Genomic DNA, 47,405 nt, shown 5'->3' on the forward strand with positions numbered 1-47,405 from the left:
TTTCGGTATCAATATTGAGTTGTTGGATCAACCAACGACTACGAGCAGGAAGTTTACAACGAATCGATTGATTCTCAGCTGAATTAATAAATAAAGCTTTTACATCGGCTTCTAATTCATTTTTTAAATTATTTTTTCCATCTTTTGCATAAAAATATCCATCATAAGTAACCTCACTTTTTTGCGATTGGTCAGCATACATTAGGCGTTGCCATGTGATGTCTTGATGCAGTTGTTTCTGCTCAGCAATCTTCAAATAATTTTGTATATCGGTTTCAACTGAAGCATGTGCAAAATGGCACATTAAAGTAGTAATGGTGCAAGTTATTAATTTCATTCAGTCGCAAATTTTAAGATTATTAAGAATAAATTATCTATAAGAAAACCCTGCCATTAAGACAGGGTTTTATGTTCAAACGTATTAAACGTAAGCTTTGAGTACAGCGTCTTTCGCCATTACACTTTGTAAAGAATCTAAAACTTGAAGCGTATTCTTATTTTTGCTTGAGTAAATTTCAGCAAAATTTGCTTTAGAAACAGCAAAGAAACGCGCTTTATCCGTTGCTTTGATCTGCATAAGTTCAGCAAGTACGTTTAAGCTTTCACCTTGACCTACTGCCATATCACGCGCTAAAGATTCAGCATTTTCATTTGTAAATGTAACGACTTGAGCCGTAACAGTTCCACCTTGACGGCATCCTAAAGTACCGAAAGTAATACCTAATAACTGGTTAGTAAAAATACCATTTGTAGTCGCAGCAAGGATTTTAGGTGCAATACCTTTTTGTCCAGCCCAAATTTGTGTACCAGCACCACAACCAACATCATTGTCTGCCATAGCTACACTTGAACCAGCTGCTAACAAAGCTGCTAATGCAATTTTTTTTAACATAGGAAAGATCTCCAGTATCAATTATTTATTGGTATTTGTTATCACTATCGTGCTTAGCATTAAATCTATACGCACGTGAATTAAAATAACGAGGTTAGCTTTTTTTAGCAAATAAAATTTGAAATAAAGTTGAAATATTTATATAGCAGTTAATAATCACTTCATTTTAAACTTAACTCTTGAGCTAGTTTAACTGCCAAGTTCCTTTTTTATCTCGTTTTCCTAAGATTTTTAATACCAAAACCAAACTTAAGAGTAATAATAAATACCAAGACCCCAATTTCCCCCATCCGACCATATGCCAAGCATCAACTTGACTTGGATACAGCCAAATTTTATAAAATGTACTAATGTTTTCAGCAATCCAAATCAAAAATGCAAGTAAAAGTAAGATTGGAAGCATCGGCACTTTGAACCGTGAATCGCTTAACTGAAAATATAATTTTGTTTTCCAGAAAATAATGATACTCCATGCAAATAGAACCAACCGATAATCTGGAATAAAAAACTTAGTCATAAAGTTTAAATAGGATAAAACGGCCAAACACAACATATTTGCAAATCTTGGCAAGTTCTCAAAAGAAACTTTATATAATCTCAATGAACGAGCAAAAAAACTACCTACAGCTGAATACATAAAACCCGCAAATAGAGGCACAGTTAATAGTTTGAATACTGCAGGTTGTGGATATTGCCAAGAAGCAATTGCTGGATGGGTTAGGAAAATTTCCATCCCCATCGCCATGATATGAAACAAAGCAATCACTTTTGCCTCTGCCCAAGATTCTAACTTTAAATAGATTAGGCAGACTTGAATGCTCAATGCATAAAACAATAGATAATCATAACGGAAGATACCATAATATTCTTGGCTTCCCATCGGTGCTGTTACTGCAAAAGCGATTAAAAGTAACAATCCAAATAAGGCAGCCGAAGCTGCCTTAGTTCCAAAATTTAAAGCTAATCCAATCAAATGCACGAAATGATCCTAATCAATTTAATCATGAAAAATTCGAAGGGATTAACCTAAATATTTCTGGCTGTATGCATGGACAGTATCTACAAAGATCTTCGGCTGAGCTGGATCAACCCATTGAGTAATACCATGACCAAGATTTGCAATATATCCTGTTTTTTCACCATTTTTATAAGCGTCATCGAGCATCGCTTTTACAGATTTTTCAATTGATGCTGCTGATCCATAAAGTACCGCTGGATCTAGATTTCCTTGTAATGCTGCACGACCATTTACAACTTCGCGTGCAGTATAAAGAGGTGTCGTCCAATCTAAGCCAAATGCATCTGCACCTGTAGTTAACATCGTCTCTAACCATTGTCCACCACCTTTGGTAAAGACAATAATCGGAATTCGGCGACCATCTTTTTCTCGTTGAAGCCCTGCAATAATCTTTGTCATATAATTCAATGAGAATTCCACATATTCTCGATGTGCAAGTGCTCCGCCCCAACTATCAAAGATTTGAATCGCTTGCGCACCTGCATCGATCTGTGCGTTCAAATAATCAATTACTGAATCTGCAAGATGATCAAGTAATGCATGTAACACTTCTGGTTGAGCGTACATCATATTTTTAGTGAAACGAAACTCTTTACTTGAGCCCCCTTCAACCATATAAGTTGCTAAAGTCCAAGGACTTCCAGAGAACCCAATTAAAGGGACCTGACCACCTAATGCAGATCGAATCGTGGACACAGCATTCATCACATAGGCTAAATCAGACTTTGAATTTAATTTCGGCAAGTTAGCAACATCTTGCTCTGTCCGTACTGTTTTATGAAACTTTGGGCCTTCACCTGTTTCAAAATACAGACCCAATCCAAGCGCATCTGGAACCGTCAAAATATCAGAAAATAAAATCGCAGCATCCAACTCATAGCGGCGCAACGGTTGCAAAGTAACTTCACAAGCAAATTCAGTGTTTTTACAAAGAGATAAGAAATCACCCGCTTGTGAACGAGTTGCTCTATATTCTGGTAAATAACGCCCTGCTTGACGCATCATCCACACTGGTGTGGTGTCTACAGGCTCACGTAGCAAAGCTCGTAAAAAACGATCATTTTTCAACGTTGTCATTACCAATCTCTAAATTTTTTCATGTGAAACGCATGATAACAAAGTTAACCCAATTTTTATAATTCCAAATCCATACAAAAATTCAGACTTCCTACATTATTTTTTTACTTAGACACAAAACTGCTACTGCAAGCTCACTGATTTTCTGTAATACTTGCAACATCTTATATCTCAATATGAATAATTCTTAAGGTTGAATTACATGTTCGTTCGCTCATTACTCGCTATGAGTTTAAGTTGTATTATTGCCAATGTTGCTTTTGCTGCCCCAACAACTGAGCAACCTTTAAATCCAAAAAAAATCTCGGCACCTGTTCAAGATCCGATTGATCCTTTAGCAGTAGAACGTTCAGCTGCTTCAAGCGTTGTTGCTCAACCAGCATCTAGTGTCGCTGATAATGCAGTTTCTGATCCTCAAGTAAACACAGGTGTTGCTTCAGCAGTTTCTTCAAAACTAGAAAATACTCCTGATACAACCAATACAACTCCAGCACCAAAAGTTACTTGGACTTTAGACAGTCTGAACAATTCAGAATGGTATGAAAATATTGGTAAGGGTCAATTTCCGGTATATGCGCGTGCTCATGTAATGCTAAACAATGCACATGCTTCACCTGGTGCAATTGATGGCTCAAATGGTAAAAACACTTTAAAAGCAATTGCATCTTTCCAACAGATGAATGGTTTAACACCGACAGGTGAACTTACCAAGGAAACTTGGGATGCATTAGTTGCGAAACAAACTAAACCAGCTTATGTAGAATACACAATTACAGAAGCAGATTTGAAAGGTCCATATGCCGAATCAATTCCTTCTGATTATGCTTTACAAGCAAAAATGAAAGGTTTGTATTACACACGTGTAACAGAAATGTTGGGTGAGAAGTTTCATATGGATGAAAACTTCTTGAAAAAGATCAACCCAACAGCAACTTTCAAAAAAGCTGGTGAAAAAATTATTGTTGCCAATGTGCGTAATGATTTACCAGAAGATATTCACTTGATCGTTGCACATAAAGGTGCTCGTCAGCTTTATCTTTTCAACAGTCGCAACCAAATGATTGCTTCATTTCCTGCGACAATTGGTAGTACTGACACGCCTTCTCCGACGGGTACGTATAAAGTAGTTGGCGTTGCAAAAAATCCTTGGTATAGCTATTCACCGTCTAACTTTGTTCAAGGTAATAACCTTAAACCTCTTTCTTTACCACCAGGTCCTAACGCGCCAGTGGGTAATATTTGGATTGGTTTAAGTAAAAAATCATTTGGTATTCATGGTACTCCAAGCCCTTCATTAATCTCTAAAACAGCTTCACATGGCTGTATTCGTTTAACGAACTGGGATGCAAATGATTTGGGTAACAAAGTTCGCTCAGGTGTGACTGTAAAATTCCTTGAATAATTCCAATCATTTCATAATTTTAAAAGCCGAATTTTATGATTCGGCTTTTTTTGATTCTATAATTATTCAACAACAGGTAGTGGCTGATAATAGATTTGATTTCGACCTAATTGTTTGGCTCTATAAAGTGCTTTATCAGCAGTATGAATCAATAATTCTTGGCTAATTTTAGGATTACCATTAAATACCGTAATTCCTAAGCTGATCGTGACATGATTTGAAACTAATGATTTTTCATGAGGAATCATTTGCCGATCAATTGCTTTATAAATATTCGTTGCGACGGCATAAGCACCTTGAGCCGATGTTTCAGGAAGCAATACAACAAATTCCTCCCCCCCATAGCGTGCAATAAAGTCCATGTGCCGAATTGAACTTTTAATGGTCTTCGCTATAGACGAAATAACCTGATCTCCCATTTGGTGACCATAAAAGTCATTATAATTTTTAAAATAATCAATATCGATAAACAGAACTGACATCGACTTATTTTCTTTACAAGCCATGTCATAGTAATAACTAAACATTTCCTCAAAAGTTCGTCGATTGGAAACCTTTGTTAATTCATCATGCTGGCTTAAATGTAAAAGTTCTGATGCTTGTAAACGGAGAATTCTCTCATTTATTTCCGAAATTTTAGTTTTTAAAAATAGTTTTCTTTCTTTTGAGGTCAACATGATGCTGATAGAAAAACCTAAGAGCAAGCTTCCTATAAACGTGCGCCCAAGCATCAAAAAATCACACGGTATATTAAAATAATAGAGGGATAATAAAATACATACTGCAGCCAGTGTTCCAATCCACAGCATATGATTGGGTTTTATTCCACTCAGAATGAAGCCTAACATATACAAAAATGCAATCAGTACCATTGCCTGATTCTGTAATACAACGTTAGACACACTCATCATCAATAAAGATGGAAAGAAAATTGTGCAAAAGCCAATAACGCAAGCAACTGGATAAAAAAGTCGGCTCAATTTTCTAAATCTAGAAAAAGTCCAAAATAAAAATAATGCTGCACCAACGATGAGTAAACTTAAAATGCTATAAACAAAATCAACAATAAAATGAGGACTGGAACGAATAACCAAATAGTTAGAAGGTAAGATTAATAAGACAAAAATCGTGTAAGTAATGACACCTTGTCCAAAAAACTGAATCGCATTAATACGTGTGCGATCAATGTTAAATTTCCAGAAATCTTCTTCTAGTTTTGCTGGTAAAGTTTTTTGTGTTTTTTGACCTTTATAGTGTCGAGCAACAAGCTGCTCTAGATCCTCTTTAGACCTCTGTAATTCATCAAGATCATATTGATTTTCCATCCTTTTTACTCTTCTTATGGTGATGTATTTTTGTGCTGGATAAAAATAACACAATTTCTCATTTTGTCATGCACTTTGCTTAACCACTTATCCGTAAATGTAGTTACCATTTTCACACTTTATGCATTATTATTTGTATTATTTTTAAGTTTGAAGTTCACCTTGAATACTATTACGCTTTTACAACCCGATGATTGGCATGCTCATTTACGTGATGGCTTAGCATTAAAACGCACAGTACCCGATTTGGCTAAACAATTCGCACGTGCGATTTGTATGCCGAACCTTGTTCCACCCGTCAAAACTGTAGAAGAAGCTGTAGCGTATCGTGAACGTATTCTTGCTCATGTACCTGAAGGCTTAAATTTTGATCCTCGCATGGTGCTTTATTTTACTGACTTTACATCGCCTGATGAAGTTAGAAAAATCAAAGAATCAGAATTTGTAAATGCAATCAAGCTTTACCCTGCTGGTGCAACGACAAACTCTGATAATGGCGTTAGTGATATTCGCAAAGTTTATGCTGTCATTGAACAACTTGAAGAACACCAAGTCCCTTTATTACTTCACGGTGAAGTAACTCATAACCATGTAGATATTTTCGATCGTGAAAAACGTTTCTTGGATGAAATTCTTTCTCCTTTATTGAAACAATTCCCTAAGCTCAAAGTCGTACTTGAACATATCACGACCAGTGATGCAGCAAATTTTGTTCTTGAACAAGATCGTAATGTAGCTGCAACAATTACACCTCAACATTTACTTTTTAATCGAAATGATATGTTGGTTGGTGGTGTGAAGCCTCATTTCTATTGCTTGCCGATTTTAAAACGTCAAACACACCAAACAACTTTATTAGAAGTGGCAACAAGCGGTAGTCCAAAATTCTTCTTAGGTACTGATAGTGCGCCACACGCTCAAAATGCCAAGGAAAATGCTTGTGGTTGTGCAGGCTGCTATAGTGCACCAAATGCGATTGAGCTTTACGCACAAGCATTTGATCAAGTTGGCAAGTTAGAGCGCTTGGAAGGTTTTGCAAGTATGTTCGGTGCTGATTTCTATGGCTTGCCAAGAAATACATCAACCATTACGTTGGTGAAAGAAGAAAATACCGTTGCAGAATCATTTGATTATCTTGATGGTCAAAAAATTATCCCACTTCATGCAGGTAAGACACTGCAATGGAGAAAAGTGTGACACACGAAGAAAACCAAGCCCCTGTCATTGGTCAACGTTTCCGTGGATTCTTACCTGTTGTAGTCGATGTTGAGACAGCAGGTTTTAACTCACAAACTGATGCTTTGCTTGAAATAGCATGTATCCCAATTGTCTATGATCAACAGGGACAATTTATACCTGGTCCTGCTTTTCATGCACACATTAATCCATTTGAAGGTGCTAATCTCGATCGTCGTTCTTTAGACTTTATTGGAATTGATCCTTTCAATCCTATGCGTGTTGCAATGGCTGAAGATGAACGCGGTGCTTTACGCCGTATTTTTAAATCATTGAATGAAGTCCGAAAAGCACAGCATTGCACACATGCTGTACTGGTTGGACACAATGCACACTTTGATTTAGGTTTTTTACAAGCTGCTATCGCACGTTCAGGAACTAAAAACCAAAATCCTTTTCATAGTTTTTCAGTTTTTGACACGGTCACGCTTAGCGCGGTGATGTTTGGACAAACTGTATTGGCAAGAGCATGTATTCAAGCTGGAATTGAGTTTGATGGTAAAGAAGCTCACTCTGCTTTATACGATACGCAAAAGACAGCAGAACTGTTTTGCTATATTTTGAACAAACTATCACCCCACCTTCTTGACAGTTTGGTGACAGAACCCTAATATACACCCACCTCAAGAAGTCCCTATCGTCTAGAGGCCTAGGACATCGCCCTTTCACGGCGGTAACCGGGGTTCGAATCCCCGTAGGGACGCCAAATTCAAAAAAGCCACTGCATCATTCAGACAGTGGCTTTTTTATTAGTTTTTTATACGTAGAGCTGCTAAAAAATAATTATTTTGAAAAATCTATTTTATTATCCTTAGCATATTTTCTACCCTATACTGAAAACTGATCAAAACTATAAATTTAAACCTAATATGCAAATCCGTTTATTCCACTTACAAAATTCACGTTCTCAACGCATCGTTTGGTTTTTAGAAGAATTAGGACTTCCCTACGAATTAGTCATCAACCATCATTCAGACTTAGATGAAAAGAAAAATTCACCGCATCAATTATCGAAATTTCCTGCCGTTGAAATAATAAATCAAGAACAAATTTTTATCTTAGCCGAAACTTCAGCGATTATTGATTACTTATCTTATCTATACCCTCAATTAGGGCAAAGTAAATTATTAGGATCACAACTTCAAAGTTTTTATTATTGGAAAAATTATTGTGAAGCCACATTTATTCCAGACCTATTACTCAAACAAATTTTTCACCAGATTGTACAACGTACACCATTTCCTGTTCGCTTCGTTTCAAAGTTTTTAAAATATGGATTTGATCAAAGCTATTTAAATCCATCGTTACAGCAACAAATGACCATGATTGATAAGCATTTAAAAGATCATTTATGGTTTGCTGGGGATCAATTTACGGTTGCAGATATTTTGATGTGGTTTCCATTATTGGCTTGCTCGGCAAATGACCATCAATTTAAACATATACAGCGTTATTTAGCCCAAATAGAAAACAGACCCGCCTTTAAAAAATCTTTAATCAAAGGACAATGGTCTGCTTCTACGTTTCAGTCCTATTGGACGATTGCGTGGTAATTCAGTTATGCCGATTTACGCGAATTCACTCGACCTTTAACAACCGCTTTAATATTGCCTTTGGCATAATTCAAGAAAACAAGTAATGGTGATAATTTAGGATTTGGTTTTTTACCCTGACCAATTGCTTTGAATTGTGCCGCATACCAAATGATTTCCATAATTGCCATTTTATCAACAAAAGGAATGCCTGTTTTAATTTGGTTTACAGCATAACGCACATCATTACCTGCAATTAGGCTATCTGTTAAATCTGTTTCAACCGCTAATGGTCGTGCAATCCCGATAAAATCACATGCACCACTTTCCAGTGCAGCATTCATACCTGCGACTGTACGGAAACCACCTGTCACCATTAACTTACATGTGACATGCTGACGAATCTTTTCAGCAAACTCTAAGAAATATGCTTCACGTGCAATAGTACTTGCTTTACGTGATTCTGCTTTTGCACCGGCCATTGCAGGTGCTTCATAAGTACCACCAGAAATCTCGATGATATCAATTCCTGCAGCATCGATTGCTTTAAATACTGCAATCACATCTTCTTCAGTAATACCACCACGTTGGAAATCAGCTGAATTGAGTTTTACCGAAATAATAAAGTTTTCTGAAGTCGCAGCACGAACGGCTTTATAAATTTCAATTAAGAAACGCATACGGTTCTCAATTGAACCACCCCATTCATCAGTACGCTTATTGGTTAGTGGTGATAAAAATTGGCTAATCAAATAACCATGAGCACCATGTAACTGTACACCTTCAAATCCAGCCTTCTCACAGACTGCTGCAGCTGTAGCGAAACGTTGGATGATATCTAGAATTTCTTCATGTCGTAACTCACGTGGAGTACCAAACATCGTTGCTAACATCGGGCTAAAAGGTACAGCAGACGGTGCTACTGTTTCTTTGTTTAATCCTTTTGGACATTGACGACCCGGATGTGACAACTGAATTAATTGTACCATACCGTATTTTTTGCCTACCGCAGCCCATTGTTGCAACTTCGCCAAATCACGTTCAGTTTCGATCGCAACGACACCTGGCTCATTTTTAGCCGCAATGTTAACCATTACATTTCCTGTAATTGCACAACCCAAGCCACCTTTAGCCCAAGCTTCATACAATCCAATATGTAAATCATTCGGCTGACCTTCGTGATTAGCTAAAGCTTCACTCATAGCACCTTTGATAATACGATTTTTGAATGTTGTGTTGCGAATTTGGATACTGTCTGCAATCTGACTCATGGTCATCCTCTGCTACAAATTAGAGTAATTGCTCTAATTTAATCTGATTATTGTTGATGTCAAGATATCTTCCGATAAGTTGACAATAACATATGTCAGTTTAATTACAATGCTATATACAAATCGCCTCAATCAATAATTTTGTGTATTCATTTTGAGGATCACGAAATAAATCTTGTGAAGCTTGATATTCCAAAGCTTTACCTTCATGCATTACCAAAACATTTTGGCAGAGGGATTTTATGACTTGTAAGTCATGACTGATCACTAAATAGCTGATCTGCTCTTGGTGTTGCAACCGTCGCAGAAGCAAAATAATTGCTTGTTGTGTAATGCGGTCAAGAGCTGATGTAGGTTCATCTAAGATCAACAACTTTGGTTTCAAAACCAAGGCTCTAGCCAGAGCGACTCGTTGCCTTTGCCCACCAGAAAGCTCATGTGGGTATTTAAATTTTTCAGAAGGTGTTAATTCAACTTTTATTAACACCTCATCGATCATATTTTCGATCAGGTTTGATTTTACTGCACTCAGTTCAAGCCCTTCTGCGATAATTTGAAAAACTGATAATCGAGGATTCAAACTGCTTAGAGGATCTTGAAAGACAATTTGAAATTGCTGACGCAAAGGTCTTAACTGTTTTTGATTTAGTTGATTGAAATTCTGAGTCTCGAAATTTATTTCTCCCTCACTAGGAATAAGTCGAGCAATTGCTAGTGCTAGCGATGTTTTACCTGAGGCACTTTGCCCCACAATACCTAAAGCCTCACCTGACATTAATAAGAAACTAATATTACTAACAGCTGTTTTATATTGTTTTATTTGATTAAATAATCCTTTTCTAATCGGATAACGTACTGACAGATTTTGAATTTCAAGCAACGTTTTTCCACTATTTTGTTCTAGTGCAATCCCAAAATCATGGTGCAACAGGCTTTTGGTATATTCGTTTTTGGGATGTTGAAAAATTTCATTTATATCACCCTGCTGTTCAATTCGTCCTTGATTAACAACTAAAACTTCATCTGCATATTGTTTAACAACACTTAAATCATGACTAATTAAGAGAATTGCCATTTTATGATGGTGTTGTAATTGTTTGAGCAAATCAAGAATTTGTCTTTGTAAAACAACATCCAAAGCTGTAGTCGGTTCATCAGCGATTAAAATTTCAGGTTCCAATGCCAATGCCATAGCAATCATGACTCTCTGCCGTTGACCACCAGAAAGCTCGTGTGGAAATCGTTTCAAGAGATGAGTTGCATCTTCTAAACCGACTTCATTTAATAAGTCGAGGGTCTTTTCTTTGACTTTAGATTTAGAGAATCCTTGCAACAACAAATTCTCTCCAACGATTTTTTCGACACGATGTAATGGATTAAGTGCTGTCATCGGTTCCTGAAAAATCATCCCAATTTTTTTGCCACGAATTTGCTGCCATTGATGCTGATTCATTTTAAGCAAATCCACACCATCAAACAGGATCTCACCTTTTACTTTAAGGCTATCAGATAACAATCCTAATATTGCAAGGCAAGTTATTGATTTTCCTGAACCACTTTCACCAACGATCGCCAAAGTCTGTGAATGATGAAGTTCAAAGTTGAAATTATCAACAAGCTTAGTGCCTAATTGGTTTTCAATACTTAATTTCTGAACTTTCAACAAGGCAGTATTATTGTTTGGGGTCAAATGCTTCACGAGCAGCCTCCCCAATAAAAATCAAAAGTGAAAGCACAATTGCCAAAGTAAAAAAGCCAGACAATACTAGCCATGGTGCATCTAAATTATTTTTCCCTTGCAACAGCAGTTCGCCTAACGATGCTGCATCCGCAGGTAATCCGTAACCAAGAAAATCTAGTGCCGTTAAAGCAATAATATTTGCTGTAAGCATAAATGGTATTTGCGACAAACTTGAACTGATTGCATTTGGTAAAATATGTTTAAAAATAATATTATGGTCTTTGACACCCAAAGCCTGAGCAGCGCGTACATAATCAAAATTTCGTGCTCTCAAAAACTCAGCTCTTACTAATCCTACTAATTCAGTCCATCCAAATAACAACATAATTAAAAAGAGCCAATATACATTTGGGTTAAACATACTGACCAATATCATCACAATAAACAGCATGGGTAAGCCCCCCCATACCTCAAAAAGTCGCTGTCCAATTAGATCAATCCAACCACCATAATACCCTTGTACTGCACCTACAACTATTCCGATGCAAGCTGCCGCTATAGTTAGCCCGATTCCAAATAAAAGTGAAACCCTTAGACCATACAAGATGCGAGCAAATACGTCACGACCTTGATCATCTGTCCCTAACCAATTTTGTAATGTCGGCTGAGATGGTACAGGAACAGTGAGAGATAAATTTGGAGTTTGATATGAAAAAGCTACAGTTGGTGAAATCATCCAGCCATGCTGTTGGATCAATTGTTTTACAGCAGGATCCTGATAATCAGTCGATGTTTCAAATACGCCACCAAATGTTGTTTCAGGATAATCTTTGAATATGGGAAAATAGAGTGACTGCTTATAATTAACAAGCAGAGGTTTATCATTTGCTATAAACTCAGCGCAGATAGAAAGACTAAAAATAATCAAAAATAAGATTAAACTGAAAAATCCCAATTTATTTTGCTTAAAACGATATAGTCGATTTCTTATTAAAGGTGACATCAACGCCCACCTCGTGATTCAAAATCAATGCGTGGGTCTATCCAGTGATAAAGTACGTCCCCTATAAGGCGAAGAATTAAACCGAAGAATGTAAATAGAAATAACGTACCAAAAATCACAGGATAATCACGTTGCGTAATCGCTTCAAAACCCAATAATCCTACGCCATCCAAATTAAAAATGATTTCGATAAATAAATTACCAACAAAGAAAATACCAACCAAGGTTTCAGGTAAAGCAGCAACAACAATCAATATCGCATTGCGGAATACATGTCGAAAAAGCACCTGATTTTCATTCAATCCTTTTGATCTTGCTGTCAGCACATAAGGCTTATTAAGTTCTTCAACAAAAGAATATTTCGTCAAATACGTCAAAGCAGCAAAACTTCCTAATACCATACTGATAATCGGCAAGCACATATGCCAAAGATAATCTTTAACTTTTCCTATAAAGCTTAAATGCTCGAAATTTTCCGACACTAATCCTTGTAAAGGAAACCACTGCCAATAACTTCCACCTGCAAAAAAAACCACAAGTACAATAGCAAATACAAATGATGGGACGGCGTAACTAATTGCCAATAACAATGAGGTCGCACGGTCAAAAAGCAAACCCTTCTTTTTGGCTTTGCTGATCCCTAGCGAAATTGCAATCATATAGATCAGGAAAGTACTCCATATACCTAAGGACAAGGTAACAGGAAGTTTTTCATACAGTAATTGTACAACTGTTTTATCCTTGAAAAAACTTGTTCCAAAATCAAGGGTTAAATATCCTTTGAGCATGATCCAAAACCGTTCATAAGAAGGCTGATCAAACCCATATTGCGCTTTAATTTTTTCGATCATCTCAGGGCTTAAGCCTCGAGCGCCTTCATACTGAGCCAATTCACCCAGCGTATTTGAATTATTTACGTTTACACCCAATCCTTGAGCATTTTGTATTTGTTGTATGGCTTGCTCAACTGGGCCGCCAGGTGCGATTTGTACGATGATAAAATTGATTAACAGAATTAAAAATAATGTCGGAATCATCAAAATCATTCTTTTCAGAATATAGTGAAGCATAAACTTAATCCTTCATTATTTGATTTAATGTTTAATCGAAGATTGATTGAGCATCTTGGCTTTCTTTGCATCAACCCACCAATATTCCCACCCGACAGAAAGTTTTGGTTTAGTTTTTGGTTGCTGATAAATATCCCAATAAGCAAACCAACGATCTGGTTTACCATATGTCAAAATATGGTAATAGCCCGCACGCAGTAAGCGATCTAGAATTCGAGTATAGAGTACAACTTCATCTCGACTTTTAGCTGCAATTATTTTTCCAATAATTTGATCAATTACAGGAGATTGTATTCCTGCATAGTTATAATTATTTGCTTCATTTGCAGCCCTACTTCCCCAAAACTGTGCCTGCTCTTTTCCAGGGGTCAAAGTCTGCGGCATTTTAAAAACCATCATATCGAAATCTTGACGACGTATCCGCTCCATATACTGCGGGACATCCACTTGACGCAAATTGACCTGTATTCCAAGTCGCTTTAAATTACGCACAAATGGCATCAGCTCACGTTGTGGATTCTCTTGCTGAAGTAATAATTCTATTTGAATCAATCGACCTTGAGGATCATGCAATTTACCATTAACGATCTTATATCCTGCTTGTTTCAGGATTGTTTGTGCGTGTAGTAAGTTATTACGATTAAATCCACTAGCATCCGACTTAGGATAACGCCAATCTGCGACTACACCTTGTTGGATGATCGGGTGAAGCTTCGCTAGATAAGGTTTTAAAATCTTCAGCTCAGCAGAACTCGGTTTAGAAACTGCGGCTAAGTCAGTATTATCAAAAAAACTCTGTAGTCGTCTATTTTGATTAAAAAAAAGTGCTTTATTTTGCCATTCAAAATCATAGGCATAAGTTAATGCCTGTCTGAAATAAATATCTTGAAATGGTGATCGTCGTGTATTAAATACTAAACTTTGTATATCCAGTGGGGTGCTTAATTGAGCCTTATACTTTTTAACCCAACCTGATCGGTAAGATGGAAAATTATACCCCATCATCCAATTACGGATATTTTTTTCTTCATAGAAATAAAATTGTTGAGATTTAAATCCCTCGAAACTCACTTCTAAGTTTCGATAATACACATATTTTAGTCGATCAAAATTATAACGCCCTCGGTTAACAGCAAGGTCTTTTGCCCAGTAATTTGGACTGCGTTTATAAGTAATACTCCGACCCGCATCGATACGATCAACTATATAAGGCCCTGATCCAATAATAGGTTGCAGCGTAATGCGAGTAAAATCTCTGTTTTTCCAATCTGCTTTTGAGTAAATTGGAAGACTCGCCACAATTAATGGCATTTCAACATTTTTGTTGGATTTAAATATAAATTTGATTTGGTGCTTTGATAGAATTTCGGTTTTTGCCAAATCTGATAAATACATCTGCAAACCAAAATTTGCTTTGGTTTGATATGTATCAAAAGTAAATTTCACATCATCCGATGTTAATGCCTGCCCGTTATTAAATCGTGCTTTAGGATTCAGGTGAAAAATTACGGACTTCAGATTGTCAGGATCATAAGTTACTTTTTCAGCCAGTAGTGGATACATCACTCGTGGCTCATCCAAAGAGCGATCCATTAAACTATCAAAAAGATAGTTCACGCCCTCTGTTGCACTCCCTTTTCCATTCATACTATTTAAATTATCGAAAGTGCCTAATGTAGATTGGCTAAATAAACCACCTTTAGGTGCTTTAACATCCGCATATGGCATGACTGAAAAATTGGCATATTTAGGCTGCACATGCATCCCTAAGTATGGTGTCGTTTGAAGGGCTGCAAATGTGGTTTGAGCAAAAAAGCTTAGTCCGAACAGACTAAGCTTTTGAGTTGTAGATAATAAAAGCATCAGTACTTACAGGTTTGGCACTTTAATAACATCACCTATACGCAATTGTGTACTTGGCGTTAAATCATTCATCTCAGCCAAAGCACTAGTTTCCATACCATATTTACTTGCTAAACCAATTAAGGTATCACCGCGCTTCACCTTATATTCAGTGACAACTTTAGGAACAGAAATCGTTTGACCTCGCTGTAAGCCAGCATTTGCTTTCAAGTCATTAAGATCAGCTAACTCACGACTCGACATACCAAAACGATTTGCAATACTGTTGAGGGACTCACCTGCTTTTACGGTATATTTTTCTGTATTTTTACTAGAAACAGATTTTGAGCTCGTTTTACTTAACTCAACTTTTGCTGTTTCTACTTTTGGTACATCACCAGAAAGTTTGAGTTTCTGACCAATCCGAACTGTACTATTACGTGACAAGCCATTTAATGCAGCTACATAATCGAGCTGTAGATAATAACGGCTAGCGATATTACTTAAAGTATCTCCTGATTTTACGGTGTAAATATCAGGTGCCGTTTCATCTTTATCTTTGACTTTTGTCGCTGTGACATTTGATGACTTGGAAGGTGTATCTCCAGCAAGTTTTAAACGTTGTCCTACACGTAATCCAGCAGTACGCTCTAATCCATTCAAATCAGCAATATAATTAACACTTAAATCATATTTGCCAGCGATTGCATTTAAACTATCGCCTGATTGAACGACGTACTGTTCTGGAACAGATGAACCTGCTGGTATTTTCAGGGTTTGACCTAAACGCACACCACTGTTGGACTTCAAGTTATTTAGATCAGCCAGTTCACTCAATGTTATTTTCGATTTACTGGCAATACTGGATAAGGTATCACCACGTTGAACAGTATAATTTTCAGTTTTATAACTTGTTGAAGCTGTCACATTGCTATAGTTAACCTTAGCATTTGATTCAGTAGGCTCATCTACTTTAGATACCTCATGTAGAGGTACATTGATTTTTTGACCAACCATCAAATCGCTCGTAGCCGTCAAACCTGAAGTTAGGTCAGCCAACTCTTGATTTGATAATGCATAACGATCAGCAATTAATTTGAGATATTCACCGCGTTTCACAGTATATGATTTTGTTGCCACTTTTTTATTAGTGGAAACTTTATCAATCTCACGACTACTTTGTTGAGAACTACGTATTGAATTTTTTGGCTCTTTTAAGCTCAGTTTTTGCCCTACAAATAATCCATCAGTAACTGATAAATTATTAAAATCGGCTAGTTGTTTGATACTCAAATCAAAACGAGCAGCAAGATTGGTAAGACTATCACCTGATTGAACGACATAGCTATCAGGCTTATTTTCTGTTGCTTTCACAACTTCAGCTTGTGGTTTTGCATCATAGAGATACAAGCTAGTACCTACAAACAAGGTTCCATTTGGATCAATTTGGTTCCACTGCGCGATATCACGCCAGTTCACTCCATTTTTCTGTGCAATCACAGCCAATGTGTCACCAGGTAATACGACATAAGTACTACGTTTGCCTTTTGGTGCTACAACAACAACATCGGTGTCCGTTTTAATATAAGGTTTACCTTGGTTTCGTTTAGCATCATCACTGTTCGCAGTCGTTTCGTCTTCAACCAAGTTTTTTGGATAAGCGAATCCTTTAGTGACTTCTTGACCTTTTTCATCAGCAACTGATTGGCTAGTTTGGATCGCAGTGAGCTTAATCTTGCCATCAAAAGGATCAACAATTTCAGTTCCTTTCGGTGCGATTGCTTTAATTTCAGCAACAATTTGGTCTTTTTCAGCCTGCGTAGGTTGAGGCTCTAAAACTTGAGCAACAGTTTTCTTCTCACCTTCGTCTTTTACCGCTGCAACGATTTGCTCACGCTCTTTTAGTGAAATTGGTGGTTCAATATTCACAGGTTTGACATTAGGCGCAGGTGTAATCGCCACTGGAATACGAGGTGCACTTGGTACATCAGCAGCAGCAGCAAAAGATGCCAATGCATCAGCACCTTTAGGCGTACTCATCTTCGTCGTTGTGGTAGATGTTGGACGCGTTGTAGTGCTTGCCGTTAATGGCGGAGGTGTTTTTGTCGAAGGACTAATGGCCTGTCCAGTACTTGTACGCGTTGTCGTTGAAGTACTCAATGTATTATTCATAGCAGGTGGAGTCTGATTGCTTGCCCAGAAGCCACTAGAACTTGATTTACCCGAACGAAGTTTTGCATCGATCGATGGGCTCAAATCTGCAGGAATCAAAATACGCATCGGACTTGTTGGATCAACCGTTTCACCACGATATGCAGGGTTGAGCGCATATAACTCTGCACGACTTAGACCTGTAATAGATGAAATTTGATTCAGATCTAAAGGTGCTGACAAACTGACTTCACGGAAGTGAGGACGATTGGCAATTGGAGGTAAAGCCACGCCATAAGCACTTGGATTTTTGATAATTTGAGCAACTGCTAAGAAACGAGGTACATAGTTCATTGTTTCTTGTGGCAATTTTAATGACCAATAATCAGTTGGTAAGCCAGCTGCCTTATTACGGTTAATCGCTTGTTGAATACGTCCAGGACCTGCGTTGTAAGCAGCTAATGCTAACTCCCATGATCCAAACTGGTTGTACAAACTACCTAAAAACTCATATGCAGCACGCGTAGATTCAACTACGTCACGACGACCATCATACAGACTGGTTTGCTGTAAACCATAAATACGTCCAGTACTTGGAATAAATTGCCATAATCCTGCTGCTGCTGCACTACTCGTTGCTGCTGGATCATATGAACTTTCGATAACTGGTAGCAAAGCCAATTCCGTTGGCATACCACGGCGTTCAGCTTCTTTAACAGTGTGATAAAGATATCGACTGGCACGCGCACTCAAACGATCTAAATAAGGTTGACGAGAAATAAACCAACCACGCTGTGCTTCGATACGTGAATCCCAATGGTTTAAATCCATTTTGAATCCAACAGTCATACGTTTCCACACATCACCGTGTTTTAAAACCAGTAATCGATCACCCTCTACTGCACGCATGTCGGTTGCTGATAGTAAATCCTCAAGCGAATCCAAACTACTAGCATCCAAATAGCCAGAACCTAATTGTTTTGATGATGAGACTTTAGAAGACTGAGGTGTAGATGAACACCCTGTCGTGATTCCTAGCGCAGCTAAAGCAGAAGTCAGTACAGTAATTTTAAATAATGATGTTGCAGATTGTTGCCACACCAATGTGGTCGATTTATACATAAAAACTTCCAGTCAACTCACGCTAGTTTATTTCTTCGATTTGCCATTGTAGTAAAGCATGTCACTTAGACAAGGCAATAATTTAACGTGATTCGCATCGAAATGTTACAAGAAATTAAAAAAGATGAGTTTTGTAACGTTCATCAATGCAATTTAGCTTTACAATACCGCCCGTAATCAAGGGGTGATACACTGTTTTCGCTTGTACTTTTTAAAAAAGTACTCTGCTTATTTTGATGATGATCCGCTCTACCATTCTCGTTTAAACTTTTAGGTTCAACTATGTCTCAAACAATCACACTTTATGTAGATGGCGCATGTAAAGGCAATCCAGGATTAGGTGGTTGGGGGGCTTATATCATTACAGAAACCGAAGAGCATAAAATTTATGGTGGTGAGCTAGAAACGACCAATAATCGAATGGAATTAACTGCAGCGATAGAAGGTATTTCTTTTTGCCCAGTCGATGCTCACCTAATTATCTGGACAGATTCAAACTATGTAAAACAAGGTATCACTGAATGGATACATGGTTGGAAAAAGAAAAATTGGAAAGATGTTAAAAACCCTGATTTGTGGAAAAAATTAGACGCCGTGTGCGCAAATAGAAATATTGAGTGGAACTGGATCAAAGGTCATGCGGGCCATCCAGGAAATGAAATGGCTGATCAACTAGCAAACATGGGTGCTGAACAAACTGCAAAACAAAGCTCAAAAATGACGCAGGCTAACGCTGATACAAAAAAGCCTGAATCTGATTGGCTACTCGATGATCCCTTTGGTTTAGACCTCGATGAAGAAGCAGATGAGTTGATTGAAGAGATTGAAATTGATTTACAAGTCACAGAGCAAATCGAAGAAATTATAGAGGTTAAATCTGTAAATGAATCTTCAAACCCATACATTGTAATTACAGATGCAAAATTAAATCTACAAGGCCCTCGCCAATTGATTCTAGATACAGAAACGACAGGTTTCTATTATCAAGACAACGATCGAATCATTGAGGTGGGTGCAATCGAAATGATTAATCGTAAGCTTACAGGTAGTTCTATTCATATTTATATTAACCCAGAAAAACCAGTTGGCGACTCAGTCGATGTACACGGTATCACTGATGAATTCTTAGCGGACAAACCTAAATATGCTGAAATCGCAGATGTACTTTTCGAATTTTTAAAAGGTGCTGAAATTATTGCACATAATGCGACCTTCGATATGAACTTCTTAGATATGGAGTTTAAACGCGCGGGGCTTCCAGCATTATCAGAAGTTTGTGAAGTTACGGATACACTCGCCCTTGCTAAAAACAAGCATCCTGGTCAAAAAAATTCACTTGATGCCTTAGTCCGTCGTTATGAAATTCCTGCTCGCGATCGTACCTTCCACGGTGCATTACTCGATGCTGAAATTTTGGCTGATGTTTACTTGGCGATGACAGGAGGACAAGTCTCATTTGATATGGATGCCTTATCCCAAACCGAACAACAACAGAATAAAACCACTCGTCAACGCGTACAAATTGATTTGCCAATTATTTACCCGACTGATGATGAACTTCAGCAACATGAGACTTGGGTCAAACAATTCGAAGAAAAACATGGAAAACCATGCTTTTTTGCAAAATAAATTTGCTTATAAGTTCAGGTTTTTTTGTTTCAAGCTTTCAAAGTTAAGTTATATTAACTCTTAAAGATTTAAACCCTCTCCATAGAGGGTTCATGGATATAACAACTTAGGAAAGGTGTAGGTCATATGTCTTACCAAACCTCGATTCATTTCGACCCAACGGCATTATTAATAATAAAAAATGAGATCGATAATTCGATTAAATTGGTAGAGACTGCAGTCAATACTCTTGCCGAAGAACAAGCCTTGCCATTTGGGATTGATGATGCTCTCAATCAGTTTGAACAATGCACGAATGTTCTAGCCTTGATTGATATCCCACACCTATCGCAGATTACGCAATACTCTGCTGAGCTTATGCGTAAAATCATGGCTCAACCTGAACAAATTAAAACTAGTGATGTTGTGGCTTTGAGCGAAGGCACAACCATGCTGAAACGTTATATCGAATTCATTTGTTTACGTGAAGTTAAAGTTCCACAGTTCCTATTAGATACACTCAATCGTTTAGAAAAAGCATTAGGCAAGCCAATCACTAAAGAAGGTCAAACGATTCAACCTTTATTGGATTGCTTTACGCCAAATTTTGATTTGCCAAAGGCCCCTGATTTAGAAAAATCACAGTATGTCCATCAGTTATATAAATTGTGCTTAAATAAACTGATTAAACAAGCAGAAACACCTTTGTATTTACAAGGCTTAAAACTTGTTGCAGTTTATATGGCTGGTTTAGCATCGGGTTTGCCAAGTCAACAATATTGGCAACTTGTGAATGTAGGTTTAGGACATATTGAAGATCTACTGATTACTGAAGCACGCTTACGTACATTTATTAAGATTGAAACCAATATTGGTCAATTTCTTGCTAATCCCAATGCATTTCAAACTGACTTAAATGATTTAGCGGATATCTTGAGTATTTGTATCAGTCAAGAAGATGATCTTTCTCATCATATTCGTGAACAGCTTAATATTGGTGATGAGTTACTCAGTGATACTCAGCTACAAGTTTTGAGTCGCCATTTGTACGGACCAGACTACGAAACAATTCATACCATTAGCCAACTAATGACGGATGAGATGGCTCAAATCCGCAACGAGATTGAATATAACCATGAAAATATGTCTGCTGAAAAAACTCAAGAACTTCAGCAAAAACTTCATCAGCTCTCAAATGTATTTAAAATTCTCAATCTAAATGAAGCGGCAAAAGAACTGACGCAGCAAGCAGAAAAACTCAGCCAAACAAATACATTGACTGATGCAGCATCAGTACAACATTTAATGAATAGTATCTTGGCTTCGATGAATTCTATCGGGATTCTTGAGCGTAACTATACTTCAAGTCGTTTACAATTACGTGTGAATAACATGCAAATCTCTTTGGATCGTTTAGATGAAGCGCACAAAGCTTTATTAAGCGAAACCAAAACTCTGATTGAAACACTGACTCAAACACTTAGTCTTTACGCTCAAGACTCTACAGCACACAATTTAGAGTCTCTGCCTATTTATCTCAAAGAACTATCAGGTGCTGCCCTATTCTTGGGAAGTACTGCACAACAAACTGCTTTGTTAGGTGCAGTTCAATTTGCAGAACATCGACTTGCTCAAAATGAAACTTTTGAGGCTGAACACATTAACTGTATTTTAAATGTTGTCGCAGGACTTGATCTATTGGTTGATAACTTAAAGAACAAACAACCTGTGTTGCAATCTATGTTTGATGTGGCATTATCAAACAGTCAACAGTTACAAAGCGCAGCGGCATAATGACCCAACTATCACTTGCTTATATTTTTCAACATCAAAAGCTCTTAGTAGATGAAAATTTACAGTTACCTCAAGTTGAAAAGTTAGCAAGTGATTTGCCTATTCATCACGATGACCAAGTAATTGCACGTGATCTTCTTGATGATGAGCCAATTCCAGAGGGCTATCAATTAGTTCCGATCAGAGAACTCATACAATCATGGGATACTTCGGATTTCTTACAAGCAAGCCGTGCTGTCCAATTACTAGAGTGGCGTCGTAACCATAAATTCTGTAGTCATTGTGGTCATATGACCGAGGTGCATTCGAGAGAATATGCGATGGTTTGCCCTGCTTGTGGGTACCACCAATATCCTCGAGTTCAACCTTGTATTATCACAGTGATCACAAAAGGGACTGACGAGATTCTTCTAGCAAAATCCGCTCATAACAAATCAAATATGTATGGTTTGATTGCAGGTTTTGTTGAAGTTGGCGAAACTCTTGAAGAGGCTGTACAACGTGAAACACTTGAAGAAGTTGGCTTAAAGCTCAAAAATATTCGTTACATGTCTAGCCAACCTTGGCCATTCCCTAGTAACTTAATGATAGCGTTTCATGCTGAATACGAATCGGGTGACATTGAATTGCAAGTAGAAGAAATTAGTGACGCTCAGTTCTTCAAGTTTAATGAATTACCTGAAATCCCATTCAAAGGCAGTATTGCCCACAGTATGATTACTCAAATCATAGGTCAAAAAAAAGCATCTTAATTAAGATGCTTTTTTATTTAGTCTTCTAAAGCCTCTTCCAAGAAATGCATAATGGTGCGTTTCGTTTTGAAGTAATGACTGACAAAACTTGCAAGTGTTGCCACGATGGTAATATGTCCAGTTTTTGGAATCACCATCACATGGCTATGATTGCCTTTTTCTCTTAGTGCTTTATCCAGATCAAATGTATTATGACTACCTACTAACTGATCGTTTTCCGCCATCAACAAATAGTGCTTAATCTTGTTCGGATTGACAAAATAATATGGCATCACTTGCTTATACGGTACATGCTGATCAAAGGCATGTTCAGAAAGAGGATCATCTTTATAATCAAAATGATATGGACCAGCCATTCCCACGATTGCTTTGATCTTATCAGTATATTTGAAGTTCTGAGCGTACGGAGAATAAACCACTGACATTACATTAAAAGCACCCGCGGAATGCCCCATTAAGATAATGTTTTCAGTAGAAATATTAAGTTTTGCTTGGTTTTGATTTAGATAATGAATTGCTTGAGCAAGATCATCAACAAATGCAGGAAAAATTTGTTCTGGGGCAAGTTGATAATTAATAACAGCAACATCAAAACCTTCTCGAGCAAAACTTTCGCCTACGAAAAGATAATCACGTTTATTACCATGTTGCCATGAACCACCATGCACGAACACAATCAATGGTCGCTGCTTTTTAGGATTTTTAGTTCGATAAAGGTCTAAACGATGTCTTGCCTTTAAACCATAGGCAAGATGCTCTTCCTTTTCAAAGGTATCCTTTGGTGTCAGATAATTGATTGAGTAACTGGCTAGATCATACAGACGAAACTCTTGATAAAAGCTTTTCGCCCGTGTCACATTTTCTTGAACTTGTTGAATAAGTTGCTTCATAAATTAGGGTACAGTCGGTGTAGAAGTCGCAGGTTCTGCCTGATCGGGATCAATTGCTACTGGAGTTTCAACGAGAGGTTGTGTCGTCACTGTACCCACCATAGGAGTTGCTGTGGTTGAACTCGCCATCGTTCCAGATGATTGGTCAATATTATCAATCAGAGTAACAATTTTACTCACATTACCAACTTTTTGTAAGACGTCATCCAAATCTCTTATTTCCGCAGTATTTAGACGTCCCATGACATAAAGAACACCATTTTCAGTGTGTACCAACACTTTACTATCTGAAACTACAGGTGCTTTCATCAGTAAACCACGAGTATTTGCGGTTACTGTTGCATCTTGCATAATCGTGTTGTAGCCAACTTTATCACCGACAGTAATGTAGTTATGTACAGCTTTGACATCACTCATTGCTCGAAGATTATCTTCAGCTAATTGCTTCAAATATGGATCAGGTACTTGACCCGTTAACAACACATTACTATGAAAACTTTCAATATTGATGCGGGACTGTTTAAAACGGTGATCTAATTTATACAAATTAATATTGGCTGTACGCTTGATAGACGAATCAATAAATACTTGTCCGAGACTACGTTCCCCACTATTTGTGCCGACAGGTGAAGTTCCTGTTCCACCTGAAATAAAACTCGCACATCCTGATAAACTTGCAGCGCAAAGTAACGTAATCGTTAAACGTTTTAACACTTGGCAAGACTCCCTATCTACAAACTTGTTCAATCTTAGGTATTTATCTCAAAAAGACCAAATTAATGCTCAATCTAAAGTAAATGCATGTTCAATCCACTGCTGATCATACTGCAATTTTGAAAAGTCTGGTTGTACTGTTTTTGCAATTTTCTGTGGAAAATCAAAACAAATCACATCAAAACGACAATCAAAATCCTCATAATCTGGATTTTTCTGTAAAAACTGCTGCGCTGTCTTTATTATTTTCCGTTGTTGCGAGCGTGTAATCACTTCACATGACTCCGCATAGCTCCCTGCCGATCGTGCCTTTATCTCAACAAAGATCAACTCATTCTGTCGTTTTACAATTAAATCGATTTCTCCATAACGAGAATGATAATTTTGAGCGACACATTCATATTGAAATTGTTGAAGATAGATTAATGCTTGTTGCTCAGCCCAATGTCCGAGTTCATTTGCGTTTTCTGTCATGACATTTATTTCTTATTTTAAGATTTGGATTCCGTGCTCTTGTTGCTGATAGCAAGTTGGTTGTCTGAAAATTTTATTGTCTTTAAAACTTATTGCACCAGTTCGCCCCATAAATGAAGTTTGTTGCTGATTCTGATTACTCAATAAATATTGAGTGATTGTCCATGCATCACCACCAAAAGCAAGTAAGCGTTGAAATGCCATATTTTCAGGCTGCTCTTTATACGCTTCAATAAGATCTACCCATTGTCCATTATACAATGCAGGCGTATCACAAAAACTAAGTCCTATAGGAATAGTCTGTCCTTGCTCGATACTTAATGGTGTTGCATAGACTCTTTTTTCAGGTAGCTCACCTAGTTGTTGAATCCATTGATGATGCCCCAGCAGTAACAACCCTTCCTTTCTTGAGATTTTTTTAGGCAGAGTGTCTATAACTTGTATTTCTGAACCAAATTCTACCGAAAGAGCCTGCATAAATAATTCTGTGGCTGCTTCAGTACCAGTCTCACGCAGAACCCATAATTTTTTTACGCGATCGTTTTTTAATAATTGGGTCAAGGCAGCTGCATCATGTTGTTTCGACAAACTAAATTGCCACACATTTTCAGCATGTTGATTCACATCATTTAGTGCCAGTACAGGAAGCTTAGGCTCCAGTTGCATGACAGCATCAATATCATTTCTAGCCAAAGGACCAACGACCAATTTAATTTTGTTATTCACCTTCTTCTTAAAGATGTAATCCATACTGTTTTTAGTTGAATCGGCAAAAATTATTTTTTCTTGGCTGCCAGATGCTGCATAAGCACTCAAGAAACCACGTTTAATGTTTTCACTCGCTCGCGCCATAGCACCAGATTCAGGTAGAATCACCAAGATGTCCGCGTAAGCTGGGCTCACAAATGCTGCAAAAAAAAGTGGCAGCCAATATTTTTTTATATACATTAGGGAGTTACCTTTTATGAGTGCTCAATTATTTGTTGTAGCAACCCCGATTGGGCACTTAGATGACATGACCTATCGTGCAATTGATATTTTAAAGTCTGTATCGGTAGTTGCGGCAGAAGACACTCGTCAATCTGCACAGTTATTTAAACACTATAATATCTCAACTCAATTAACTGCGTGTCATGATCACAATGAAAGTAACAAAATTGATCAACTTCTCCAAAAAATGTTAAATGGTGAAGACGTCGCGCTAATCAGTGATGCTGGAACGCCATTAATTAGTGACCCTGGTTTCAAACTGGTTCGTGCTGCTCAAGAACATGGAATACGTGTTATTCCTGTACCTGGTGCATGCGCAGCGATCGCAGCATTAAGTGCTGTTGGTTTGCCTAGCGATCGTTTTAGTTTCGAAGGATTTCTTCCATCCAAAGCATCTCAACGCATTAGCCAACTTGAAAAGCTTAAAGATGAAACACAAACATTAATTTTCTATGAAGCACCTCATCGAATTTTGGCATGTATCCAAGACATGGTTCAGGTCTTTGGTGAAGATCGACCTGTAGGTTTTGCTCGCGAAATTACCAAAACTTTCGAAACGATCAAAAAAATGACATTAAAAGAACTCGTAACGTTTATCCAAAATGATCACAATCAAGAAAAAGGTGAAATCGTAGTTGTCGTTGGTGGTGCTACGACTGAAAAAGATATGGAACAAGATAAGCTAGATGACTTATTGAAACGATTACTACAAGATCTCTCCGTCAAAGCAGCTTCACAATTGGCAGCTGATTTGACTGGTATTAAAAAGAAAATAGCATATCAGCGTGCTTTGGAATTAACACAAAATGATAATTAAAACATCATAACAGACTAAAAATGGCAATAGATTTATCACCTACTTTAGGCCCACACGAAGGTAGAGAACTTGAGTTACTACTTTCGGGTGAAAAGCCTATTGCCCTTTTTTATGAGGAAGTTCCAGATGAATTCTTATCCCATTTAAATTCAGGCAATTTAAAAAAGATTATGAAGACCTTCCCAACTCAACATGCGAATAAAACTATAACATTTTGTTTAATTTATAAGAATGCTCCAAAATCTCATCTTAATGAATTGCTATCGATACTAGAGCAGTCTTTACTACAAAAAGGTTTTCAACCCACAATCGAACGTAGAATCGGTCAGTTATTGGGTTATAGAGAAATTGATATTGAATACTACCTAAATCATATCGCACGGAGACTCCAGTAATTTTTTCAATGTTGCTAAGCTTTTGACATAACCTTACTTTGATCCATTTTTCGCTCTGATCTCGCCTGTTGAATTACGCTCAATCCTGAACTCACACCGAGATAAGCAATAATAAAAGCGACCAATAAATCTGGATAGAAGGTTCCTGTTCCCCAAACACTTGCTGCAGCGAAAATTACCGCAATATTTGCGATCGCATCATTACGGCTACACAACCATACGGAACGCATATTGGCATCACCATCTCGAAATGTATAAAGCATGATGGCAACAAATACGTTAACCAGTAATGCCAATATCCCAATAGCTCCCATTAGCATAGGTTCAGGTATCATACCTATCCACCATGACCAAATCACTTTAATGATCACAAAGATACCAAAAGCAGCCATTGTGATTCCTTTCAGTAAAGCTGCCGTTGCTCGCCAATACAAACTCATTGAAAGCACAATTAATGAAATTGCATAGTTTGCAGCATCTCCTGCAAAATCTAGTGCATCAGCCCATAGAGACACGGATTGTGCATGCGCTCCTCCGATGATTTCTACAAAAAACATAAGCGCATTTAAAATTAATGCGATCCATAATGCCTTTCTAAACTTAGGACTCATTGTTTTTGCTGGGGAACACGCTGTATTACAACCACATCCTGCCATGACTTTTCTCTAAGAATCTTTTATAGTGATTAAAAACCCTTGAGTAGCTCTAGAGTCAAGCATAATGAATTTTACAATTGGGCAATTATCTAAAAAGTCAGGTGTTTCAATAGATACCATTCGTTATTATGAAAAGATTGGATTACTTGAAAAAGCAAAACGTACAGCAGGAAATTATCGACATTATTCTGAAGAGATACTTTCAGAACTTTTATTTTTAAAACATTGCCGCGAATTGGGCATAACCCTGCAAGATATTCAAAAGTTGAAAGAGTTATCAACTCATCCCAACCAAACCTGTATCGAAGTTGATCACTTAATCGATCAATACCTTAATGAAGTTTCTCAAAAGATTCAAAATTTAGAGCACCTCAAGCAAGACTTTATTCAACTGAAACAACAATGCTCTCAACACCGCACGATAGAACAATGCGGAATTTTAAAAGGATTACATCAGCCACTAGAATGTGATCTCACATTACATCAACATAAAAAAGCATCACAATTGTGATGCCTTTCAAATGCTTTAAATTCAGTCGTGATGTTCACCAGGAGGAACTTCAGTAATTCTGCCACCACGAGCGAGGAACGCAGCCACTTCGTCTTCCAAAGCCTGACGCTGCTTCTGTTTAGCAGTCACAGTTAACGTTTCAGCTTCAGCTAGATCAGCATCATCAATCGTTTCTTCTTCGCTATCTGCACCGCTTTCTGCTGCTTTCGCCTCTTCATCGTCTACAGCAGAGTCTTCAGTATTTTCATCGTAATCATTAATTTCCGTCATATTACTCTCCCCACAATGACTAAATCTTCATCATCGTTATTTGGTCATCAGAACTTTGTGAAATGTAACAAGCTCTTCTCATTTATCAAAGTAGAATGTTTAACAAATTGTACTTTTAACGACCAAATTCACTCTGATTTATAAATGATTGTATAAAAAATATCTACTATTTTTTAGCAAGCGTAGCGTGTGTGTTGCAATGCACCCAATCCATTCGCTTGTTGCATAAAGCGGTCCTTGAGTACTTCAAATTCTTCAACTTGCTTTAATCCAAAGTTCCTTGCCCAAACAAAGGGAAATAGCTCCGAACTTTCTAACCAACCTATTGCTGACATACTGTGCATCATAGCGTCGTTTTGACCTTTACGTTGATGTTCATAGCGAAGCAAAGTTTGCTCATTTGCCCATACACCACGTTTTAAATCATGCAATAAAACATCACATAAAACTGCTGCGTCTAAGCAACCGATATTTACGCCCTGACCTGCCAAAGGATGGATGACATGTGCAGCATCTCCAATCAAAGCTAAACCAGATTTGATATAACGCTGAGCTGCTCTTGCTTTAAGTGGGAATTGTGCTCTTGATCTTACATCGACCACTTCACCCAACATTTGCAAACTTTCACGTGTCAGTAATTGCATAAACTCCTGATCTGATAACTTCGAATATTCATCCGCATAATCATCAGGTAGAGTCCATACAATTGATTGCCAGTAGCCATTTTCTTGTTGATCTAAGCTTGCCATAGGTAGAAATGCAAGTGGACCAGTAGGTAGAAAAATTTGGCGTGCGACATATTGATTCGGTTGTGTCGTTTTAATCGCACAACTGATTGCAGCTTGTTTGTAGTCTAAAATATCTAAATCAATATAAGCTTGCTCACGTACAAATGAGTTTGCACCATCAGCACCGATCAATAACTTAGTTTTGAGGATCGTGCCATCGGCGAGTTGAATCGACCAACCTTTTGCAATTTGCTCAATGCGAATAACTTTTACTTGGGTACGGTAATCTTTGAGCTGCTGTAACATTTTTTGCTGTATCGCAATATTCAAAACACTTGGCTCAACCATTGAACCTAAAGCTTGATCTGCACGAGGTTGCTCTTCGGAAGCATGCCCAAAATTTATTTCACCATAACCATTTTTATTCCAGACTTGCATACCTGAATATGGCATTTGTCGTGCTAAATCATTCCAAACATCAACTGTCTTTAGTAGATGAATCGTTGCTTGACTTAAAGCCAACACACGTGGATTCATCACGGCTAAAGTTTTGTCTTGATCAAGTACTGGTGCAGCATCCAATACTGTTGCTTGCACGCCACCTTGTGATAGCAACAACGCTGTTAAACCACCGACTAATCCACCACCAACAATGACGACATCTAACATTTCACTCATGCTTTTAGCCCCATCGCGTAGTTCGCAACCAAAGGCTTAATGCCAGGAATCACATCAAATGCAATCAATCCTGTATTTCTTATTAATTTAAGAAGCGGATTTTGATTACTAAAACCACGCACCACTGAATCACAGAACTTAATCACACGCTGCTGATCTGTTAAACGTGCTTGCTCATAAGCCAATAAATTATCAGGATGACCAATATCATCAGACTTCGCTAACTGCTCTAGTAAATAGCGAACCAATACATCAGCATCACGTAAACAAAGGTTAAAGCCTTGCCCTGCAACAGGATGTATTGTGTGCGCTGCATTACCCATGAGAACTACACGACCAACCGCCTGCTTGTGAGCCAGAACTTGTGACAATGGATAACTAAAACGTTTACCCGTTTTTTCAAATTTACCCGCACGATCGCCATAAGTTTCTTGTAGAGCATCTAAGAAGTGTTGATCATTTTCTTCACCCAACCATTCAGCTTCAGCACCTTTTTTAACTGGCCAAACGACAGAACGACGATATTCACCAGGTAAAGGTAATAATGCCAATGGTCCTAATGCGCTAAAACGCTCAAAACCAACCTGTTGATGAGGTTTAGAGGTTTGAACCGTTGTGACAATCGCAACTTGGTCATAATCATGTTCATCCACGCCCACACCAATTGCTTGACGACAGAAAGAATCACGACCATCTGCTGCGATCACTAACTTTGATTTGAGCGAGTGTATATATTCACCATTACGCATGGCTTCAATGTGAACCTCATCTGCATCTTGTGTCAGTGACGTCACTTGCACCCCATCAATTAATTCAATCAGAGGCTGCTGACGAACTTGGGTGAGTAATACTCGACCTAACCACGCATTTTCAATTACTTGCCCAAAGCTTTCTACTTTCTCTTGTTCTGCTACTAGTCGTGCTTTACCAAAGCTACCCTGCTCTGTGATATGCACTTGTAAAATTGGGGTCGCATGTTGTTGTAATGCATCCCACAAGCCTAACTTTTGATAAATTTGCACGCTACGGCGTGACAAAGCGGTGTTACGAGCATCAAAACTTGAGTGATATGGAGCTAGATTTTCGTCATCGTAATTTGGATATTTCACAGCTTCTAATAGCTTTACGGCAATATTAGATTTTGCCAACATTAAAGCAAGGCTGAGTCCAACCATACCCCCACCGACAATGATGACTTGTTGCTGCATAATATTATTCCTTATCAGTTTTTCATGACTTGATGTTTCGGGACTATCTTACTCTAACTCAAATTGGGATTGGAATTTGTACTTTGTTTGGACTGTGTTTTATTTTAATTCGACAAATAAAAAAGGCTTATTTATCCTAGAATAAGCCTTTAGATCAATATTTCAGACTTAACTAGCCATTAATTGCTCAATCTCTTCAACAGTTTTCACTACATTCTTAGTCAAAACCAACGGTCCATTTTCAGTGACTACAATATCATCTTCGATACGAATCCCAATACCACGCCATTTCGCCTCAACTGTTTCATCATCAGGTGCGACGTATAAACCAGGCTCAACGGTGACTACCATACCTGCTTCATAAGCACGCCAGTCTTCGCCATGCTTATAAGCGCCCACATCATGCACATCCATACCAAGCCAATGCCCAGTGCCATGCATAAAGAATTGACGGAATGCTTCACTTTCAACCAACTCATTTACATTACCGCTAAGTAAGCCAAGATCAACCAAACCTTGGGTTAAAATCTTGACAGCCACTTCATGTGGATATTTGTAGTGATTGCCGATACGGGTTGCATCAATCGCAGCTAGTTGTGCATCTAATACAATATTGTAAAGTGCTTTTTGCTCAGGACTGAACTTACCATTGACTGGGAAAGTGCGAGTGATATCAGATGCATAGAATTCATATTCACAAGCAGCATCTATTAAAACCAAATCACCATCTTTTAATGGTTTATTGTTTTCTACGTAATGCAAAATGCACGCATTCTCTCCACCACCGACAATACTATTGTAGGCTGGTACACAACCATTTTTACCAAAAATATAATTGAGTTCTGCTTCAAGTGCATACTCCATCATTTCTGGTTTCACTGATTGCATAGCACGTGTATGTGCATCTGCACTGATATTTGATGCGATCTGCATTAGCTCGATTTCTTGCGCTGATTTTTTCAGACGCATCTCATCTATAAGTCGATCAAGCTGAATGACCTCTGCTGGAGAGGTTGATCCACGACGTTGTTGAGAATCAGCTTTTTGAATCCATTGACTTACTCTGGCATCAAACTCAGCTTGATGACCAATTCGAAAATACAGACGATCTTTATTTAAGAGCTTTGCAATGATTTCCTGATCCAATAAATCTATTGCAAATGCTTCATCTGCACCATAGATTTCAACAGCCCCTTCCACACCAGCACGGTAACCATTCCAAATCTCCATTTCGCGATTACGCTCTCGGCAAAATAAGGAATAACGATACGTTTCACCTTCAGCGAAGGTTTCCAATACCGCAACTGCTTCAGGTTCAGCAAAACCAGTTAAATAATAAAAACTACTGTCAGCTCGATATTTATAGTCTGCATCGCGATTGCGGTACATTTCTGCACGTGTCGCAATAATAGCAACACTATTTGCACCCATTTTCTGAGCTAAATGATCACGGCGTTGTTTAAAATCAGCTTGAGTTAGTTTCATATTATCCTACAGCTTGAAAGTCCCTCTAAAAAGTAAGAGGGATTTATTAGGGAGATTTAATACCGCATTAACTCGGACGATGCGGTGTAAACATTTCTACAATAGTTTGTGGATCAGCTGTGCTTTCTTGATTTCTGCTTTTGGCATGAAAGTTTTTTAAGAGTGAGCTTTCACTAACAGAAATCTTTTTGCGACCAATCGATAAGCTCACTGGAATTAAACGAACAAACTCGTATAACTCTTCATAGCTTGCTTCACCTTCGTCATCATTATCTGAATCTTCAAACTCTACTGCTGCAACATCTTGTAAGTGTTCAATGAGTTCTTGTTCATCAGCACGAATATGTCCTGATGCTAAACCAAAGCCTAGAACCACACCAGCACACCAATCTGCCAAAGCTTGAACTCGATCAACAAGTAGATGACTATCATCTGGCAACATCGGCAAATAATCTAACTCATCGTCAGACAAGGCATGAGAAACATCTTCGCTTTCGTCAGTTAAGCTTTCTAACGCCTCTTCCGATAATGCAGGAACATTTAAAGTATTTAAAATTTGTGACCATTCGTCTTTGGTTGGTGCTTGTGTGACACAAACTATACCTGTGAGTAATCCATGTAACTCACTTGGACTTGAAATCTCTTCAATCCCATCAAAATGGGCATTCCAATCCGTCCAACCTGAAATATCGTCTTGCATTCGTTTATCCAATCTCTATACTGCTGTATATATTACCTTTGATTGCAACTCTGTGCGACCTCGTTATGTTAGAACAATTACAGCGTCTACAAGCGCATATTGGTGTTTTAAAAACACGTTTACATCATTTAGAGCGCGAAAACACTTCGCTCACTGAAGCTAAAGCTTTAGCTGAAACAGACCATCATGCACAAATCGTGCAAAAAAATAGCATCATCACGCAAAAGCAGGAAAAAGTTGATAACTTAACTGAACAATTAACTCAGTTACAAGATCAATTTAAGCAGCTGAATCAAGATGCGACAACACTTGCTGAACGCTATAGCCGCTTGGAAAAAAGCACCACTGACTTAAAAAATCGCTTTCAAGAGATTTTGGCAGAGCGTAATGATTTACGTGTGACTAAAGAGAAGCTCCAAGCACAACAACGTCATAGTCAGCAAGAAATCCAAGATCTTCAGCAAGATCGTGATCGTTTATTGCAAAAAAATGAGCTTGCAAAATCAAAAGTTGAAGCAATTATTCAACGTCTTGCCATCCTAGGTACTGCGCAAGATCATCATGCACAAGAAATTCAGCAACTTGCTCACCCGAATGCTGAACTACAAGAGGAAAACTGATCATGAGTGAACAAGTGACAGTAGAACTTCGTTTAATTGAACAGACTTTTCGCTTAAATACCACTGAAGACAAACGTGAAGAATTAGAGCGTGCAGCTGAACTACTGAATCAAAAGTTTCAGGATATGCGACGTAATGCTCCTCGTGTAGAACACAATAAATTAGTCATTATGGTTGCCTTACAGATGGCACAAGATGTCTTTAGTTTGAATAAATCTTTGCAGGAATATGCTCACTGTGAGCGCCTACTTCAAACCATCTTGGAAGATGTCGAACAAACTGTTGAGTAAAATTGCACAAAGCCCCATCAATTAGTAAGTATCTTTACAGATATGTGATCTGCAAGGATTGTCATCGTGTAAAGATCAGTTATACTAAAACTGTCTCTAGGGTGTTCGCCAGTACGTCTAGTCCCCTGCCGATACTTAAATTTATGGATGTGTCCTGTACATTTTGAGTGTATGCCTGCCTCGAGTAGGAAACCCAGTAAGTGTACGTCACCTCCACCTTGAACTCATCGGGTTCAGGGTAACGACCATGCAGCGGCACCTCTGGAGCATTACTTTTCTAATGGTTCTCACCAAAAGAAAATTCAATTTATAATCCCCTTTAAATCAAATCGTTCTTTGTTTTTATTACCTCTTAAACTCTGCTTATTTTTAGTACATTTCAAATAAAAAACCATAGCACATGCGATATGCACTATGGCGTTATCAGTTCAAAATTTTAAGATCTATTCATCGTTCAAGGCACATTCATAGTGACTTGGCGCTTGTGAACAACGAACCTGTTTCAGCAACTTCATCATATCTGGATCGTAATAGCCTTCTTTAGTCATTTGGATACGTGCTTCACGCATGAGACGAACATAACCAGGCTTATCACTTTCATTTAGTGTTAACCAATATTTACTTGGAATTTTAGCTTCCAATTTATCGACAAATTCAAATGCTGGATTGAGCTGTTTAGAAATCACCTCACGCGCAATTGACCCCATTCCTGCTGGGAATTTATTGCGATGCATGATCAATGTGCCTGTCACTTGAATGACAGGGAACTTAATAATCCCACCAACAACTTTGCCAGACTTATCACTCATCCCTTTATGTAACTCTAGTGGTTCAAACAATATCGCAGGTCCAGCCATAATATCGACTTCTTTATTGTTGAATTTACCACCGACACTCACTAAATCTACCGAAATAGGTTGAGCACCTACATTTTGAACTAATTTCTTTTGGGTTTCATCAAATTGGAATACAGCAATCTTTTTACCTGCAGCTTTAGCTAGAGTATTAATATTTCGATCGTTGACCATAATATAAGCAGCACCTAATGGTACTACCCCGACAACCTCATAGTCTTTGTTCACCATCTTTTCATCAAATTTTGGATTTGCCAAAACTTGGATCACTGCACTCAATTGTTTGTATGTTTGTAGTGCACCAATTGCATCAATACTTCCAACAAATTTATTAAATTGTTTCGCTCGTAGATTACTAATACCTGCGCCATCACAGCGTTTACTGCGGAAATCTTCGGTTAAGACAGCTTCATTGGTATAAACCTTTAGATTCACCAATGTAGATGCTGTTTTTTTAAGTTTAGGATAATCAAAATCCAGTTTAAATTGTAAATGCGAAGGACGAGCAACTTTCATATTGACACCAAACTGCTTGGCGACGTTTACCATTCTTGGAATTTCAGTGATATAGCTAGTTGCTTGTTCAAATGCTTCACTATGCTCACCATTCGGCGAATACACACATAAAGTGACCTGTTTAGGAATCTACTGCCAAGTTTTAGGGTCATTGAGCAGTTTTTTAACTTTATTCTGCGAATGAGTTGAAAGTGTTAGATCTAACTTCCCTTCAGGAGCAGCGTAGGTTGGACTCATCATGGTGAATGACGAGACCAACATTCCTGAGATAAGAATTGATTTAATTGACATCCTGCACTTATTTTTATGGATTAAACGGTCCATTTTTAGCTATTTCCCAATAGTTTTTATTCAAGTTAAGGTCATTAAATCAAAATAGAATTGACTGCTTTTACTTAGATGATGTCAATTCAGTCAAGAAAAGTATAAAAACTCTCGTTATTTGATAATAGTCTATATTTTATCGAAGTTTATAGAATACGAGAGACAATATTTATCCGACTAAAACAATCTAAAACCAGCTTCTATACCTTAGTAAAACCCCAAATCGACTTTTCGAAACATCATAAAGTATGAAAAATCTAGAATTAATCCAACGAGTTTTGTTTAACTAAAAATCAAATATCAAACATATTACAAGTTTTGATTCAGTTGAATTGGTAACTCCACTTGCATTCGTAGAATTAAATCACAGAGATAAATAAGCCGTAAAATTGACTCAACATTGATTTTAGACTCGACTAAAAGTGATGTGATTTGCTTTGCAAGTATGTTCATTCCTGCATCTAATGCCAACTGACGTTGTTGTTGCAATGTTTCGATCTGTGATGAACTCAGCATCATACGTCCTGAGCAACTCAGACTAAGTAATACATCAAAAATTGGTTCACACACTTTTTGACTTAAACTCATTTGAATAGATGAAAATTTTGCTCTCTGTTGTTGTTTCATCATTAAGAGTTGTTCAATCCGTCCAACGATACTTTCTTTCAAAGTCTTTTTTGATTCAGTGAATTGATCAAAATCTAGGTTAAATAAGCGAGTTTTTTCATTTTGCGTGATCAATAAACTAATTGGTGATAACACCAAGGTATGTCCTTTAATCTGGCAATATACAAAAACAGAGTTGATTTGAGTTTTTTGATTACACAAGTGTTCGAGCTGACGAATTTTTTCTATTTCTGACGTTTTCCAATCTAAACGTAAATGTATCGCTGATTGATTCTGATCATAGACCGTCCACCATAAACATTGCTCAACTTCATCAACTTGAGGATTGTCATAGCTAGAAATATTAAGCATGACTGTTTGATCAACACCTTCGATACTTTGTAATTGTTGCTGCCAACGTTGCTGTAGTTTGTGCCAATTATCAAATCCGATGTGTTGATAAATACTAAAATCCTGAAGATCTTTTAAGCTATTAAGTGGTAAGGCTCGACTTTGTCCTGAAGCAGATAAACGATCATCCTCAGAAAATCGTGGCTGTTGTAATCGTACTTTTTTTTGCATGAGTTGTTGAGCTGTCATCATCCAAATGCTTTGCTGAGACCATGCATTGTAACGATTAAAGTTCGGGTCATTATTTTCAGTACGCGCTAGTGTCACCTCAAAAATTTGAGGGTTTTCTTGCTCTGAGAAATATAAAGTGATTCCTCTAGCACCACCCAATGTTCGCCACCAACGTGCGCCTAAAGGTAAAAGTTCTAAATCTATTTGTTCTTGATCTACTTCATATTGACGACGTGATTTACCTCTTAAGCGAACTAAAGCCTCACCCTCAGCATGTTCTAACTGGTAAAGATACGCATTGATTTGAGCTAAATATAATAATGTTTCGTGTTCAGAACTATGTTCGTCACGATTTAAAAGTCGAGCAACCTGACCGCTCAGTTGCCTTAACATTGCAGCCAAACGAGGTAATGACTCACTTCTAGCAGACATATTCAGTAGATGTAATTGTCGTGCAGTCATTTCATTTACATGCGATAAACCAAACTCAATCAACTGAGCAAGATCATCTTTTAATTCAATAATAAATTGACCTTCACTCTCACTCAGAACCGCGGGATTCTCTGTCTCATTGAGTTCCAACTTAGTCCAGAATTTTCCTTGAAGTCGCTGTACTTCACTTAAAGCAGCTAGATAATATGCAGACTGATCCTTTTCTAAATTGGACAGCATTCCAGCCAAGCCCGCCCCCGCAACATAAATAATGTCTTCAGCTAGACTCTTGATACGAATTTTTAAACTGTATTCTTCTTCAAATAATTCTGTTTGTTGTTCTTTTTGCCAAAGACGAGCGAGTTTGATGGCTTTTTGAGTTTGAGCTTTACCTATTTTCTTTGCGATTTGGTTGAGATCAACTCTCAATATTTCTTCGATCAGATTGGGTTGGAAATTATTTTCAAGTTGTTCAACCAATTCAACAGTCGTACTTTGAATCTCTGCAGCTGAGTCTGTTGTTAGATTTTCGATTGGTTGCTGAACTGAATTTTGTAAATGTTGTTGCAGATATAAAACGGCTGCGACAATGTGCTTACAAGCACCTGTTGCAGGGCAACTACATGATGCATTGACTAAACCTGCCGATGATAAACCAACCTGTTGACCATCACTCTCAATGGTGATGTGTTCAGATTGCTCCGTTTGTAAAATAACCTTTCCTGCCTCAATATCTTTTAAGGCACGGCGAACCAAACCAGTATTTGCATAAGTAGCAAGACTGTCTTGATCATAAGCCAAATATTGGTGTTGCCAGCTCATTGCATCACCTCTGCCATCCATTCAGCAAAATGTTCAGGGGTTAGCGCTGCAACAGACATGCCCCTCTCATTCAGCTTCTGTGCCATTTGAATATCATAGACCGGGTTAGCTTGTTCATCTAAAGCAGCTAAGCCCAATAACTTTACGTGTTGACTTTGCAAGCGACTAATCGCATTGAGTAAATGTGCTACAGAACCACCTTCTTCAAAATCACTGATTAACGTAAAAATCGTGCGATTTGGTTGTGTGATAAAACGTTCGCAATAATTCACCGCTTTGGCAATGTCTGTCCCACCACCAAGCTGAACAGTCAATAGCACTTCAACGGGGTCATGTGCCATATGAGATAAATCAACAATATTGGTATCAAATAATACGAGATGTACTTTTACAGCAGGTAAACTAGCGAGAATGCTGGCACAAATCGCACTGTACATGACAGAGTTCATCATTGAACCACTTTGGTCCACGCACAACACGACAGTCCAAGGTAAATGACGTTGTACCCGCGCATTGAAGAATGGTTGTTGAATAATGAGCTTATTTAAATCAGCGTTATAGTGTTTTAAATTTTCCCGAATCGTACGTCGCCAGTCAAAGTTCTGACTATTCGCAATCAAAGAACGGCGAAAACGATTGCGTCGACCATGAATCGCATTGATAAAGTTAGGTTTTAATCGTGCAACGATTTGCTCTACTACAGTTTGAATAATCTCTCGGACAGCATCTCGAGTTTGCGCATTCATTCGCCCACGCATCGTCAATAATGCTTTAGCAAGCTGAGGTGTAGGCTCTAAACTTTTTAAGCTTTGCGGATCTTTGAGTAATGCATCTAATTGGTAGCGTTCAACTGCTTGAGTTTGAATACGTTCAAAGGTACTTTGCGGAAATAATTTTCGCGCTTGATTGAGCCAATTAATTGCAGTGAGCTGTGAGTCATCTAATGAGCCATGACGAGACTCCCCTGCAACATGACCACGTTGTTCATACTCACGGTTGTATAAATAATCGAGAGTACGTTCCAAACGTAATTGTTCTGCATCAAGCTGTACTTGATCCAAAGCTCGATCACTATAGCGACCCAGAATCAACCGCCAACGTGCTGTAAGGTTATTAGAGTTTGAATCATTCATTATACTAACCAACCTTGTAAATTTCGCTCGATCAAAAATTCTTGTAGTTGTTGATTTAATTGAACACCTTGTAGCATTTCAGCTTGTGAAACCTCACTGATATATCGAGAGATATCCAAACTTGAAACATCATTCAGCTGCGCAATCTGCTCAGCAAAAGCCGCTGTTTCCTTCGGTTTAAAATGAGTAAATGCTTGGCGTAAATCAGGTAGAATCGCCACAAAGGCAGCCTCATCCCATTTTAATAACAGTTGATTCAGTAGTTGTGCCATTGCAGGATAACGCAATAATAATTCAGGTGCGCTTTGCATCATTCCAGATAGATAAGCAACTGCATGTTCAGGGTTAGCACCTAAACCAAAATGTCGCTGAACTGATTGTTGTAAATCCTGTTCAGTCAAATCACCATCAATAAAACGTAAGGCGTCAACCGCACCCGCTAACACATCTAGCTTTTGCCAGTCCGTATTTAATCGTGCCAAAGCATTATAAAATTGTGCTAGGAAATTTAGCTCACCACCTAGTACACGATTTATCTGCTTAGACAAATTGCGTAATTGCAAAACTTGATTAAGAATTTGCTGTTGTTGGTCTGCTGGTGGCGTTGCCAACTGAGACAGTAAAAATAATGCTGTGGGAATGACTTGCTGCATCAGTGCTTTAAGTTCAGGTTGTTTCTGAAAAGCTAAGAAATCTTTGCCTGTCCATAAATTTAATAATTTTTGTCCACATTGAATCACCGAATCCAAATCAGGATCAGTTGGTAAGAATTGTTGAACTTCAACAAACAGAATTGGAATTTGTTTGTGTAATCCCATCAATGCTGCTCGAATTAAAAGCTGTACTGCAAGATGTGATGACCTTCCTTGTCCTGTTTGAGAAAAAGTCTGTTTGATATGCAAGAGTTTTTGTATTGCAACAGTATTTAACTCACCTCCTAATTCTGATAATTCAATCAACTGAGCTTCAACATGTGGTGTCCATGCATAATCCCATTCTTCAAATAATAAATGTAAGCGTCCACCACCTAGGAAATCTGGACCACTCACCGATTTGGCAAATCCCACTTGCAAGAAATCAAGTAAATGTAGAAAACGACTGCGCAAACGATGTTTTTGATTACGAAAAACATCCAGTTTTGCGCGTTTGGTCGTCGTTTCATCCAATTTAAAACGATGAACTTTTGCTAAGTCATAGACTTGAGCTAACAATGGTGGGGTCTGTGTGGATTGCACCACTTGTCCTAGACGTGCACCACCCAGAATTTGCTTCAATAGGCTTTGAAATGCTTGTTGTCCCTCATCTAAACTGCCTTTGACAAAACTACTTTGACAGGCATCAATCAAATCAAAACGACTAATTAAATGATGTCCTCTTAAAGTCGCTAATCTAATCGCCTGTTCAGTCGCATTTTTAACCGTAATAAAACTACTTTCCAAAATCTGCTGTTCGCGTAATTGCTTAGAAAAATCAGACAGTAACTCAACGATTAAGGCTTGTCGCTGTTCAGCATCATCAAAGGATTTCTCCATCATATGTTGCCAGCAACGTTGATAAAATGCAGGCGATGGCATACCAGAAGCATAACCATTTAAAGCATCAAGACGATCAAAACTATAACGAATCAACCATGCTTGGTCATCTTGATCGGCTGACTTCATTTTTTTAATTTTCTTAGGTTTCTCAACCAGTAAATGTGCTGCCAATTGCTCAATTAAGGCCAAGGTGTGAAAACCACCAGTGAGGATACAAATGGTACCTTTGTTATTTGCATAGCATTCTAAGATGCTTTGCAGCATGCATTGTTCTCGGATTAAAGAAGCATCGGCTTCTAAAACACTATCCTCGTAATCTAAACGAGACATAGCACACCAAACGAGCACCTCATGGAAAAAGCTTTGCCAATCATGCATCTCCAGCTTTGGCTTTAACTCAAATAAGTGATCCCATAGTTCATCATGATTTCGACAGTGCAACTTCTGTGCTAGGGTTTGTAAATACTGACTATGAGCCAAATAGCGCTCTTGCTGTAAGCTTCGACTTTGCCAAGTTTGTTTGGTGATCGTCTTTAATTCATGATCAATCTGACTTGTCCATGCTAAATCAATAAACTCAACCTCAGCATTAATTTCTGGCGCATATCGCAGCGCAACCCATTCAGGTGAATAATCGCAAAATGGATAATAAGCAGTACGCGTTTGCTTCTGTTCCGTCTTTTCATCATCAGCAGCATTATTATTTGCTTCCATGATTTCGGTTTGACACAGTACAGCTAGTGGTGGCTGACTATCTGGATGCTGTAAATCTGTAATTAAACGATTAAATGAACGTGGTGCTTCAATCAATATGTGTTTAGGCTGTAATTGCTGCAACGATTGTAAAGCAGCATAAGCACACGCTGGGCTATGATGGCGAATAGGTAAAAAATGAATACCCTTATCTGCCAAAGCCTTTTGCTGTTGTAATGCTTGTTGTAAGCGTTGTGGTATCGTCATATTCTTTATTTCAATAAATTTTCACTTTTTATATAAACTACATACAACATCTGATACTCGGAACGTCATTCACAGCCTGCGTGGTATCTGTCAAATGTTGTTTCTGCGACTCGATTAGCTAAATGCAAGAAGTCAACAGGTTCTGTGAATGACAAATGGTTTTGCCTACTTTTGTCGAAACAAAAGTAGGTCGAGCCGAAGGCTTATCCTCAAATAAGATGAGAACTCGGCACGACTCAGTTAAGACTCAAAAAATCTACTGCCAAAACGTTTTTCCAGCATCAAAAAAAGCCTTCCAAGTTACATCCAGTTTGGCACGTTCACGGGCAACATTATCCATATAAAAACGCATCCGCTTGGCATCATCAGCATTATCTTTTAACACCACGCCAATCAACTGACGCGCAATCGCAGCACCACTCAAAGATTGATCACCTAAATAATAGCCTTCTAAAGCAGCTGCATAAGCGATATTGACCGCTTCAGCAGTCGACATCACAGCATCAGGTGTTTTAATTGAGGTACCGTCTTTGGTTGTGCCTTGGCGTAACTCTTGAAAAACTGTGACCAGTAGATCAACCACAGATTCAGACATTTGAATCTGATCAGATAACTCTCCTAACTCGCGTTTCAACTGAGTCAGTACAAGCTCACGTTCAAAAACAGGATCAGCAATCGGTCGTACAGTTTCAAAATTAAAACGACGTTTCAATGCCGATGACATCTCATGCACACCGCGATCTCTTAAATTGGCGGTAGCAATAATATTAAATCCTGCTTTGGCATAAACACGACCTTGATCCCCAAGCTCAGGAATCATCATGGTCTTTTCAGACATTAATGAAACTAAGACATCCTGAATTTCAGGTGGACAACGCGTGATTTCCTCGAAACGAATGATCTTGCCATGCTGCATCGCTTGGTAAACAGGTGATGCAACTAAAGACTTCTCATTAGGACCTTCAGCAAGTAATAAAGCATAATTCCATGAATATTTGAGATGATCTTCAGTTGTGCCTGCTGTTCCTTGAATGGTTAATCCTGAATCACCACTAATCGCTGCTGCTAATAATTCGGACAGCATAGATTTTGCTGTACCTGGTTCACCTACTAACATGAGACCTTGTTTACCCAGTAAAGTCACAATTGCTCTGTCGACTAAAGCATCATCACCATAAAATTTACGGCTAATCGCTAATTTCTCATCACCGAGAATAAATTGGCGTACCGCACGTGGTGAACGTAACCAACCTTGTGGTTTAGGCGCATGGTCATGTTCACTGATTATTGCAAGTTCTTCTGCAAAACGTTGTTCAGCACTTAATTTAATAATGTCTTGTGGATTCATATCTTTACCATTTTACCAAGGTGTTTTCTTCTGCCATTCAGGATAAAAACCAGAACATGCCTCAGCAACTTTTAAATAATCAGCATAAGTTTCAGCTAATAACACTGGCGGTACATCTGCTAAATTCATTCCACTGTCACGCCAAGAACGTACATTCTTTTTCTCAAAACTGAGGTCGTACAATACAGCTGCAAGATTTTCCTCAGGCACATAACTGCCACTAAAACGAATCACCGCAGATAAACCAATTTGGCTAAATGGTTTAAAGTAACTATCAAAAGAACCACCATCTTCAATTGAAGCACGTTGATAACCAAGCTTGGTAATCACTCCACGTAAAGTAAATGTATCGGTTAACCAGCCTTTACGATCCTCAATGATTTCCGCATGTGCTTCAAAAACAGGAAGCTGGTGTGTCATCTGCTCAAATAGGAACTTCACTTTATAATCTTTAAAATGTGCTTGCCATGCTTCTGCATCTTCAGCACTGATCAAAACACCATGTGCAACTTTGATTTGGCTATCTTGTGCTAATTCAATTTCATCATCTTCAAGATTTAATAAACTGCCGTCATCACTAGGACGGAAACTTTGTAAAATAATACCTTCTGAAGAAAGCTCCAACCAAACTAAACGTTGAATCAAACGTTTCATAATTGGGTGTGCAAACAGGTATTCTTGCCAATCCGTACTGCTCCAAGCTCGCTCACTACACATCGCTTCATATAAGCGTTGTGTTTGTAGATCAATCACTTGTTTAAATTCTTTCTTACTACTGCTGAATAATGATTTAGCTTCTTTAATTAAGCCTTCGTCATCACCTTGTCGTGCAGCAGGCAAGGCTTTAATTATTTTTCCATCTTCATTTTTAAGTACGAACTTATCTTTATCGTCTACATAGGCAGTTAAGACTCGAGAACCGTACTCTAAACTCAGCACACCTACATCGTCTAAGCCTGCGGTCGGAATTGTGCGATCTGCCAATTCATCACTACTCCATTGATTGCGCTCTGCAATTTGCTCAACCAATTGTTTCGCTAGATTCTGAACAGATGCTGTGCGGTAACGACGTGACAAACTCAGAAGTAATTGAATAATCAATGGATCATCACTGATTGAAAAACTACTCAACATCGCTTCGATTTGTGCACGACGTTGGTAATGTAGCTTCATATAATCTTGCAATAATTTCACCGCAACACTACCTTGCGTTTTAAAAGTCAGTGCCAACATTCCTTTACTTTTAATTGCAGAACCTAAATAAATTGCTAAACGCTCACGTTTAATTTCTTCAACCACTTCTTCCAGTGTGATGTGTTCATAACGTCCATAATATTCCGGGTACTTTTGTCCCCAGCGTTTAAATGAATCTTGATAAGATGCTAAACGACTCGGTGCTTCTTTCGTTGCAACCTCTATCGCCTCTTCTAAAGTTGGATTACGAGTATCTTGATATATAAAGCTTTGCAGTAAATACAATGCAAGCGTTTGTTGGCTTTTATCATTTAACAGTCCCATATAACGCTGTAACAGTGCATTGGGCACAGGGTCTTTCAATTTGTCTGCTAAAACGACCCACCATTGAATAATTTGAGGATCAACTGTTGTACCATCTTGCCACTGCGCTTGAGGTAAATGCTGTAAATCAAACCAAGTAAAACTACTAGCAATCTTAGCTTTTAAACCCTTTTCAGCATCTTTGAGCAATGCTTTTGGCGAAAGATAAATATTAATATCCTCACCTAACTGCTCTAAAGCCGTCAGAATTGCAGCAATAACAACTTCTTTTTTCTCTTTTTTTAATAAATCATAAAGCGCTGTGACCGCAGAGGGATGTTGTAAACGCGCTAACCATTCGACTGCTGTAATACGAATTTCTTGTTTACCATTTTCTAAAGCTTCAATCGCTCTTAAATGAATATCAGGGAGTTTTTTTAATACTTCCTGAGCGTCAAAACGTAAACGTTTTCCATCCCCCAAAGCAAACTCAAGTAATCGAGGAATAAACTGTTTAGGTACTTGTGGAAAACGTTGTAATAGAGCTAATGCCTTGATTGGATCATAATAGCGCCATGAATTTTGATTTTTACTTGGTAGTAATCCCAAAGCTTCTGCAATTAAATCAATGTTCTCAATAAAAAAAGGAATGACTTTTTCATCATCAGCAATTCGAGTATTTAGTTCATCACCGCTATAGTTTTCTAGGTATTCATTTGCAATACAACGTTTACTACTCTCTTCTGAAATACCGACTTGTTGCAAAACTTGGTCTAACTGACGTAACTCAATTGTTTCCCAACTCTTAGTCTCTAAAAACTGGAAAAACTGATACCAGTTGATCCAATCATTGTTTCGATTCCCTAGCACCAAACGCGCTGCATGAATCAAACTAAACTCAGGTAACTGCTGTAACTTTTTTTGATAATTGGCAATTTCTTCAATATAGGAACGATAGTTTTTTTGACCATTTAGATGACCAAGAATTAATTGCCCAACATTTTCAACTTTGTCATATGATTTGCAGAAGTCTCGGTAGTTATTCTGTCTCCAATGGCTTTTGTATCCACCTTTCTCAACAGCTTTATTATCTTCAACTTCCTGTTCTGCAGCTTGACGATATTTTTCTTTTACTGCCAAGTAATTATCCTGTAGAACCTGAGCAAAACTTTCAGGAATGTCTTGAACCTCAATCACTTCAATATCAGGTAAGGTATATTCAAGCTCGACCACTTGACCCAAAGATTCGAGTCGTTGCAAAGCAGAAAGGATATTTGCCTGAACTGATTTTAATTTTTCATTTTCTGCTGCTTGCTGCAAGATTTCCCGATTTTGCTCTCCTAAACGTGCTAGCAAATCCGCGGCAAAACTACGTTGTTTGCTTTCGCCATTGATCAAGAAATTTTGCAAATGTTGCTGGCTTTGAGCATCGTCAAGATGTGTGAGTAAAACAGTCGCTTGCTCGCGAACACCTTTGCTCGAACTTAATGCAAGCATGATGATAAGTTCGGTTTGTTGTTGTAATAAGTCGTGATGCTGAGCAATAAACTCTAGGAAAATCCCCTGCGCTGCAGCAGAAAGTTTAGGTAAAGTCTCACGAATTTCTTGTGCATAATCAGTGAAGAACTGGACACTATCCGAAAGCTTAAACAAGAAATTTAATTGATCATAGTGATAACTATTTACGCCATTACGCTCAAATAAAGTCGTAATAAACCCTTCAATATTATTTTCAGGTTCAAATAAATAAAGTTGCTTTAATGCTGTAAGTGACCAAAGATCGCGATGTGATTTTTTCTGACGATCATCAAAACTTTGATGATTAAAACTTGTTAATAATCCATCTACCAGTACATAGCTAAACCAAACTGGAGTTTGTTTAGAAAGTTGAGAATAATTACGTTGCTGAGTTGCGGCTTCTAAGAATTTTCCATAGCGAATAATCTGATCACTACTCAGTTTTGAAAAGATATTGATATATAGTTTATAGCGCGCATTTTGTGAGGCTTTACATAGTTTTTCTTGTGCTTTAGTAAGCTCAGTTGATGGCCAATACCATCCATAAGTTCCAGGGCTACCTAGTAAGGCGCATACTTTATCTGTCGCTTGCTGCTGTAATGTCAATAAAACCTCTGGTTTTTGACCATTCACGATAAAGTTTAAAACTTGATTTGGTAACGTTGCCTCTACTTCAGATAAAGGTTCAACAATGCTAGTGAGTAACGCCAAACTTTCTGAATCTAGTGAGTTTTGACTCTGTGGATTGATTAATTCAGCGACTTTATTCTTAATACTTTCAAACATAAAATAACCTCTTATTTTCCCCAATTTTTTAATTACTTTTGATTTTTTGGTTTAAAAATCAATATAAGTAGGACTTACGCACTATTATTTATAGATTCTCTGTGGTAGCAGATGATTTTTATCGAGAATAAAGTCATCAATGAAGTTTTTGATCATTGGCCTAAATAATTTCTTCTGCCAACGATATATATTTTCAAAGATCCGCTCAAACTGGTTCTTTTGTATCTCAACGTAGGCCATCAAGGCTGAAAAAATATGATTCAAAATCAGTTTAGATCGTCTTACTTGAA

At 38.0% G+C, this 47,405-nt stretch carries 38 protein-coding genes, 1 tRNA gene, 1 other RNA gene and 2 pseudogenes (1 of these 42 running past the window's edge); 14 read left to right on the top strand and 28 right to left on the bottom strand.

Features of this window, described 5'->3' with window-relative positions; genetic code table 11:
- From F948_RS09380 to hemE, 4 genes are all read right to left on the bottom strand, one after another.
- Nucleotides 1-337, bottom strand: partial view of an Lnb N-terminal periplasmic domain-containing protein gene (locus tag F948_RS09380; protein WP_004963051.1) — the 5' portion only. 1,544 nt of this gene lie to the left of the window's left edge; the window shows 337 of its 1,881 coding nt (coding positions 1-337); the start codon lies at nucleotides 335-337; the stop codon falls past the left edge of the window.
- 84 nt (nucleotides 338-421) lie between these two features.
- Nucleotides 422-892, bottom strand: a complete 471-nt coding sequence (locus F948_RS09385) for a DUF3015 family protein (RefSeq protein WP_004912357.1) — start codon at nucleotides 890-892, stop codon at nucleotides 422-424.
- Nucleotides 893-1,076: 184 nt separating this feature from the next.
- Nucleotides 1,077-1,871 carry a DUF817 family protein gene (locus F948_RS09390; protein WP_004963054.1) on the bottom strand — a complete coding sequence of 265 codons (795 nt, stop codon included), beginning with the start codon at nucleotides 1,869-1,871 and terminating at the stop codon, nucleotides 1,077-1,079.
- 42 nt (nucleotides 1,872-1,913) lie between these two features.
- Nucleotides 1,914-2,987 carry a uroporphyrinogen decarboxylase gene (hemE, locus tag F948_RS09395; RefSeq protein ID WP_004912363.1) on the bottom strand — a complete coding sequence of 358 codons (1,074 nt, stop codon included), beginning with the start codon at nucleotides 2,985-2,987 and terminating at the stop codon, nucleotides 1,914-1,916.
- 202 nt (nucleotides 2,988-3,189) lie between these two features.
- Here hemE and F948_RS09400 point away from each other — a divergent pair, with 202 nt between their 5' ends.
- Nucleotides 3,190-4,389, top strand: coding sequence for a L,D-transpeptidase family protein (locus F948_RS09400; protein ID WP_004912365.1), 1,200 nt, complete (start codon nucleotides 3,190-3,192; stop codon nucleotides 4,387-4,389).
- A gap of 62 nt (nucleotides 4,390-4,451) precedes the next feature.
- On the opposite strand, the gene F948_RS09405 is transcribed toward F948_RS09400, so the two are convergent.
- On the bottom strand, nucleotides 4,452-5,714 hold the full coding sequence (locus F948_RS09405) for a GGDEF domain-containing protein (protein WP_004963058.1): 1,263 nt from the start codon (nucleotides 5,712-5,714) through the stop codon (nucleotides 4,452-4,454).
- 162 nt (nucleotides 5,715-5,876) lie between these two features.
- On the opposite strand from F948_RS09405, the gene pyrC reads away from it, so the two are divergent.
- From pyrC to F948_RS09425, 4 genes are all read left to right on the top strand, one after another.
- Nucleotides 5,877-6,911: a dihydroorotase gene (gene pyrC / locus F948_RS09410; RefSeq protein WP_005402315.1), complete on the top strand. Its 1,035-nt coding sequence runs from the start codon at nucleotides 5,877-5,879 to the stop codon at nucleotides 6,909-6,911.
- Nucleotides 6,896-7,561, top strand: coding sequence for a ribonuclease T (gene rnt, locus F948_RS09415; RefSeq protein ID WP_004912370.1), 666 nt, complete (start codon nucleotides 6,896-6,898; stop codon nucleotides 7,559-7,561). The genes pyrC and rnt overlap by 16 nt, the downstream gene beginning before the upstream one ends.
- A 19-nt stretch (nucleotides 7,562-7,580) precedes the next feature.
- Nucleotides 7,581-7,656, top strand: a tRNA-Glu gene (locus F948_RS09420).
- A gap of 163 nt (nucleotides 7,657-7,819) precedes the next feature.
- Nucleotides 7,820-8,503, top strand: coding sequence for a glutathione S-transferase (locus F948_RS09425; protein WP_004963066.1), 684 nt, complete (start codon nucleotides 7,820-7,822; stop codon nucleotides 8,501-8,503).
- A 5-nt stretch (nucleotides 8,504-8,508) separates the two neighbouring features.
- Here F948_RS09425 and F948_RS09430 read toward each other — a convergent pair whose 3' ends face one another.
- From F948_RS09430 to F948_RS09455, 6 genes are all read right to left on the bottom strand, one after another.
- Nucleotides 8,509-9,753 carry an NADH:flavin oxidoreductase/NADH oxidase family protein gene (locus F948_RS09430; protein WP_004963068.1) on the bottom strand — a complete coding sequence of 415 codons (1,245 nt, stop codon included), beginning with the start codon at nucleotides 9,751-9,753 and terminating at the stop codon, nucleotides 8,509-8,511.
- A 112-nt stretch (nucleotides 9,754-9,865) separates the two neighbouring features.
- Complete coding sequence (locus tag F948_RS09435; RefSeq protein ID WP_004963071.1) at nucleotides 9,866-11,452, bottom strand: dipeptide ABC transporter ATP-binding protein; 1,587 nt, start codon at nucleotides 11,450-11,452, stop codon at nucleotides 9,866-9,868.
- Nucleotides 11,427-12,437, bottom strand: coding sequence for an ABC transporter permease (locus F948_RS09440; RefSeq protein WP_004963075.1), 1,011 nt, complete (start codon nucleotides 12,435-12,437; stop codon nucleotides 11,427-11,429). The genes F948_RS09435 and F948_RS09440 overlap by 26 nt, the downstream gene beginning before the upstream one ends.
- Complete coding sequence (yejB, locus tag F948_RS09445; protein WP_004963078.1) at nucleotides 12,437-13,507, bottom strand: microcin C ABC transporter permease YejB; 1,071 nt, start codon at nucleotides 13,505-13,507, stop codon at nucleotides 12,437-12,439. The genes F948_RS09440 and yejB overlap by 1 nt, the downstream gene beginning before the upstream one ends.
- A 24-nt stretch (nucleotides 13,508-13,531) precedes the next feature.
- Nucleotides 13,532-15,370 (bottom strand): extracellular solute-binding protein, encoded by a 1,839-nt coding sequence (locus F948_RS09450; RefSeq protein ID WP_004963080.1) that lies wholly within the window; start codon nucleotides 15,368-15,370, stop codon nucleotides 13,532-13,534.
- A 6-nt stretch (nucleotides 15,371-15,376) separates the two neighbouring features.
- On the bottom strand, nucleotides 15,377-18,622 hold the full coding sequence (locus tag F948_RS09455) for a lytic transglycosylase (protein ID WP_004963083.1): 3,246 nt from the start codon (nucleotides 18,620-18,622) through the stop codon (nucleotides 15,377-15,379).
- A 282-nt stretch (nucleotides 18,623-18,904) separates the two neighbouring features.
- Here F948_RS09455 and dnaQ point away from each other — a divergent pair, with 282 nt between their 5' ends.
- From dnaQ to nudC, 3 genes are all read left to right on the top strand, one after another.
- Nucleotides 18,905-20,251 (top strand): DNA polymerase III subunit epsilon, encoded by a 1,347-nt coding sequence (gene dnaQ, locus F948_RS09460; RefSeq protein WP_004963086.1) that lies wholly within the window; start codon nucleotides 18,905-18,907, stop codon nucleotides 20,249-20,251.
- A gap of 126 nt (nucleotides 20,252-20,377) precedes the next feature.
- Entirely contained in the window at nucleotides 20,378-22,024 is a 1,647-nt protein-coding gene (locus F948_RS09465) for a hypothetical protein (protein ID WP_004963087.1), read from the top strand.
- On the top strand, nucleotides 22,024-22,776 hold the full coding sequence (gene nudC, locus F948_RS09470; RefSeq protein WP_004912396.1) for an NAD(+) diphosphatase: 753 nt from the start codon (nucleotides 22,024-22,026) through the stop codon (nucleotides 22,774-22,776). Before F948_RS09465 ends, nudC begins: the two co-directional genes overlap by 1 nt.
- Before the next feature lie 17 nt (nucleotides 22,777-22,793).
- Here nudC and F948_RS09475 read toward each other — a convergent pair whose 3' ends face one another.
- The 4 genes from F948_RS09475 to F948_RS09490 form a co-directional block, all read right to left on the bottom strand.
- On the bottom strand, nucleotides 22,794-23,666 hold the full coding sequence (locus F948_RS09475) for an alpha/beta hydrolase (RefSeq protein WP_004912398.1): 873 nt from the start codon (nucleotides 23,664-23,666) through the stop codon (nucleotides 22,794-22,796).
- Between the two features lie 3 nt (nucleotides 23,667-23,669).
- Nucleotides 23,670-24,380 (bottom strand): BON domain-containing protein, encoded by a 711-nt coding sequence (locus F948_RS09480; protein ID WP_004963090.1) that lies wholly within the window; start codon nucleotides 24,378-24,380, stop codon nucleotides 23,670-23,672.
- A 69-nt stretch (nucleotides 24,381-24,449) separates the two neighbouring features.
- Nucleotides 24,450-24,854 carry a YraN family protein gene (locus tag F948_RS09485; RefSeq protein ID WP_004955268.1) on the bottom strand — a complete coding sequence of 135 codons (405 nt, stop codon included), beginning with the start codon at nucleotides 24,852-24,854 and terminating at the stop codon, nucleotides 24,450-24,452.
- A gap of 12 nt (nucleotides 24,855-24,866) precedes the next feature.
- Nucleotides 24,867-25,802 (bottom strand): penicillin-binding protein activator, encoded by a 936-nt coding sequence (locus F948_RS09490; RefSeq protein WP_004963093.1) that lies wholly within the window; start codon nucleotides 25,800-25,802, stop codon nucleotides 24,867-24,869.
- Between the two features lie 16 nt (nucleotides 25,803-25,818).
- Between F948_RS09490 and rsmI the strand changes: the two genes are divergently transcribed.
- On the top strand, nucleotides 25,819-26,661 hold the full coding sequence (gene rsmI, locus F948_RS09495; protein ID WP_004963095.1) for a 16S rRNA (cytidine(1402)-2'-O)-methyltransferase: 843 nt from the start codon (nucleotides 25,819-25,821) through the stop codon (nucleotides 26,659-26,661).
- A 20-nt stretch (nucleotides 26,662-26,681) separates the two neighbouring features.
- Nucleotides 26,682-27,056 carry a hypothetical protein gene (locus F948_RS09500; protein WP_004912413.1) on the top strand — a complete coding sequence of 125 codons (375 nt, stop codon included), beginning with the start codon at nucleotides 26,682-26,684 and terminating at the stop codon, nucleotides 27,054-27,056.
- Nucleotides 27,057-27,070: 14 nt separating this feature from the next.
- Here the strand turns inward: F948_RS09500 and F948_RS09505 are convergent, their stop codons facing one another.
- Entirely contained in the window at nucleotides 27,071-27,712 is a 642-nt protein-coding gene (locus F948_RS09505) for a cation efflux transmembrane domain-containing protein (protein WP_004963096.1), read from the bottom strand.
- A 61-nt stretch (nucleotides 27,713-27,773) separates the two neighbouring features.
- Between F948_RS09505 and F948_RS09510 the strand changes: the two genes are divergently transcribed.
- Nucleotides 27,774-28,223: a MerR family transcriptional regulator gene (locus F948_RS09510; RefSeq protein ID WP_026057421.1), complete on the top strand. Its 450-nt coding sequence runs from the start codon at nucleotides 27,774-27,776 to the stop codon at nucleotides 28,221-28,223.
- Between the two features lie 21 nt (nucleotides 28,224-28,244).
- Here the strand turns inward: F948_RS09510 and F948_RS09515 are convergent, their stop codons facing one another.
- The 5 genes from F948_RS09515 to F948_RS09535 all read right to left on the bottom strand — a co-directional run bounded on the left by F948_RS09515 (nucleotide 28,245) and on the right by F948_RS09535 (nucleotide 33,292).
- On the bottom strand, nucleotides 28,245-28,493 hold the full coding sequence (locus F948_RS09515) for a hypothetical protein (RefSeq protein ID WP_004963100.1): 249 nt from the start codon (nucleotides 28,491-28,493) through the stop codon (nucleotides 28,245-28,247).
- 173 nt (nucleotides 28,494-28,666) lie between these two features.
- A complete protein-coding gene (locus tag F948_RS09520; protein WP_004963101.1) occupies nucleotides 28,667-29,899 on the bottom strand; it encodes an FAD-dependent monooxygenase in 1,233 nt (410 codons plus the stop codon).
- Nucleotides 29,896-31,107 carry a 2-octaprenyl-6-methoxyphenyl hydroxylase gene (gene ubiH / locus F948_RS09525; protein ID WP_004963104.1) on the bottom strand — a complete coding sequence of 404 codons (1,212 nt, stop codon included), beginning with the start codon at nucleotides 31,105-31,107 and terminating at the stop codon, nucleotides 29,896-29,898. Before ubiH ends, F948_RS09520 begins: the two co-directional genes overlap by 4 nt.
- A 168-nt stretch (nucleotides 31,108-31,275) precedes the next feature.
- Complete coding sequence (pepP, locus tag F948_RS09530) at nucleotides 31,276-32,592, bottom strand: Xaa-Pro aminopeptidase (protein WP_004963105.1); 1,317 nt, start codon at nucleotides 32,590-32,592, stop codon at nucleotides 31,276-31,278.
- A gap of 67 nt (nucleotides 32,593-32,659) precedes the next feature.
- Nucleotides 32,660-33,292, bottom strand: a complete 633-nt coding sequence (locus F948_RS09535) for a UPF0149 family protein (protein WP_004912433.1) — start codon at nucleotides 33,290-33,292, stop codon at nucleotides 32,660-32,662.
- A 65-nt stretch (nucleotides 33,293-33,357) separates the two neighbouring features.
- On the opposite strand from F948_RS09535, the gene F948_RS09540 reads away from it, so the two are divergent.
- From F948_RS09540 to ssrS, 3 genes are all read left to right on the top strand, one after another.
- On the top strand, nucleotides 33,358-33,912 hold the full coding sequence (locus tag F948_RS09540; RefSeq protein WP_004963109.1) for a hypothetical protein: 555 nt from the start codon (nucleotides 33,358-33,360) through the stop codon (nucleotides 33,910-33,912).
- Nucleotides 33,913-33,914: 2 nt separating this feature from the next.
- Entirely contained in the window at nucleotides 33,915-34,202 is a 288-nt protein-coding gene (locus F948_RS09545) for a cell division protein ZapA (RefSeq protein WP_004912439.1), read from the top strand.
- 90 nt (nucleotides 34,203-34,292) lie between these two features.
- Nucleotides 34,293-34,474, top strand: a non-coding RNA gene (gene ssrS / locus F948_RS16070) — 6S RNA.
- Nucleotides 34,475-34,645: 171 nt separating this feature from the next.
- Here ssrS and F948_RS09550 read toward each other — a convergent pair.
- From F948_RS09550 to F948_RS16425, 7 genes and pseudogenes are all read right to left on the bottom strand, one after another.
- Nucleotides 34,646-35,833, bottom strand: a pseudogene (locus F948_RS09550) (putative solute-binding protein).
- A gap of 372 nt (nucleotides 35,834-36,205) precedes the next feature.
- The gene (locus F948_RS09555) at nucleotides 36,206-38,338 is read right to left on the bottom strand and encodes an SWIM zinc finger family protein (protein WP_004963116.1); all 2,133 of its coding nucleotides are present in this window, start codon (nucleotides 38,336-38,338) and stop codon (nucleotides 36,206-36,208) included.
- The gene (locus F948_RS09560) at nucleotides 38,335-39,471 is read right to left on the bottom strand and encodes a VWA domain-containing protein (RefSeq protein ID WP_004963122.1); all 1,137 of its coding nucleotides are present in this window, start codon (nucleotides 39,469-39,471) and stop codon (nucleotides 38,335-38,337) included. Before F948_RS09560 ends, F948_RS09555 begins: the two co-directional genes overlap by 4 nt.
- Complete coding sequence (locus tag F948_RS09565) at nucleotides 39,471-41,966, bottom strand: DUF5682 family protein (RefSeq protein ID WP_004963126.1); 2,496 nt, start codon at nucleotides 41,964-41,966, stop codon at nucleotides 39,471-39,473. Before F948_RS09565 ends, F948_RS09560 begins: the two co-directional genes overlap by 1 nt.
- Nucleotides 41,967-42,222: 256 nt before the next feature.
- The gene (locus F948_RS09570; protein WP_004963130.1) at nucleotides 42,223-43,314 is read right to left on the bottom strand and encodes an ATP-binding protein; all 1,092 of its coding nucleotides are present in this window, start codon (nucleotides 43,312-43,314) and stop codon (nucleotides 42,223-42,225) included.
- A gap of 12 nt (nucleotides 43,315-43,326) precedes the next feature.
- A complete protein-coding gene (locus tag F948_RS09575; RefSeq protein WP_004963133.1) occupies nucleotides 43,327-47,115 on the bottom strand; it encodes a DUF4132 domain-containing protein in 3,789 nt (1,262 codons plus the stop codon).
- A gap of 84 nt (nucleotides 47,116-47,199) precedes the next feature.
- Nucleotides 47,200-47,405, bottom strand: a pseudogene (locus F948_RS16425) (IS701 family transposase); the annotation flags it as partial.

Source organism: Acinetobacter junii CIP 64.5, from assembly GCF_000368765.1.
In the GTDB taxonomy this organism is placed as follows: Bacteria; Pseudomonadota; Gammaproteobacteria; order Pseudomonadales; family Moraxellaceae; genus Acinetobacter; species Acinetobacter junii.

Coding starts and splice junctions, on each gene's coding strand:
- F948_RS09560 (WP_004963122.1), bottom strand. CDS start 39,471: ATGAATGATTCAAACTCTAATAACCTTACAGCACGTTGGCGGTTGATT.
- F948_RS09400 (WP_004912365.1), top strand. CDS start 3,190: ATGTTCGTTCGCTCATTACTCGCTATGAGTTTAAGTTGTATTATTGCC.
- F948_RS09465 (WP_004963087.1), top strand. CDS start 20,378: ATGTCTTACCAAACCTCGATTCATTTCGACCCAACGGCATTATTAATA.
- F948_RS09535 (WP_004912433.1), bottom strand. CDS start 33,292: ATGCAAGACGATATTTCAGGTTGGACGGATTGGAATGCCCATTTTGAT.
- rnt (WP_004912370.1), top strand. CDS start 6,896: ATGGAGAAAAGTGTGACACACGAAGAAAACCAAGCCCCTGTCATTGGT.
- F948_RS09385 (WP_004912357.1), bottom strand. CDS start 892: ATGTTAAAAAAAATTGCATTAGCAGCTTTGTTAGCAGCTGGTTCAAGT.
- F948_RS09425 (WP_004963066.1), top strand. CDS start 7,820: ATGCAAATCCGTTTATTCCACTTACAAAATTCACGTTCTCAACGCATC.
- dnaQ (WP_004963086.1), top strand. CDS start 18,905: ATGTCTCAAACAATCACACTTTATGTAGATGGCGCATGTAAAGGCAAT.
- hemE (WP_004912363.1), bottom strand. CDS start 2,987: ATGACAACGTTGAAAAATGATCGTTTTTTACGAGCTTTGCTACGTGAG.
- F948_RS09520 (WP_004963101.1), bottom strand. CDS start 29,899: ATGAGTGAAATGTTAGATGTCGTCATTGTTGGTGGTGGATTAGTCGGT.
- F948_RS09565 (WP_004963126.1), bottom strand. CDS start 41,966: ATGACGATACCACAACGCTTACAACAAGCATTACAACAGCAAAAGGCT.
- F948_RS09405 (WP_004963058.1), bottom strand. CDS start 5,714: ATGGAAAATCAATATGATCTTGATGAATTACAGAGGTCTAAAGAGGAT.
- F948_RS09455 (WP_004963083.1), bottom strand. CDS start 18,622: ATGTATAAATCGACCACATTGGTGTGGCAACAATCTGCAACATCATTA.
- F948_RS09545 (WP_004912439.1), top strand. CDS start 33,915: ATGAGTGAACAAGTGACAGTAGAACTTCGTTTAATTGAACAGACTTTT.
- F948_RS09570 (WP_004963130.1), bottom strand. CDS start 43,314: ATGAATCCACAAGACATTATTAAATTAAGTGCTGAACAACGTTTTGCA.
- F948_RS09505 (WP_004963096.1), bottom strand. CDS start 27,712: ATGGCAGGATGTGGTTGTAATACAGCGTGTTCCCCAGCAAAAACAATG.
- F948_RS09485 (WP_004955268.1), bottom strand. CDS start 24,854: ATGACAGAAAACGCAAATGAACTCGGACATTGGGCTGAGCAACAAGCA.
- F948_RS09515 (WP_004963100.1), bottom strand. CDS start 28,493: ATGACGGAAATTAATGATTACGATGAAAATACTGAAGACTCTGCTGTA.
- F948_RS09575 (WP_004963133.1), bottom strand. CDS start 47,115: ATGTTTGAAAGTATTAAGAATAAAGTCGCTGAATTAATCAATCCACAG.
- F948_RS09450 (WP_004963080.1), bottom strand. CDS start 15,370: ATGCTTTTATTATCTACAACTCAAAAGCTTAGTCTGTTCGGACTAAGC.
- F948_RS09490 (WP_004963093.1), bottom strand. CDS start 25,802: ATGTATATAAAAAAATATTGGCTGCCACTTTTTTTTGCAGCATTTGTG.
- pepP (WP_004963105.1), bottom strand. CDS start 32,592: ATGAAACTAACTCAAGCTGATTTTAAACAACGCCGTGATCATTTAGCT.
- yejB (WP_004963078.1), bottom strand. CDS start 13,507: ATGCTTCACTATATTCTGAAAAGAATGATTTTGATGATTCCGACATTA.
- F948_RS09540 (WP_004963109.1), top strand. CDS start 33,358: ATGTTAGAACAATTACAGCGTCTACAAGCGCATATTGGTGTTTTAAAA.
- F948_RS09430 (WP_004963068.1), bottom strand. CDS start 9,753: ATGAGTCAGATTGCAGACAGTATCCAAATTCGCAACACAACATTCAAA.
- ubiH (WP_004963104.1), bottom strand. CDS start 31,107: ATGCAGCAACAAGTCATCATTGTCGGTGGGGGTATGGTTGGACTCAGC.
- F948_RS09440 (WP_004963075.1), bottom strand. CDS start 12,437: ATGTCACCTTTAATAAGAAATCGACTATATCGTTTTAAGCAAAATAAA.
- F948_RS09475 (WP_004912398.1), bottom strand. CDS start 23,666: ATGAAGCAACTTATTCAACAAGTTCAAGAAAATGTGACACGGGCGAAA.
- F948_RS09555 (WP_004963116.1), bottom strand. CDS start 38,338: ATGAGCTGGCAACACCAATATTTGGCTTATGATCAAGACAGTCTTGCT.
- F948_RS09500 (WP_004912413.1), top strand. CDS start 26,682: ATGGCAATAGATTTATCACCTACTTTAGGCCCACACGAAGGTAGAGAA.
- rsmI (WP_004963095.1), top strand. CDS start 25,819: ATGAGTGCTCAATTATTTGTTGTAGCAACCCCGATTGGGCACTTAGAT.
- nudC (WP_004912396.1), top strand. CDS start 22,024: ATGACCCAACTATCACTTGCTTATATTTTTCAACATCAAAAGCTCTTA.